This window comes from Streptomyces sp. NPDC006193, assembly GCF_040613915.1.
GTDB lineage: Bacteria > Actinomycetota > Actinomycetes > Streptomycetales > Streptomycetaceae > Streptomyces.
On record NZ_JBEXTB010000013.1, the window covers coordinates 56,702 to 114,372 of the forward strand.

The following is a 57,671-nucleotide window of genomic DNA, read 5'->3' on the forward strand; positions in this document are numbered from 1 at the left end:
GGTCGATCCGCGGGGCCTGGTGACCATCGTGGGCAACCTCGTGGACAACGCCCTCGACGCGGTCGCGGGCACCCCGCACGCGCGCGTGGAGGCCGAATTGCGCACGGAGGGCCGTACCGTCGTGCTCAGGGTGTGCGACACGGGTCCGGGGATCCCGGCGGAGCACCGGGAACTGGTCTTCACCGAGGGGTGGTCCACCAAGAAGCCCCCCGCGCACGGCAAGCGCGGCCTGGGGCTCTGCCTGGTGCGCCGGCTGGCCGAGCGGCAGGGCGGAAGCGTGACCGTGGGCACGGCCGCGGGCGGTGGCGCGGAGTTCACCGTCATCCTGCCCGAGGCGCTGAGCGAGCCGCGGCCGGACCCGGCCGTCACGGGCGCCGCCGAGCCCGGTGCGGCCGCCGCGCACGTTCCGGTGACCACGGAGGAGGCGTGATGATCGAGGTGCTGGTCGTGGACGACGACACCCGGGTGGCCCGGGTCAACGCCGCCTACGTGGAGAAGGTGCCCGGTTTCCGTGTGGCAGGCGAGGCGCACAACGCGGCGGAGGCGCTGCGTCAGGTGGAGACGCTGCCGCGGCTCGACCTGGTCCTGCTGGACCACTATCTGCCCGACGACACGGGTCTCGCCGTGGTCCGGGAGATGCGCCGGCGCGGCCACACGGCCGACGTGATCATGGTGACGGCGGCACGGGACGTCTCGACCGTGCAGGCGGCCATGCGGCACGGGGCGCTGCAGTACCTGGTGAAACCGTTCGCCTTCGCGGGCCTCAGGGCCAAGCTGCAGGCGTACGCCGAGCTGCGGCGGACCCTGGACGGCGGCGGGGAGGCCGAACAGGCGGAGGTGGACCGGATCTTCGGCGCCCTGTCCGCCGCGGCGGAGCCGGGTCTGCCCAAGGGGCACTCCGCCACGACGACCGAGCTGGTGCGCCGGGCGCTGAGGAACGCCGAGGTTCCGCTGTCCGCCCATGAGGTCGCCGAACGGACGGGGGTGAGCCGGCAGACCGCCCAGCGGTATCTGAAGCTGCTGGAGCGCACCGGACAGGCCCGGCTGACCCTGAGGTACGGCGAGGCGGGCCGCCCGGAGCACCGTTACGTGTGGGCGACCCGCGGCTGAGCGCCTGCGAGCAGCACGCGACGAGACCGCTCTCCCGCCGCTCGACGGCTGCTTCCCCTACTTGGCCGCGTCGACGAACTCCGTCGTGTACGTCTTGCTCAGGTCGATCTTCGCGTTCTTGATGGTGGGGTTGAAGGCCTTGAGGACCTTCTCGACGGTCTCGGGGCCGCCCTGGGGCATGACGCCGTCGTCGGTGAACATCGGAAGGGTGCTCTTGACGGCCTTCGCGTAGAGGGCCTTGTCGCCCTGGGAGTAGTCGGCGGGCATCTTGGCCGCGATCTCGTCGGCGCTGTGCGTGGACATCCACTTGAGTGTCCTGACGAATGCGTTGACCAGCTTCTGCACGGTGTCCTTGTGTCCGTTCACCCAGTCCGTCTGCATGTACAGACTCGACGACGGGTACGGCCCGCCCAGCGCCTGCTGCGATCCCTCGGGGGTGCGCATGTCGATGAGGACCTTGCCGGCCTTCTTGTCCAGGATGGTCGCCACGGTCGGGTCGGTGGTCATGCCGCCGTCGATCGCGCCCTTCTGCAGCGCCGCGATGAACGTCGGCCCGGCCCCGACCGCGACCGGCGTGAACTCGCTGATCTTCACGCCGTTCTTGACCGCCAGGTACTTGGTCAGGAAGTCGGTCGAGGAGCCGAGTCCGGTCACGCCGAGCTTGCGTCCCCCGAAGTCCTCGGGGGACGCGAGATCGCCCGCCGCCTTGCTCGACACGACCTCCACCTCGCCCGGCGCGTGCGAGAACTGCACCACGGACTCGACCGACTTGCCCTTCACCTGCAGATCGAGGGTGTGGTCGTAGAAGCCGACCGCTCCCTGGACCTGGCCGGAGACGAGCGCGGTCTCGGCCTGGACCCCGGCGGGTTCGCTCAGGAGCTGGACGTTCAGGTTCTCGGCCCGGAAGTGGCCGAGGCGCTGGGTGAGCATGGCGGGCAGGTAGATGACCTTGTCCAGGCCCCCGACCATGATCTTGACGGTCTCCCCCTTGCCGCCGCCTCCGCCGGCGTCGGCCGTGGAGCTCGCGGCGTCGTTGGCGCAGCCGGTGAGCGAGGACAGGGCGAGCAGTCCGGCACAGGCCGGAAAGGCATATCGGGCGGTCTTGCGCATGCGGTTCACGTCCTTGTGGGAGGGCGGTACGGGTAACGGGCGGGAGGGCGTCAGCGGTCCGAGCCGGCGGGCCTCCACCGGAAGATGCGGCGCTCGGCGAAGGTCAGCAGCCCCTCGGCGACGAGCGCGACGACCGCGAGGATGACCATCGCCGCGTAGACGCCGGCCGCGTTGAACGTGTTCTGGGACTGTGCGACGAGCAGGCCGATGCCCTTGGTGGCGCCGATGTACTCGCCGACGATGGCGCCGATCAGCGCGAAGCCGAAGCTCACGTGGAGACTGGTGAAGATCCATGAGGTGGCCGACGGGATGACCACCTGGAGGGTCACCCTGCGGTCGCTCGCGCCGAGGACGCGCGCGTTCGCCACCAGGTTGCGGTCCACCTCCCGGGCGCCCTGGAAGGCGTTGAAGAACACCGGGAAGAAGACGAGGACGACCGCGGACGCCACCTTGGACGACGGGCCGAGGCCGAACCAGATCAGGAAGATGGGCGCCAGGACGATTCGCGGGATGGAGTTGAGCACCTTGATGTAAGGACCAAGGACCTCTGCGAGCAATCTGATCCGCCCGAGCGCGATGCCGAGCAGCACCCCGGCGACCACGCCGAAGACCCAGCCGAGCAGTGCCTCGTACAGCGTGTACCAGATCTGCTCGCCCAGGGAGCCGAGCGCGGTTCCGTGCGTCACCCAGATCCGGATCTGATCCCCAATCTTCGAGGGCATCGAGAAGTTGAACGGGTCGATGACCTCGGCACGGGACAGCGCCTCCCACAGGCCCAGGACGGCGACCAGAAGGACCACGCGGGCGGCGTTGACCAGGGCCCTGCGCCGGCGGGCGGCCAGGGCGCGGGTCTGCGCGCGATCGGGCGCCTTGCGGGCGGGCGTCCCGGCGGTGCCGACGACCGGGGTGCTCAGTACCTCAGGCGGCATCGGCGGCGCCCCTCTCCCGGGTGATGCGGACCTCTTCGCCGAGGGACGCCCAGATCTCGCGGTAGATCTCGATGAACCGCGGCTCCAGACGCACCGACTCGACCTTCCGGGGGCGAGGCAGGTCGATGTCGAAGACCTGCTTCACGGTCGCGGGTCCGGCGGTCATCACGACGACCTTGTCGGCCAGCGCGATGGACTCCTCCAGATCGTGCGTGACGAACACGACGGAGGCGCCGGTGCCCTCCCACAGCTCCAGCAACTCGTCCGACATCAGGGCGCGGGTCTGCACGTCGAGCGCCGAGAACGGCTCGTCCATGAGGAGGATCTCGGGGTCGTTGACGAACGTGGCCGCCAGGGCGACCCGTTTGCGCTGGCCCCCGGAGAGCTGGTGCGGATAGCGGTCCTCGAAAGCGGTGAGCCCGACCCGGGCCAGCCACTCCCGGGCCTTCTCCTTGGCCTCCGCCTTCGGGACGCCCCGGAAGCGCGGGCCCGCCATGACGTTCGACAGGACGGTACGCCAGGGGAAGGTGGCGTCCTGCTGGAAGACGAAGCCGACCTTGTCGCCGACGCCGTCGACCGGCTTCCCGGCCACCAGCACCTCACCCTCGGTGGGCTCCTCCAACCCGCTCACCAGCGTCAGCGTGGTGGACTTGCCGCACCCCGTCGGTCCGACGACGGCCACGAACTCACCGCGCTCCACGGTGAGGTCAAGCCCGCTCACGGCCGTGTGCGATGCCCCGGACGGCGTCCTGAAGGTCTTGCCTGCGCCCCGCAGTTCGATGGCGGGGCTGGTGTGTGCGCTCATGGGCCCGGACGGTAGAGGGGGGCCGGGCCCAGCAGGAGTCTTGTGAGCACAAGCCGTTCTTTTGCTCGCAAGACTCTGTTGTGCTCGTTTCGCTCGGGTTACAACTGCGGAGCCGAAGACACGGGCGCACAGCTCGCCGGCCTTGGAGGAGAGGCCTGATGATTGACGTCCTCGTGGTGGACGACGACTTCCACGTCGCCGAGATCAACGCCAGGTACGTGGGCAGGGTTCCCGGCTACCGGGTGACCGCTCGCGCGCACAGTGCCGCCCAGGCGTTGGCGGCCGTCGGACGCGGCACCGTGGACCTGGTCCTGCTCGACCACTACCTGCCTGACGAGACCGGCCTGGAACTCGTCCACCGCATGCGCGAGCAGGGCCACGGCACCGACGTCATCATGGTCACCGCGGCCAGCGATGTGACCACCGTGCAGCGGGCGATGCGTCTGGGCGCCCTGCACTACCTGGTCAAGCCGTTCACCTTCGCCGCGCTGCGCGCCCGCCTGGACTCCTACGCCGCCCTGCGCCGCACGGTGGACCGGGTGGGCCGCCGGGGCCTGACGGGCCAGGAGCAGGTCGACCGGATATTCGGCGCCCTGCGCACCGCCCCCGCGCCGGCCGCACCGAGTCCGCCGAGCGGCCGCTCGGAACCCACGACCGACCTGATCTGCGGGGTCCTGCATCGCGCCGGCCACCCGCTCTCGGCCCACGAGGTGGCCGCGCGGACCGGCCTGAGCCGCTCCACCGCCCAGCGCTACCTCCGCCACCTCGAGCAGGCCGGCCGCCTCCGCCTCACCCTGAAGTACGGCGACACCGGCCGCCCGGAACACCGGTACGCCTGGGTGGGGCCGTGAACCGGGACAGCGTCGGGGACGCGCGTGCCGGCCTTCGCGGCGCGGGGGTGTTCCGAACGGCGGGGCCGCCGGGGGTGTTCCGAACGGCGGGGCCGCCGCACGGACAGGCGGCTACACGGCTCCGGCCCCGGTCAGCGAGCGCACCTCCGTCTCGGCGTACGCGGCCTCGTCGGTGGCCTCGCCGGAGGTGACCGTGCCCAGCCAGCCGGCGAGGAAGCCGAGCGGGATGGAGACGATGCCCGGATTCTCCAGCGGGAAGTACTGGAAGTCGACGTGGGGGAAGAGCGAACCCGCACTGCCGGACACCACCGGCGAGAGCAGCACCAGCCCGATCGCCGGGATCAGACCGCCGTAGACCGCCCACACCGCGCCGCGCGTGGTGAACCCCCGCCAGAACAGCGAGTAGAGCAGGACGGGCAGATTCGCCGAGGCCGCGACCGCGAAGGCCAGACCCACGAGGAACGCCACGTTGAGGTCGCGCGCCAGCAGTCCGAGGGCGATCGCCACGACGCCGATGCCGACCGCCGCGCACCGTGCCACCGCCACCTCGCTGCGCGGGGCCCTGCCGCGCGGCCGGCGCAGCGACGCGTACAGGTCATGGGCCACCGAGGCCGAGGAGGCGAGGGTGATGCCGGCGACCACCGCCAGGATCGTGGCGAAGGCGACGGCGGCGACGATCGCGAACAGAACCGTCCCACCGGTGGAGCCCGCTCCGCCGCCCAGGTCGAGGGCGAGCAGGGGCACCGCTGTGTTCCCGGCGGCGTTCGACCCGCGCACGGTCTCCGGCCCGACCACCGCCGCCGCGCCGAACCCGAGGACGATGGTCATCAGGTAGAAGCTGCCGATGAGGCCGATGGACCACACGACGGAGCGGCGGGCGGCCCGCGCGGTCGGCACGGTGTAGAAGCGCGACAGGATGTGCGGCAGACCCGCCGTGCCCAGCACCAGCGCGAGCCCGAGGCTGATGAAGTCGAGGCGGGCGGTCCAGTCCCCGCCGTACTTCAGACCCGGCGCCAGGAACGCTTTTCCGTGGTCGCTGCGCTCCGCGGCCGTGAGCAGCAGCCGGTCGACGTCTCCGTGGAACCGCAGCAGCACGAGCACGGTCAGCGCGACCGTCCCGCTGAGCAGCAGGACCGCCTTCACGATCTGGATCCAGGTGGTGGCCCGCATCCCTCCCAGGGACACGTAGATCACCATGAGCGCGCCCACACCGATGACCGTCCAGGCCTGGGCGGCGCCGCTCGTCCGCCCCAGCAGCAGCGCCACCAGGCTGCCCGCGCCCACCATCTGCGCCACCAGGTACAGCACGGACACCGTGACCGAGGACGTTCCCGAGGCGATCCGCACCGGCCGCTCGCTCATCCGCGCGGCGATCACGTCCGCCAGGGTGAACCGCCCGCAGTTGCGGACCAGTTCGGCCACCAGGAACAGCACGACCAGCCACGCCACGAGGAAGCCGACCCCGTACAGCAGCCCGTCGTACCCGTACAGGGAGACGAGCCCGGCGATCCCGAGGAAGGACGCCGCCGACATGTAGTCGCCCGCGATGGCGAATCCATTTTCCATCGGCGAGAACAACCGCCCGCCGGCGTAGAACTCCTCCGCCGAGCCATGCCGCCTGCGGCTCACCCAGGTGGTGATGCCGAGGGTGACGGCCACGAAACCGCAGAACAGCACCAGGGCCAGGGTCTGGTGATCACCGGTCACAGGGCACCCCTTCGCACTCCGCGGGTGAGTTCCTGCGTGTCCCACCGCAGTTCCAGCGCGGCCCGGTCCCGGCGCAGCCGCGCATGCCGGGAGTAGGCCCAGGTGAACAGGAACGTGGTGAGGAACTGCCCGAGTCCCGCGAGCATCGCCACGTTCACCGCGCCCGCGACGGGCCGGGCCATGAAGCCCGGTGCGGTCGTCGCGGTGATCACGTATCCCACGTACCAGGTGAGGAAGGCGGCTGTCCCCGGCACCACGAACCTCCGGTACCTGCTGCGCACCTCCTGGAACGCCTCACTGCGCTGCACCTCGACGTACACGTCCTGGGCGCGCACCGCCGCCGCGCCCGGTTCCCCGCGCGGGGGCGGCACGACGGGCGCCGTCCCGCCGGCGCCGTCCGGTCCGCCCCGGCCCGGGGCCGGCGCGTCGTACCAAGGGTTCTCGCCCGTCACGTCCCGGGCCGGGACGACGTGGGCTTGCCGGCTCCCGGCCGGGCTCTGGGGACCGTCCCCGACTTCGCGGGAGAGACCGTTGCTTGACTGCATGCCCAAGGATGGACAGACCGGGAGCATCTCCACCTCTTCAACCTCGGGCTCTTCACCCCATCAGGTGACCCGCCCCGGGGGTGGCCGCACCAGGGCCTTGCCGTAGGCGCAACGCGCGGTCCGCGTCCGGTCCTTGAGGCCCGCCCGTCCTGGCGAAGCGGTTGCTGAGGTGCGTCTCCACGGTCGCGGTCGACACGCGCAGTCTGCGGGCGATCTCCCTGATGACCGAGGCCTTCGGCGATCAGCACCAGGACCTCGGTCTCCCGCCCTGTCCCCCGTCGGGCGCCTCAGCGCCGCCGACGCGGGCCTCGGGCTCCGCCTCGGACTCCGGCTAGGGCTCGGGCTCGGTCTGCGTCAGCCGCTCCAGCAATCGGCGGCGAACGCTCGGCGACAGCCCGCCTCCCCCGGCAGGACCCTGAGCAGCGCCGCCCGGATCGCCGGATGCTGCGGCCGGATCCGCCGGGTGGCCTCCGCCCCGTCGCAGCGGGGCATCCCGCGGTAGATCGACGCGCCGCCCACGGCAGTCGAGCCCCGGCTCGGCCGGGCAGCAGTGGTTCGCGCTCGGCTCCAGGACGGCGCCGAGCCCTGTCACCACTGGCATGTGCACGGCGCGTGCCCTCGCCGGCATGCGGGCACCAGCATCTTCGACCTCACCGGGCCGCCCACCGCCGGGCGCAAGCCCCGCCTGGGCGGCCGACCTGCCGGAAGGCCGAGCCGGGGCGCCAGAAGGCCGGGCCGGGGCGCCGCCGCTCCGGCCGACGGCGGCCGCCGAGGGGCCGGAGCGGCGGCGCAGCGGCTACGCGTCGATACGCGAGCGGTCCAGCGTCGCCGCAGAGCTCGAGATGAACTCCTTGCGCGGCGCGACGTCGTTGCCCATCAGCAGGTCGAAGACCTGCTCGGCGGCCTCCAGGTCGGAGAGGTTGATGCGGCGCAGGGTGCGGTGGCGCGGGTCCATCGTGGTCTCGGCCAGCTGGTCCGCGTCCATCTCACCCAGACCCTTGTAGCGCTGGATCGAGTCCTTGTACCGGATGCCCTTGCTCTGGAACTCCATGAGCTTGTCGCGCAGCTCGCGGTCCGAGTACGTGTAGACGTACTTGTCCTGGCCCTTCTTCGGCTGGATCAGCTCGATGCGGTGCAGCGGCGGAACCGCGGCGAAGACCCGGCCGGCCTCGACCATGGGCCGCATGTAGCGCTGGAACAGCGTCAGCAGCAGGCAGCGGATGTGGGACCCGTCCACATCGGCGTCGGTCATCATGATGATCTTGCCGTAGCGCGCCTGGTCGATGTCGAAGGTGCGGCCCGAGCCCGCTCCTATGACCTGGATGATCGCCCCGCACTCGGCGTTCTTGAGCATGTCCGTGACCGAGGACCGCTGGACGTTGAGGATCTTGCCGCGGATCGGCAGCAGAGCCTGGAACTCCGAGTTCCGCGCCAGCTTGGCCGTACCGAGGGCGGAGTCCCCCTCGACGATGAACAGCTCGCTGCGGTCGACGTCGTCGCTGCGGCAGTCGGCGAGCTTGGCCGGCAGGGACGAGGACTCCAGGGCGGTCTTCCGGCGCTGGGCGTCCTTGTGCTGGCGGGCCGCGACACGGGTGCGGGCTGCTGCGACCACCTTCTCCATGACGACACGGGCCTGAGCGGCGGCGTCCCGCTTGGTGGCCGTCAGGAACGCCTTCAGCTCCTTGGAGACCACACTGTTCACGATCCGGCGGGCCGCCGAGGTGCCGAGGACCTCCTTGGTCTGCCCCTCGAACTGCGGTTCGGCCAGGCGCACGGTGACGACGGCGGTGAGGCCCTCCAGGGCGTCGTCCTTGACGATGTTGTCCTCGGCCACGCGCAGCAGCTTCTTGGCGCGCAGCACGTCGTTCATCGTCTGGGTCAGGGCCTGCTCGAAGCCGGTGACATGGGTACCGCCCTTGGGGGTGGCGATGATGTTGACGAACGACCTGACAGTGGTGTCGTAGCCGGTGCCCCAGCGCAGCGCGACATCGACGCCCAGCTCGCGGGTGACCTCGGTCGGGGTCATCTGACCGTGCTCGTCCAGGACCGGAACAGTCTCCTTGAACGTGCCCCGGCCGGAGAAGCGGAGGACATCGGAGATGGCCTTGTCGTTCGCCAGGTACTCGCAGAACTCGCTGATACCGCCGTCGAAGCGGAAGGACTCCTCACCCTTGCTGCCGCCCTCGCCGAGGCCGAACTCGTCGCGGACGACGATGGTCAGGCCGGGCACCAGGAAGGCGGTCTGGCGGGCGCGCTGGTGCAGGTTCTCCAGGGAGAGCTTGGCGTCCTTCAGGAAGATCTGCCGGTCGGCCCAGTAGCGCACACGCGTGCCGGTGCGCGTCTTGGGGATCTTCTTGGTCTTGCGCAGACCGCTGCGGGCCTCGAACTTCGCGTCGGCGCCGTCGGCGGCGAAGACGCCGGGCGCACCGCGCCGGAAGCTGATGGCGTGGGTGTGGCCGCCGCGGTCCACCTCGACGTCGAGGCGGGCGGAGAGGGCGTTGACCACGGAGGCGCCGACGCCGTGCAGACCGCCGGAGGCGGCGTAGGACCCGCCGCCGAACTTGCCGCCCGCGTGGAGCTTGGTCATGACGACCTCGACCCCGGACAGGCCGGTCTTGGGCTCCAGGTCCACGGGGATGCCGCGGCCGTTGTCGCGCACCTCCACGGAGCCGTCGTCGTGGAGGACGACCTCGATGTGGTCGCAGTAGCCACCGAGGGCCTCGTCCACGGAGTTGTCGATGATCTCCCACAGGCAGTGCATGAGACCGCGGCTGTCGGTCGAGCCGATGTACATGCCCGGGCGCTTGCGCACGGCCTCGAGGCCCTCGAGGACGAGCAGGTGCCGCGCGGTGTAGTTGGAACCGTCCCGGTCTGCTCCTGCCAGCAGCGCTGTGGACGGCACGGACGTATCGGCGGTCACGCGGTTCGCTCCTCGCTGAATTTCAGATGGCCCCCCTCTGGGTAAGGGGGCGGCTTCGGTCGCCGCTCAGAGGGTACCGAGGCCTGGTAGAGCCGGTGTAACGCCACCCTCGTCGGGGAACTCAGACTAGTCCAAGCTCGCAAACGCGTTCGATACCTCGATGGAGTGAAGCACACATCACGTTCCCTTGGAGGCATGAACCATTTAGGCTCCGGGCACGTCCTCATGAACAACCGGCAACCCAGCCGGGAGGACCGAGACCGAGACAGCAAGACAGCGCGAACCCGTACGCACAGACAAGACGCAATACGGCACATTCGCCGCCAACCGGCAGCAGACAGCCACCTCGGAGATTTTTTTCGAGGAGAAGCCACGAGCGGGAACGTTTTCGGGCTGGTTGGATGTTGACCCTGGTACGACAGCTCGTCGAGCTAGAGAAGAGGCGACGTGACTACTGTTCTGACCCCCGCGAGCCCGTTGACGGCCGCCGATCGCTGCGACCGCTGCGGCGCCCAGGCATACCTGCGCGTCGTCCTGCTCAGCGGCGGAGAACTGCTCTTCTGCGCCCACCACGGTCGCAAGTTCGAGCCGGAACTCAAGAAGATCGCCGCTGAGATACAGGACGAGACGGAGCGACTGACGGCCGTTCCGAACACCGCTTCCGAAGAAGAGCGCTGAATCTCGCACCACGACGAGCCAGCTCCGGCACAGGCCGGTGGTACGGGCGGCCCCTCCCACCAGGAGTGGCCGCCCGCGCTCGTACCCGCGGGCAGGCGCGCACGAGCGTTCTACGCCCCGCCCGCACCCCTTGCGAGCTGCTCCAGCGCCCGCACGACCTCGGAGACACGCGTGTAGACCCCGGGGCTCCCCCGCCGCCCGCAGCCGCTCCCCCACGACACCAGCCCGATCAATCGCCCCCTGGCCACCAGAGGTCCACCGCTGTCTCCCTGGCAGCTGTCCGGACCGCCCGCGGGCTCGCCGGCACACAGCATGCCGGCTGCCTGATAGGCGCTCCCGGAGCTTCCGGGATAGGCGCCGGCGCACAGGTCGTCCGGGAGTACGTGGAGCCGTGCGGCGCGCAGCCGGCGCGCATAGGCTCCCCCGCCGGACGTGTCGCCCCACCCGGTGACGAAGGCGTCCGTGCCCGGTGCGTAGCCCGGGTCGCCCGTGCGCGCCATGGCGACGACCGCGGTACGCGGCACTTCCCGGGCGAGGGTGAGGACCGCGAAGTCCCCGGTGTTGCTCGTGGCCTCGTACGCGGGATTGACCAGGACGTCCCGTACGGGTATCTCGTCGCCCTCCGCCGACAGCAGGTCGGTGCGGCCCACTATGACCTTCAGGTCGCGCACACGGTCCGGTGGCGCCCCCAGGACGTCCTCGGTCAGGCAGTGGGCCGCGGTCAGCACGGTGGTACGGGTGACGGCGGCGCCGCCGCAGAACTGGCCCGCTCGCGTACCCCCGAACCGGTCACGGCTGGCCAGCGCCACCGTCCAGGGGGCCTGCGAGACATCGATCGGAAACCCCCCGACCACCACGCTGCCGGCGGTCGCCGTGGCGCCGCCCACCAGGGGTATCGCGGTCATGACGGCCGCCAGGGCCAGCGGCCGGCTCAGTGCCCGGGCAATGGAACGGCGCATGCAGGCTCCTCACTCTGGGTTCTCCTGGGACACCCAGGGTGATCCAGGGCGCGGCAGCGCGCAGCACGAAGGCCCGGCCTCCCCGAAGGGAGCCGGGCCTTCGCCGTCCTGCGCCGCGACCTAGTCGAGGTAGTCGCGCAGCACCTGGGAACGGGACGGGTGGCGCAGCTTCGACATGGTCTTGGACTCGATCTGGCGGATGCGCTCACGCGTCACGCCGTACACCTTGCCGATCTCGTCGAGGGTCTTGGGCTGACCGTCGGTGAGGCCGAAGCGCATGGAGACGACACCGGCCTCGCGCTCGGAGAGGGTGTCCAGCACGGAGTGCAGCTGCTCCTGCAGGAGCGTGAAGCTGACCGCGTCGGCCGGGACGACAGCCTCGGAGTCCTCGATGAGGTCACCGAACTCGCTGTCGCCGTCCTCGCCCAGCGGGGTGTGCAGCGAGATGGGCTCGCGGCCGTACTTCTGGACCTCGATGACCTTCTCCGGGGTCATGTCGAGCTCCTTGGCCAGCTCCTCCGGGGTGGGCTCGCGGCCCAGGTCCTGGAGCATCTGGCGCTGCACACGGGCGAGCTTGTTGATGACCTCGACCATGTGCACCGGGATGCGGATGGTGCGGGCCTGGTCGGCCATGGCTCGTGTGATCGCCTGCCGGATCCACCAGGTGGCGTACGTGGAGAACTTGTAGCCCTTGGTGTAGTCGAACTTCTCGACCGCGCGGATCAGACCGAGGTTGCCCTCCTGGATGAGGTCCAGGAAGAGCATGCCGCGGCCGGTGTACCGCTTGGCCAGGGAGACCACCAGACGGAGGTTGGCCTCCAGCAGGTGGTTCTTGGCGCGGCGGCCGTCCTCGGCGATGATCTCCAGCTCACGCTTGAGCTTCGGGGCGAGCTTGTCGGAGTTCGCCAGCTTGTCCTCGGCGAACAGGCCCGCCTCGATGCGCTTGGCCAGCTCGACCTCCTGCTCGGCGTTCAGCAGGGGGACCTTGCCGATCTGCTTCAGGTAGTCCTTGACCGGGTCGGCGGTGGCGCCGGCCGCGGCGACCTGCTGCGCGGGCGCGTCGTCCTCGTCCTCGTCGGACAGGACGAAGCCGGCGCTCTCGGTGCCCTCCGGCTCGTCGGCGACCTTGGTGTCCTCGAGGACCTCTTCCTCGAGGAGCTCGACGTCGTCCTTCTTGGCCGTCGTCTTCTTGGCGGCCGTCTTCTTGGCGACGGTCTTCTTCGCGGTCGCCTTCTTGGCGGCCGTCTTCTTCGCGGCAGCCTTCTTGGCGGGAGCGGCTTCCTCTGCGGACTCGGCTGCCGCCGGTGCGGCGGGGGCCGAGGGGGCGGCCGTGGTGGCGGTGGCCTTCCTGGTGGTCACCGTCTTCGCCGCGACCGTCTTGGTGGCGGTGCGCTTGGCGGGGCTCTTCGCTGCGACGCTCTTGCGGGTGCGCTTGGGCTCTGCGGCACTGACCATCAGCGTCACACCCTCTTCCTCAAGGATCTGGTTGAGGCTGCGCAGTACGTTTTTCCACTGAGTGGCCGGAATCTGGTCAGCTTCGAAGGCCCGACGCACATCGTCGCCGGCGATCTGCCCCTCAGCCTTTCCCCGCTCAATGAGCGCCATGACAGAGACGGACTCGGCGATCTCCGGCGGGAGCGTACGGGATGTGCTGGCCGACACGAACAACCTCTCGGAACGTTGGAAAACGGCTTTCGGCACCGTCCACTGCGGACAGGAGCCGACCACCGGCCTGGGGGTGGGCCGACGGCGCGGGCGGGGGCCGGGGAGATGCACAGCGCCTGCTATGGCGTCCGTATTCCCTCCGCGGCTTGTCACCTCTTAGGTCATCGCGCAGTCTCCACGAGCGTTACGCGCAATCTGCGTGGCCCGAGTCACACCCCGTAAGCAACCAGAAGCGGTCAGACCTGCACAAAAGCAATCATCGCCGATTCCTGGTCCCGATCATCCCCTCACACCACGGCCGCCCGCCCGCCGACTGCGCGGACCCCGCCGGACTCCCGAAGGTCCGGCGGGGCCGGCGACGGCCTGCACCCGCACCCGGCGCCGCCGCGAGCACACCAGAACGCCCCGCACCGCATCCCTCGCGCGGTCAGTGCTCACGCGGAGCCGGAACCACGCGTTCCACCTCGGGGTGGACCGTGAGCAGCTGACGCATGGCCGTCTCGGCCGCCGCGCCGTCGCCGGTGCCCAGCGCGTCGACGATCCGCGCATGCTGCGCGAGGGACGCCTCGTTCGGCCGGTCACATGCCGTGACCGGGCCGCCCGACACCTGGAGCGCGGCCGTGACGATGCCGGAGAGGTGCTCCAGCATGCGGTTGCCCGCGATCTGGATGAGCAGGGCGTGGAACTCGGTGTCGGCGCGCGAGTAGGTGAGCACGTCTCCCTGCGCCATGGCGTGGCTCATGATCTCGACCATGTCGCAGAGGCGCTGCTGCACCTCCTCGCGCCCGTGCCCGGCCGCCAGACGGGCGGCGAGCGGCTCGATCGTCCAGCGCAGCTCGTTGAGTTCCCGGCGCTGGTCGTCGCGCTGGGGGCCGAAGGCCCGCCACTCGATGATGTCCGGGTCGAGGAGGTTCCAGTCGCTGACCGGCCGCACGCGGGTGCCGACGTTCGGGCGGGCGCTGACCAGGCCCTTGGCCTCGAGGACACGGAGGGACTCGCGGACGACGGTACGGGAGACCTCGAACCGCTGTCCGATCTCCTCGGGCACCAGCGGACGGTCGGCGCCCAGGTCGCCGGAGACGATCATCTGGCCCAGCTGCTGGACGAGTTGGCCGTGCAGTCCGCGTCCGCGGCTGCCGGCGGCCCGGCGGCCGACGCGGCCCAGCTCGGGGTCCCCGCCGTCCCAGACGGGCGCGCCGACGCGATCGGCCGCCGGGGCCTCGGCGTAGGGGTAGCGGTCGATGTCGCCCGGGCCGGCCAAACCTGAGTCTGTGGAGCGGGCTGCGGTCATCATGGTGTGCGCAAGGGTACTCACGAGTCCTTTGTCGGCGTCGTCTCCAACTCCCTTGAGGTCTTTGGTGAAAAGCACACGAAAGGGTGATCGCTCACTCCGTCGCAATTGACGCCTTATCGGAAAGAAATGGGCTTCTTGCGGGGAGTTGTGCGCACAGCAGGTCCGGAAGCGTACGAGCGGTCGTCATCGGAACCGCGTTCGCAGGGCCGTGCACAGATACGCGCACAGCAGCGCCGTGAGGGACAACGCCAGCGCCTCACCTACGGGTTGGGCGACCACCCGCACCGCCGCGAGCACATACCGCTCGCCCCCGAAGGGCCACTGCAGCAGGTGGACCTCCCGCATCCGGACCGGGAAGTCGGCCGCCATCCGCACGGCCGGCCCCTGAAGCGCCTTGCGCACGACCGGGACGACGAGGACGGGTACGGCGAGGACGGCGGCCAGGCCGGCCGAGGTGGACCGGAAGACGCCGGCCGCCAGCACACCGGCCCAGGCACATCCCACGACCAGCCCGAACCAACCCGCGGTCAGCGAGAGCCAGTCCGCGGGCACCTCCGTCAGCTCCCGCCCGTAGGCGATGTAGAGCGCTTCGGCGTCGCAGCCCACGGTGAGGAAGGCGAGCAGGGCGGCGGTGGCACCGGAGACGAACAGTTTGGCGGCCAGCAGCCCCAGCCGACGGGGCACGGTGCCGCGGTCCGCCGCCAGGGCGGGATGGCGGAACTCGTCCCCGAAGGCCAGCGCACCGATCAGTCCGGCAGCGAGCGCCGTGGGCGGCAGCGGCAGCTCTCGCGGCCACGCCGCGAACAGCCGCGCCTGCGGGGTGTGACCGTGCCGTGCCAGGAGCAGGGCGGTGAGCGCGGACACCACCAGCGCGGCCCCGCACGTGACGAACCCGGTGCCGATTCCGGCGGCGCGCCGGAGCTCGTAGCGCAGGGGGCGGAGGGGGCTGGGGGCGGGACGGACGGAGATGGGGGGCGGGAGGGGAGAGAGCGGCGTGGGCACACGGACGCCGTCGGGGCGGGCGGTGCGGGCTGCCTGGGGCTGCGCAGTGGTGGGGTGACGCGCACCCGGGAGGCGGGTGCGGATGCCGGTGGGACCCTGCGTGCTCTCCGCGCCCTCCGCGCCCTTGGTGCCCTTCGTGCCCGTGGTGGTCTCGGTGAGGGTGCTCGTGCCGCTTGTCTGCGCCCCGGACGCCGTGGCGAGCCCGCCGCGGCCCGGATCAGGCGCGGTAGTGCCGTCGGCCGGCCTGCCGCCGGAGGCGTCGACGGGCACTTCACCCCTTCTGGATGCGGACACGCCGTCGGGCGCGGTGTCGCCGTGCGCGGGACCGTCGGCCGAGGCTGCTGACGGCTGTGCGGCCGGAGGGGCCGCTGCGGCGGCTCGCGAGGTGGTCGGCGCCGGAGCGCCGGGGAGGGTCGCCGCGCCGGTCCGGTCCGGCCGTCCACCGGTGACCTGCCCCGGCGCAGGCCGCTCGTCGCCGGCGGCCTGCATCCGCTCGGCCGTCGGGAGGACGGCCGCCGCCTGCGGTTCGCCGGCGGCGTCAGGACCGGTCCCCGGCTCCGCTGCCGCCGCCGACGGCGCGCCCGTGACGGACTCCGTCCGCCCCGACGGGTGCCCGGAGGCCGTGGCGCCCGGCGCGGGAGAGGCGTCGTCCGGGGCCGCCGGGCGGGATCCGGCCGCTGCCGGGCCGGGTGCTCCTGCGCCCGGGGCCCAGGCCGTCGCGCGGCTGTCGGCGGTGGTCAGGTCGAATGCCGGGGTGCGCGGGTCCGAGGCCGGCCCGGCGGCGGTCGATCCGGCCGGCGCGAAGCCGGGCGCGGCGGTCTCCGGCTGCACGGCATGTCCCGGCGCCGTCGGCGGCTCGCCGCCAGCTTCTTCCGGGTCCGCCGGTGAGCCACCGAGCGCGGCCGAGGCGGATCGCGATGCCGGGCGACGGGACTTCAGGCGCCCGCCTCCCCCCGCATACGCGCCGTCGCCGTCGGGCTGCTCCCGCTCCGCCTGCGGGACGGCTTGCTCCGTGGCGGCCCGCTCCACCGGCGACGCGTCCGGCTCGACCCGCCGCGACTCGGGGGGCTGCGTCGCCTCGTCCCGCCCGGTGCCGGCTCCCGGGCCCATGTCGCCGACCTCGTCCGCCAGTTGATGCACGAGGATGCCGTGGCGGTACGCGATCTCGCCGACGTCGGCGGTCGAGCTGCCGTACACCGAGAGACGGTTGCCGCCCTCGCGGACGACCTCGACGGAGCGCCGAGCGGTCCTCGCCTCCTTGGCGAGCAGGGTCGCCAGGCGTGCGGCGTGGGGGCTGCGGACGGCCACGCGCGGGCGGAGCCGGGTGCGCGCGAACTCCTTGGCCGGCTGGTCGGCGACGAGTCTGCCGCTGTCGAGAGTGACGACCCTGTCGGCGGTGCGCGCGGCCTCCTTCGGGTCGGCCGTGGTGAGAAGCACCGTGCCGCCCTGGGTGGCGTGAGCGCGCAGCATGCCGTGCAGCCACTGCGCCTCCCGGCTGGAGAGGCCGTCGGTGGGTTCGTCCAGGACGAGCGTGTGCGGGTCGGGCAGGAGGGCGCAGGCCAGGCCGAGTCTTCGGTCCATGCCGCGCGAGAGTGTGCCGAGGCGCTCCTCACGGAGGCTGACGAGGCCGACCACTTCGAGGACCTCGTCCGCGCGCCGGGCCGGGACTCCGGAGGCCGCGCACAGCATCCGCAGATGGTTGCGGACCGAGCGGGCGGGATGGCCCGGCACATCGCCGAGGAGCACACCGACCTCCCGCGACGGATGGGCGATCCGGTGCAGGGGTCGCCCCCTGAAGTAGGTGATGCCGCGCCCCTGTTCGAGCTCGAGCATGAGTCTGAGCGCTGTTGTCTTGCCCGCGCCGGTGCCACCGAGGAGGGCGGTGACGTGCCCGGCGCGCGCTTCGAAGGAGACGTCGTCGACAGCGGGCGGGTGCGCCTTGCGGGAGTTGCTGGTCAGTCCGAAGGCCTGGATCACCTGCAGCAAGATAGCGCGACATGTCTGTTATTTCCGGGTATAAGGCAGTGTGCCGCACGTGCAGTGTGTCCTGGCCCTGCCGGTGTCCGCCGTTCGATGCAGCAGCGGCTCCGCCGGGACGGCGGCGAAGCGGCCGGCGGGACGTGTGCTGCCGAGCCCACTGCGCCGACGGGCGGGGGCTCGGGGCTCGTCGACGGGTCCGCCGGTCGCGCGCCTCAGACCTCGGGACGCAGCATCGGCGGGTTGAGCAGGGTCGCGCCGCCGGCCCGGAAGAGCTGCGCCGGCCTGCCGCCCTGGCGTGTGGTGGTACCTCCCGTGGGGACGAGGAATCCCGGCGTCCCGGTGACCTTGCGGTGGAAGTTGCGCGGGTCGAGGGACACGCCCCACACCGCCTCGTACACCCGGCGCAGCTCTCCGACGGTGAACTCGGGCGGGCAGAAAGCGGTGGCCAGCGAGGAGTACTCGATCTTGGAACGCGCCCGTTCCACACCGTCGGCGAGGATCTGGGCGTGGTCGAAGGCGAGCGGCGCCAGCGCCTCGCCGTCTCGGCCGTAGCCGCCCGGCCGGAGCAGCTCCTCGACCGGGGCCCAGCGCGCGTTGCTGGCGTCGCCTCCGGCCCGCGGGGCGGGCAGGTCGGGCGCGAGCGCGAGATGCGCGACGCTGACCACGCGCATGCGCGGGTCGCGCTTCGGGTCGCCGTAGGTGGCGAGCTGCTCGAGATGGGCTCCATTGTCCTGGACCGGGACCGAGGGGTCGTGGGCGCGCAGCCCGGTCTCCTCGGCCAGCTCACGCGCTGCCGCCTGCGACAGGTCCTCGTCCGCCCGCACGAAACCGCCGGGCAGGGCCCAGCGCCCCTGGAAGGGGGGCTCGCCCCTGCGTACCGCCAGCGCGCACAGGGCATGGCGGCGCACGGTCAGCACGACCAGGTCCACGGTGACGGCGAAAGGCGGGAACGCTGACGGGTCGTAGGGCATGCCGTGATCATAGTCGTCTTCCTGACGATAAACACTCCCTTCGCGGGCCTGCCGACGGTGGTTCCGCTCGGTTCCGGTGGCACGTGCGAGGCCGGCTCCCGCCCACTGCCGGCCGGATCGCACGAGGTCACTGCCGACAGGTCACCGTGAGAACGGCCTGGGCACACCGGCCGGTGCTCATGCGTCGCCCTCGGGCGGGCAGGGCTCGCTGCCGGACGGGGCGCCGCCGGTCTCGGCGTCGCCGGCGCCCGCTGCGCGGGTGCTCGGGGCCCCGCCGCCACGCCGGACGGGGCCGGCTCCGGCCGATCGAGGACGGGAGTCGGCCGGGCGCCGCCGGTCCCGCGCCGCCCTTGCGCCGGAGCGGGCGTCGCGGCCGGCCGCGGATCGGGCACGACGCCGGCGACGCGAACCCGTCCGCGCATCGGGTTCCGCGTCCTCGCCGTCCGCCGGGATGCTCGCACCGGGTGCCGGGGCCGGGGGTCGCGGCGGCTCGGCGTGAGCGGTCCCGGGTGCCGGGTCGGCCTGTTCCGCGACGTCCGCCGGCGTACGTCCCGCCCGCTCCACACGCAGGCAGCGGCGGACCGCCTCCGGGTCGAGTCCTTCGTTGCACGCCTGGTGCAGCAGGCGGGCGAAAAGGTAGTCGGGATCCGCGCCCAGCGCCATGGCCAGTGCCTCCCGAGCCTCCAGCTCGTCGCCCGTCGACCAGGCGACCCAGCCGGCCAGGGTCAGCGGGGCGGCCGCGTGCTCTCCGTAGGGACCGACGCAGCGGCGGGCCAAGGCGCGCCAGAGCCGCAGGGCCGGTGCCGCCTCGTCCCCCTCCATCCATGCCGCGGCCAGGTCGCGGGTCGTCCGGTCCTGGAGCCCGAGGATCAGCGCCGCCGCCTCGTCGTCCCCGAGGAGGTCGTCGTCGCGCACGTCCGCCGGGTGCGCGCCGGAGACCGGTGCCGCCGCGGCGTAGCGCCGGATGACCCGCTCGGCGAGGTCCAGAGTCTCCCGGGCCACATCCTGTCGGGTCGTCTCGTCCAGGATGCGGTGCACCAGCGTCATGCCGGCCGCGTCCAGGGCGATCTCCTGTTTCAGGGCCGCTGCGGTCTCGAAGGGCTGCAGCCTGGCCCGCAGCTCCCTGAGGGTGCCGCGCACCTGGATGCCGGCGTAGGTGGCCGCGGCGGCCAGTACGGACGTGCCGGGCAGGCCCATCGGCGACCCCTCCTCGGGGCAGCAGCGCTCGATGGGGCAGCAGTACGACCAGTAGCGTCCGTCCGAGATGCACAGGGCCTCGATGACCGGCACGTCGAGGCTGCCGCACTCGGTGCGCATGAGCTGGGCCAGCCGGTCGAGCCGTCGTTTGACGTCCCGGCCGGACTCTCCGGGGCCGGGTTCCTGGCAGACGTAGGCCACCATGCGCTCCGGCTTGGCGCCGCGCCGCTCGCTGCCTACGACCAGCCCGCGGGCCAGCTGCCGCGCGGCGGCCTCCCAGTCCTCCTCGTTCGCGGGGATGCCGAGCCGGGCCCGGCCGCCGAACCTGCCGCGGCCCTCGCGGTCGTGCAGGGCGACCAGCACCATGCTGTCCTCCGGGCGGTAGCCCAGCAGGTAGGGCAGGGCGTCGGCCAGTTCGCCCGGGGTGCGGAGAGTGACCTGCGCGCCTTCGGCCGGGCCGTACGGCTCCGCTTCCGAGATGTCACTGTTTTCGAAGGGTCCGGCGGTTTCGCTGTGATTCGTCATGCGCTGACGATCTCGCGAATCGCCGATCTCCGCTCGGGCCTGTGGATAAGTCGAATCAGGGACACGACAAGACGTCTGCGCCGTCCACAGTCCCCGCCCGGGGCCGCCCGCTTGTCGGTCCCGTCCTGTTGTATGGAACGCATGGAGCACACGAGCAACGCGGATCTCCGGGCGCAGGCCGACGCCGTCCTCGCCCGTCTCGTCGGGGACGCCACGGGCACCGCCCGACTGCGCGAGGACCAGTGGCGGGCGATCGAGGCGCTGGTCGCCGAGCGGCGCCGGGCCCTGGTCGTGCAGCGCACGGGGTGGGGCAAGTCCGCGGTGTACTTCGTGGCCACCTCCCTGCTGCGGGCCGCGGGAAGCGGGCCCACGGTGATCGTCTCGCCCCTGCTCGCGCTCATGCGCAACCAGGTGGAGGCCGCCGCCCGGGCCGGCATCCGAGCACGCACCATCAACTCGGCCAACACCGAGGAATGGGAGTCCGTCCAGGCCGGGATCGCGGCGGGCGAGGTCGACGTGCTGCTCGTCTCGCCGGAGCGGCTGAACAACCCCGACTTCCGCGACCGGGTCCTGCCCCAGTTGTCCGCGGCCACCGGGCTGCTGGTCGTGGACGAGGCCCACTGCATCTCCGACTGGGGCCACGACTTCCGGCCCGATTACCGCCGGCTGCGCACCATGCTCGGCGATCTCCCGCCCGGCGTTCCCGTGCTGGCCACCACCGCCACGGCCAATGCGCGGGTGACCGCGGACGTCGCCGAGCAGCTCGGCACGGGCGGCACGTCCGACGCCCTGGTGCTGCGCGGGCCGCTGGACCGGGAAAGCTTGAGCCTGGGCGTCCTGCAGCTCCCCGACGCCGCGCACCGGATGGCCTGGCTCGCCGACCATCTCGGCGACCTGCCGGGCTCCGGTATCGTCTACACGCTCACCGTCGCGGCCGCCGAGGAGGTCACCGCCTTCCTGCGCCGGCGCGGGCACACCGTCGCCTCGTACACGGGCAAGACGGAGAACGCCGACCGGCAGCAGGCCGAGGACGACCTGCTCGCCAACCGTGTCAAGGCCCTGGTCGCCACCTCGGCTCTCGGTATGGGCTTCGACAAACCCGACCTCGGTTTCGTCGTCCACCTCGGTTCGCCCTCGTCCCCCATCGCCTACTACCAGCAGGTCGGCCGGGCCGGCCGCGGCGTCGAGCACGCCGAGGTGCTGCTGCTGCCGGGCAAGGAGGACGAGGCCATCTGGGAGTACTTCGCGTCCTTGGCGTTCCCCTCCGAGGACCTCGTCCGGCGCACCCTGGACGTACTCGCCCGGGCGGACGGGCCCCTGTCGCTGCCCGCCCTGGAACCGCTGGTGGAGCTGCGCCGCTCACGCCTGGAGACGATGCTCAAGGTGCTCGACGTGGACGGCGCGGTGCGCCGCGTCAAGGGCGGCTGGATCGCTACCGGACAGCCGTGGTCGTACGACGCCGAGCGCTACGCATGGGTGGCCCGGCAGCGTGCGGCCGAGCAGCAGGCCATGCGGGAGTACGCGGCCACCACCGAATGCCGGATGGAATTCCTGCAGCGCCAGCTGGACGACGAGGGCGCCAAACCCTGCGGCCGCTGCGACAACTGCGCGGGACCGCGCTTCACGGCCGGCCTCTCCACGGCGGCGCTGGACGCCGCACGGGGCGATCTGGGCCGTGCCGGAGTGGAGGTGGAGCCGCGACGCATGTGGCCGACCGGCCTGCCGGCCATCGGCATCGACCTCAAGGGACGCATCCCGGCCGGGGAACAGGCTTCGCCGGGGCGGGCTCTGGGACGTCTGTCGGACATCGGCTGGGGCAACCGGCTGCGTCCGCTGCTGGCTCCCCGAACCCCGGACGCCGCCGTGCCGGACGACGTGGCGCGAGCGGTGGTCGGCGTGCTGGCCGACTGGGCGAAGGGCCCCGGCGGCTGGGCCTCCGGTGCGTCCGACGCCCCGCCCCGGCCGGTGGGCGTGGTCACCCTCGCCTCACGCAGCCGGCCCCGGCTGATCCACTCCCTGGGCGTCCGGATCGCGGAGATCGGCAGACTGCCCCTGCTCGGATCCGTCGAGTACGCCGGGGACGTGCCCAGGATGCCGCGCAGCAACAGCGCGCAACGGCTGAAGGCGCTCGACGGTGCGCTGACGGTGCCGCCGGCCCTCGCGTCGGCGCTCGCCGAGGCACAGGGGCCGGTGCTGCTGATCGACGACTTCACGGAGACGGGCTGGACTCTGGCCGTCGCCGCGCGCCTGCTCAGGAGGTCCGGAGCGCGGGGGGTGCTGCCGCTGGTCCTCGCCGTGCAGGGCTGACCACGCAGCCGGTCGCGGTAACCTTCCCCGCTCTGACCGGCCCGCTCGTGCTTCGGCAGGAGAACCGGTGGGCAGGGATATAAGCCCCGCATCAGGAGATAACCGTCGGCCGCCTCAATTGCTCGTTGCCGCGGCCGAGTTCGGCAGGAAGAATTGAGGTCCGCTCCCCGCGCCGCTCGTCCGTCATCCGGTTGGGCTCCGCTGCGGTGCGCGCTCCCCCGAATCCGACCCCGCCCGCAGTGTGGGCGCGTAGCCGAAGGGAGGAACGTGACCTTCGGATTCGCCTCGACCTCGGCGGCCTCGTTGTCGACGTCCGCGTCCGCCGCTTCCGCCAGTCGCCTGCTCGAGCCCGCCGAGTGGGCTGCCGCCGGAATCCCCCTGCTGCGCAACCCCCGCGAGATCGTCAGCGGGCTGCACGCCCGCCATCGCCCCGTGCCGCACACCGCGATCGTGGCGGTCCTCGACCCGGACGAGCGGCTGCGGGCGAGTGCCTCGTTCACGCGCCGTCTCGCTCCGGCCGACGGCTGGATGTTCCGCAACGCGCTGCTCGCCCAGCTGCGCCGGGTGATCCCGCACGACCTGCGCCGCCGCACCCCCGTCCGTACGGCCGTCCTCCTCTACTGCCGTGAGGGCGACGGGCGTTGGACCGAGGAGGACGGCGCGTGGATGTGGGGGCTGCGCGACGCCTGCACGCTGCACGGGCTGCGCTGCGGGGCGTACATCACGCTGACGGACGACGGCTGGCAGGTGCTCGGAGAGGGGCGCGGTGGACGCCGCCCCCACGTGCACTCGGCCCCGGAACCCTTCGCCACGTCCGAGGCCCCGCCGCTCCCGCCCCGCTCCGGAGGACCGGTCTCGGAGGTGCTGCGCCGCGCGGCGGCCCGCTGAGCGGCGCCGGCCGAAACGGCCGGCGTCACGGTCCGCACCGGCAGGGGGCCCTGCCCCGGAACGGACCGGCCGGTGCGGCCCCGCGCCGGGCCGACGACCGGCCGACGCCCCGACCCGCTACGGCCGCGGCAGGACTCACCGTGCCACGGCCGCGCATTCGACCAGGACGCCCCCGACCGGGACACCGCCCGGCAGCGCCACCGCTTCCCGCCAAGGTCGTCAGAGAGCCGCTCCCCCACGGGCCCTTTCGGCATGCCAAAAGCCGCACCGTGCGGGGTGCGCCGGAGCGGCTCCTTCGGCTCCTGGTGCCCCGAGGCGCCGGACGCGGCTCAGACGCCGGCGCCCAGCACCGAGTTGATCTGCTGCGGGTCGCCGCAGACGATCAGCAGGGCACCGGCCCGGGCATGGGCCAGCGGGAGAGCGGTGGCAGCGGCGGAGGCGGGGCCTCCGTTGACGGCCACGACGACCACCGGCCGGGACGCGGCGCGGGAGGCGACGGAGGCGTCCGCGTAGAAGACGTCGTCACCGGCGTCGTGCTGCGCCCAGTAGGAGGCTTCGCCGAAGGTCAACTCGTGCTCGGCCCACGGGTGCTGGGCACCAGTGGTGATCACGAGCACGTCGCCGGGGGCACGGCCCGAGTCCAGGAGCAGGTCCACCGCCTCTTCGGCGGCGTCGAGCGCACCCTCGGCCGAGGCCGGGATCAGCTGGATCTGCGGGGCCGCGGCAGCGGCGGCGGGAACGGCCGGGCCGGACGGGCCCGGCTTGGCCGGAGTCACGTCACGCGGCGTGCGCTGCACCGGCGGCGTGGGCCGCAGAGGGCCGGGACGACCGGGGCGGGACGGAGCCGCGGGGCGGGGGCCGGGTACGGGGCGGGGGGTCGGCGCGGTACGGCCGCTGGCCGGAGTGGCGCGGGGACCCTGGGCACTCTCGTGAATCTGAGGCTCCTCGGGAATGAGAGGCATGAGCTGATATTTATCAAACGTTGGTGCGGTGCGGATGACCGGGTGGCACTTCGGTGCGACCGGAACGGTCAGAAATCGAAGCCGAGCTGGCCCTCGATTTGCGGAACGTTTCCGTCCGCCCAGCTGCGGACCTTCTTGAGGTGCCGCCACTGAGGCAACGCATCAAGATACGCCCACGACAGACGGTGGTGCGGAGTGGGCCCCCGCTCCTCCAGTGCGGCCTTGTGCACGGGCGACGGATACCCGGCGTTGTCCGCAAACCCGAAGTCTGCATGCTCGGCACCCAGTTCGGCCATCATTTTGTCGCGCTCGACCTTGGCGATCACCGACGCCGCCGCGACGGCCACGCACGACCGGTCACCCTTGATCACCGTGCGGACCTTCCAGGGGGCTCCGAGGTAGTCGTGCTTCCCGTCGAGGATGACGGCGTCGGGGCGGACCGGCAGGGCGTCCAGGGCACGGACCGCGGCGAGTCGCAGGGCGGCCGTCATGCCCAGGTCGTCGATCTCCTCGGGGGACGCATGCCCCAGCGCGTAGGCCGTCACCCATGTCTGCAGGGCCGCGGCGAGTTCGGTGCGCCGCTTGAGCGTCAGCAGTTTGGAGTCGGTCAGCCCCTCTGGGGGCCGGCGGAGGCCGGTGATCGCGGCGCAGACGGTGACGGGGCCGGCCCAGGCGCCGCGCCCCACCTCGTCGACACCGGCTATGACCTTCGCTCCGGTCGTGGCGCGCAGGGAGCGCTCGACGGTGTGAGTAGGTGGTTCGTACGGCATGGCGCCCTTAGCGTACGCCGCCGGGATCTCCGCGCGACACCCCGGTGGCCGGTCCGCGGGCCCCGGCCGCGGGTCACCGCTCCAGGACGTCCGGAGGCGCGGGGTCAGGCGCCGTACGGGCGCAGCAGCGGGAGCATCAACCGGTCGATCATCTCTTCAAGATCCTGATCGCTCCATTCGCTGGCGCACATCTTCGAGCGGTACATCATCATCGCCGGGATCGCATCGAACACATACCCGTCGGCCGCATCCGAGCGCACCTCACCCCTTGCTATGCCACGGGTGATGACCTCGCGGAGCAGCTTGACGGTCGGCTCCACCACACTCCCGACGATCACCTCCGCGAAACGCTCCGCTTGCACCTGATCGCACTCGTGAATGACCGAACGCAGCGCGGCACCGGAGCGTGAGTACATGATCTGCCGGACCTGCCGGCACAGCGCGAGCAGGTCCTCGCGCACGCTGCCGAGGTCGGGGGCCTTGTCCACCCGGGGCAGTCCGGATGCCAGCGCATCCGCCACGAGATCCTCTTTGGAGGGCCAGCGGCGGTAGACCGCGGCCTTGCCGGTCTGCGCGCCGGCTGCGACGCCCTCCATGGTCAGCCCCTTCCAGCCGACCGTGCTCAGCTGTTCCAGGGCGGAGTCCAGGATCGCGCGTTCCAGCACCGCGCCGCGCCGACGAGGGGAAGCCGTTCGCGGGGGCGCGGCCGTCCAGCGCGAGGTAACCATCTGTGTTCTCCAGCATGCAAGGGAAGCGGGGGGATCCGGGGCGGGGGGTGCCACGCCGCAGCAACAGGGGGACGCGGGCGGGGCACTCACTTAAGTGAACGCTTGCGTTCACTGCGGGGGACTCACTACCGTGGACGCGACAGTGAACGCGAGCGTTCACTAACACCTTCACAGGGGACCATGGTGACGACCTCTCAGCTGCTCAACAACGATCGGAAACCGGGCACTGCCCGCCGGGAGGGGCATCCCGGCATCGCACTCACCGTCATCGCGGCGTGCCAACTCATGGTGGTACTCGACGCGACGATTGTGAACATCGCCCTCCCGCACATTCAAGACGCACTCAAGTTCAGCACCACCGACCTGACGTGGGTGGTCAGCGCCTACACGCTCACCTTCGGGGGACTGCTCCTGCTCGGTGCGCGGGCCGGTGACATCCTCGGCCGCCGCCGGGTGTTCATGGCCGGCATCCTGCTGTTCACCTTCGCCTCGCTGCTGGGCGGCCTCGCTCAGGAACCCTGGCAACTGCTGGCCGCCCGGGCCCTGCAGGGCATAGGCGGCGCGATCGCGTCGCCGACATCGCTGGCGCTGATCACGACGACCTTCCCGGAAGGCCCGGAACGCAACCGGGCCTTCGGTGTGTTCGCGGCCGTGTCCGCGGGTGGCGGTGCCATCGGCCTGCTCGCGGGCGGCATGCTCACCGACTGGCTGGACTGGCGGTGGGTGCTGTTCGTCAACGTGCCCATCGGTGTGCTGATCGCTTCGCTCGCTCCGCTGTACATCAACGAGTCCGAGCGGCATCCGGGCCGCTTCGACCTCACCGGAGCGCTGACTTCGACGCTGGGCATGGCCTCGCTGGTGTACGGCTTCATCCGCGCCGCGGAGGAGGGCTGGCGCGACGGCCTCACCCTCGGCTCCTTCGGCGCGGCCGCGGTCCTGCTGTTCGCCTTCGTCTTCACCGAGATGCGGGTGAAAGAGCCGATCACCCCGCTCAGGATGTTCACCGACCGGAACCGCTGGGGCACGTACGTGATCATGCTGAGCCTGGCCGCGGCCATGTTCGGCATGTTCTTCTACATCGTGCTGTTCGTCCAGAACGTGCTCGGCTACAGCGCCACCGAGGCCGGTGTCGCGTTCCTTCCGGTGACCGTCGCGATCGCGACCGGCGCGGGCCTGTCCCAGCGCTTCCTGCCCGCGCTCGGCCCCAAGCCGTTCATGATGGGCGGCTCGGCACTCGTGGTGACCGGCCTGGTCTGGCAGACGTTCATCCGCCCGGACAGCACCTATGTCGGCGGAGTGCTCGGGCCGATGCTGGTGTTCGGCTTCGGCATGGGCCTGAACTTCGTGACGGCCACCGTCACGGCCGTCTCCGGCGTCGCCCAGCACGATGCGGGCGCGGCGTCCGGGCTGCTCAACGCGATGCAGCAGGTCGGCGGCTCGCTCGGGCTGTCCATCCTGACGACCGTCTTCGGCACGGCCAGCACGGACGAGGCGAAGGAGCAGTTGCCGAAGTTCCTCGCCGAGGCCTCGCCGGAGCAGAAGGCCCAGTTCGCCAGGACGCACCAGCTGCCCGCGCCCTGGGGACACGAGGTGCTCGCCCACGGCATCTCCACCGCCTTCGTGCCGGCCGCCGCGATGGCCGGACTGGCCTTCCTCACCGCCTGGCTGGTGATCAGGGTCCGCAAGAGCGAGCTCGAATCGCTCGCGGGCATGGCGGGCCCGGGCATCGGCTGATCCCGGCCGCGCCGCGTGAAGCCGCGGCCGACCGGCCCGCCGCCCGGAGCCGACCGGTGCGGGCGGGCCGGTCGGCCGCACCAAGGCCACCAGCGCGCACGTCAGGATCAGTGACAGCGCGAGCACCAGCTCCGGCACCCGGGGGACGAACGCCACCTCGCACCTCCTCCGCTCTCATGCCGGTCCCGGACGATTCCCTGGCCGCCGGCATCGGCGACCGAAGGCGCCGGTGTGCGGCGGCTGTACAGAAGAAACGGGCGTCCGTCACACAGAGTTCCCGGCGGGCACGCAGAGTTTCGGCCGGTCTCGTTCCGCCGGTCCCGGCCGGCCATGCCTGGCCGACCCGGCCCACCCCGGTCGGCCCACCCCGGCCGGTACCGGTCCGCCACGGTTTCGGCGGCCGGACCCGGCGTGCGCGTCAGAGGCTCGCGGGCACCCACTCCGGCAGCGCCTCGGTGCGCGCCGCCCACTCGGCGGGCGGCGCCCCCGCCTTGTCCGCGGCCAGCACGCCGCCCACGATCGCGCAGGTGGTGTCCATGTCCCCGCCTGCCTGGGCGGTCGTCCAGAACGCGGTCTCGTAGTCGCCGAGGGCCCGCGCGGCGGACCAGAGGGCGAAGGGGACGGTGTCATGCGCGGTCGTACGCCGTCCGCAGCCCAGCACGGCCGCGACCGTGGCCGTGTCGCCGTAGTCCAGCATGTCCCGGGCGCGGCGCAGCCCCTGGCCGACCGCGCTCCTCGGTACGAGTGCAAGGACGCCGTCGAGCAGCGCCTCCGGGCCGGGCGGGCCGTCAGGCGAGCCGGCCAGCGCCGCCGCCGCGGCCACGGCCACCGCGCCGGCCACGGCCTCCCGATGCTGGTGGGTGGGATAGGCGGAGATCTCCGCCTGGTGGGCCGCCTGCTCGGGATCGTCCGCGTACCAGGCCCCCAGGGGGGCGATCCGCATGGCCGCTCCGTTGCCCCAGGAGCCCTGTCCGTTGAAGAGTCCGGCGGCCAGCTCGCGCCAGTCCTCCCCTTCCCGCACCAGACGCAGCAGGCGGCTGACGGCGGCGCCGTAGCCGCGGTCGGCGTCGTGGTGCCCGGCGAAGGAGCGGGCCAGTGCGTCCTGGTCGATGCGCTGGTGGGCGGCGAGAACGGCCACCACGGAGCAGGCCATCTCGGTGTCGTCGGTCCACTGCCAGGGGCCCGCGGGCAGCTCCCGGCGCTTGAGCAGGGGATGGTGCACGGGGACGAAGAACTGGGAACCCAGCGCGTCCCCCACGGCCAGTCCGCGCAGGCTCGCCAGGGCGCGCTCCAGGCGCCCGGAGACAGAGGAGTCAGCGGTCATCGGTCCGCCACTCTATCCGGTGACCCAGTACGGCACCGGCTCCCGCCAGCGCTCGAAGGGCCGGTCGAGCGTGTACTTGCCGTTCTCTCCGAGAACGAGCATCCGCATCTCGGCGTTCCCCGGGTTGGACAGCGACTCGAACTCCGCGACCGTCCAGTGGAACCAGCGCATGCAGAACAGGCGCATCGCGAGCCCGTGCGTCACGAGGAGGACGTTCGGCGGATGGTCGGGGGCCTCGAAGCTGCGGAACAGGCTCTCCAGGAAGCCGCCGACCCGGTCGTAGACGTCGGCGCCGGACTCGCCCTGCGGGAAGCGGAAGAAGAAGTGGCCGTAGGCGTCGCGGTAGGCCTTCTGCAGCCGCACGTCGTCGCGGTCCTGCCAGTTGCCCCAGTCCTGCTCGCGCAGCCTGGGCTCCTCGCGGACGCGTATGAGGCCGGGGTCGAGGTGGAAGGCGCGGAGCGTCTCGTGCGTACGGCGGTACGGGGAGACGTACACGCTCACGCGCTCCCGGCCGAACAGTTCCCGCAGCCGCGCTCCGGTCTCCTCCGCCTGCCGCCGGCCACGCTCGGTCAGCGCGAGGGAGTGGTCGGGCTCGCGTTCGTACACGGAGTCGTCGACGTTGCCCGTTGACTCGCCGTGCCGGACAAGGACGATGCGCCGTGGTCGTGCCATGCCGAAACCCTAGATCGAACGGCGCAGAGGAGGGCACTCGTACCGGCTCCATACGGCGTACGTCACACGCGCCCCGGGTCCGGGACCGTGCCGGCCGGCGCCCCCGCCCCGCCTCCGAGCAGTGCGTCCGGACGTCGAACCGACCCGTGGGTCCTCAGACCGTCCACAACGGCTCGAGCTCGACTATGTCGCCGGTGAGGGCCGCGATGTCCGCCTCGGTCTGGGCCCGCAGGGCCAGCCGCTCCACCCGCTCGGTGCGGTACTTCCCGTGCTCGGCCGCCGACCGCCACATCGAGAGGATCATGAACTCGTGCTCGGGCGCCTCGGCGAACATGCCGCGGATCATGCCGGGTGATCCCGCCATCGCGGGGTTCCAGACCTTCTCCTGCATGAGGGTGAAGTGCTCGACGCGCTCCTCGTGGACCCGGCACAGGGCCACCCTGATCAGATCGGCGTCGGTGAAGCGCGGCTCGAAGCCCGTCTTCACGTCGAACCGGTACTCGAACAGCTTGACCTGCGCGTCCTTGAAGGTGCCGGACTGGGCGGCGGCCAGGCGGTCATGGGAGCGGGCCATGAAGGAGTCGTAGAAGGCGCGGCTCTCCCAGAAGGCGAAGATGTGCGCCACTCCCGGCCGCTGCCGGCTCCAGCCCCCGCCCTGTCCCCGAAAACCCGGCTCCCCCAGAAGCCCCGCCCATTTCCGCTGCCCCCGCTCGAAACCCCTTCGGTCCACCACGGTGCAGCGAATCCACTTGACCAGCACCGCGCCATCGTAAGGCCACCGGGCGTGGCGCCGGTCACGCTCCAGGGGAGATCGCCCGCACACACGCCCCCGTGCGCGTGGCACGATGGGCAAGGTGCCTCGGACTCACGGGAGTTGGGGCGAGCGAGCCGCAGGGGGAAGGGAAGGCCTGGTGACCGGCTTCAGCAAGGGAATCCGCAAGGTCGAGGTCGCGCTCAAGTGGGACCCCAGTCCGGCAGGTCGGCCGCCGACCGACCTCGATGTCGTCGCCGCCACCTTCGCGTCGGACGACGCGTACGGCGCTCCGGCCTATCTGGTGCATTTCGACAGCCGCTCGCCGGACGGCACGATCTTCCTCGACCGTGACAGCACGGACGGCAAGGGCTTCGGCTGGGACGAGGTCATGACCCTCGAACTCGAACGGCTCGACACGCGGTACGCGCGCGTGGTGGTGGGCGTCGTCATCCAGCAGCGGTCGGGGCCCCGGACGTTCGACGGCGTGCTGAACCCGGCTCTGCGCATCCGGGAGGGCTACACCGTGCTGGCCGAGGACGACTTCGGCTCGGTCCTCGGGGCGACGGCCGCCACCGTCGCGGAGTTCGTGCGGGACGAATCCGGCGAGTGGACGTTCCGCCCGGGCGTCCACGGCTTCGACGAGGATCCCGCGACGTTCACCCGCGTCATGGGAAGGGCGCGCCGGCCCTGACCGACGTGGCGGGAAGGTGAGGGGCGCCGTCCGCAGCCGGCGCCCTCACCTCGGCGCGCCCCGGCGATGCGGGGGACGCGGGCCCCTGCCGGTCGCTCGCACCGGCGACAGGGAACAAGAGGGGCGCCGGCACTCCGGCCGGCGCCCCTCCCGTCAGGGACTACGTGCTGGTCACCGGGTGTGCCGAGGGAGCGCTCGGCACGGTGACGCCCGGATCAGCTGCAGCCGCTGGTGGAACCGCAGCCCTCGCAGATGTAGCAGGAGCCGGCCCGCTGCATCTTCGTACCGCAGGAGAAGCACAGCGGGGCGTCGGCCTGGATGCCCAGCTGCATCTCCACCAGCTCGGCGCTGGTGTGGGCCTGCTTCGGGGCGGGCTTGGCCGCCTCGGATTCGGCCTTCGGGGTGGCGACGGCCTTCAGCTCCTGGGTGCGCGGCGCCGACTGGGCCAGGCCCTCGACGTCCACCTCGTCCTCGGCCGGCTCGTAGCTACCGGTCTCCAGGTGACGCTGACGCTCCTCGGCGGAGTGGATGCCGAGCGCGGAGCGGGTCTCGAACGGCAGGAAGTCCAGCGCCAGGCGGCGGAAGATGTAGTCGACGATCGACTGCGCCATCCGCACGTCCGGGTCGTCCGTCATGCCGGCCGGCTCGAAGCGCATGTTGGTGAACTTCGAGACGTACGTCTCCAGGGGCACGCCGTACTGGAGGCCGACGGAGACGGCGATGGAGAAGGCGTCCATCATGCCCGCGAGGGTCGAACCCTGCTTCGACATCTTCAGGAACACCTCGCCGAGACCGTCGTCCGGGTAGGAATTGGCGGTCATGTAGCCCTCGGCGCCACCGACCGTGAAGGACGTGGTGATGCCGGGACGGCCCTTGGGCAGGCGCTTGCGGACCGGGCGGTACTCGACGACCTTCTCGACCTTGGGCTCGGCGGCCGGAGCCTCCTCGGCCTTCTTCTCCTCGGTCTCCTTCTTCTTGGCGGAGAGCGGCTGGCCGACCTTGCAGTTGTCGCGGTAGATGGCCAGCGCCTTGACGCCGAGCTTCCAGGCCTCGAAGTAGATCTCCTCGACCTCCTCGACGGTCGCCGTCTCCGGCATGTTGACCGTCTTGGAGATGGCGCCGGAGATCCAGGGCTGGATCGCGGCCATCATGCGGACGTGGCCCATCGGGGAGATGGCGCGCTCGCCCATGGCGCAGTCGAACACCTCGTAGTGCTCGTGCTTGAGGCCGGGAGCGTCGATCACGTTGCCGTGCTCGGCGATGTGGGCGACGATCGCCTCGATCTGCTCCTCCTGGTAGCCCAGGCGGCGCAGGGCCTGCGGAACGGTGCCGTTGACGATCTGCATCGAGCCGCCGCCGACCAGCTTCTTGAACTTCACGAGCGCCAGGTCGGGCTCGACGCCGGTGGTGTCGCAGGACATCGCGAGACCGATGGTGCCGGTGGGGGCGAGGACGGACGCCTGGGAGTTACGGAAGCCGTTCTTCTCGCCGAGGCGCAGCACGTCCTGCCAGGCCTCCGTGGCGGCGGCCCACACCGGGGTGTCCAGGTCGTCCATGCGGACGGCCTTGCCGTTGGCGTCGGCGTGCTGCTTCATGACGCGGTTGTGGGCGTCGGCGTTGCGGGCGTAGCCGTCGTACGGGCCGACGACCGCGGCGAGCTCGGCGGACCGGCGGTAGGCCGTGCCCGTCATCAGGGAGGTGATGGCGCCGGCCAGGGCGCGGCCGCCGTCGGAGTCGTACGCGTGGCCGGTGGCCATCAGCAGGGCGCCGAGGTTGGCGTAGCCGATGCCCAGCTGGCGGAAGGCGCGCGTGTTCTCGCCGATCTTCTGGGTCGGGAAGTCCGCGAAGCAGATCGAGATGTCCATCGCGGTGATGACCAGCTCGACGACCTTCTGGAAGCGCTCGGTCTCGAAGGACTGGTTGCCCTTGCCGTCGTCCTTCAGGAACTTCATCAGGTTCAGCGAGGCCAGGTTGCAGGACGTGTTGTCCAGGTGCATGTACTCGCTGCACGGGTTCGACGCGGTGATCCGGCCGGACTCGGGGCAGGTGTGCCAGTTGTTGATGGTGTCGTCGTACTGGATGCCCGGGTCGGCGCAGGCCCAGGCGGCCTCGGCGATCTTGCGGAAGAGCGCCTTGGCGTCGACCTCCTCGATGACCTCCCCGGTCATCCGGGCACGCAGCCCGAACTTGCCGCCCTCCTCGACCGCCTTCATGAACTCGTCGTTCACCCGGACCGAGTTGTTGGCGTTCTGGTACTGGACGGAGGTGATGTCGTCGCCGCCCAGGTCCATGTCGAAGCCCGCGTCGCGCAGGACGCGGATCTTCTCCTCCTCCTTGACCTTGGTCTCGATGAAGTCCTCGATGTCGGGGTGGTCGACGTCGAGCACGACCATCTTGGCGGCGCGGCGGGTGGCGCCACCGGACTTGATGGTGCCGGCGGAGGCGTCGGCGCCGCGCATGAAGGAGACCGGGCCGGAGGCGTTGCCGCCGGAGGACAGCAGTTCCTTGGAGGAGCGGATGCGGGAGAGGTTCAGGCCGGCTCCGGAGCCGCCCTTGAAGATCATGCCCTCTTCCTTGTACCAGTCGAGGATCGACTCCATGGAGTCGTCGACGGACAGGATGAAGCAGGCGGAGACCTGCTGGGGCTGCGGGGTGCCGACGTTGAACCAGACGGGGCTGTTGAAGCTGAAGATCTGGTGCAGGAGGGCGTACGCCAGCTCGTGCTCGAAGATCTCGGCGTCGGCGGGCGAGGCGAAGTACTTGTAGTCCTCACCGGCCTTCCGGTACGTCTTCACGATGCGGTCGATCAGCTGCTTGAGGCTGGTCTCGCGCTGCGGTGTGCCGACGGCACCGCGGAAGTACTTGCTGGTGACGATGTTGACCGCGTTCACCGACCAGAAGTCGGGGAACTCGACGCCACGCTGCTCGAAGTTGACCGAGCCGTCGCGCCAGTTGGTCATGACGACGTCACGGCGCTCCCAGGTCACCTCGTCGTACGGGTGTACGCCGGGGGTGGTGTGGATGCGCTCGATGTGCAGCCCCTTGTTGCCCGCCTTCGCGCCCTTGGCTCGGGAACCTCGTGCCGGACCGCTCGCCGTCTCTGTCATGCCGCCTCCCTGTACGGGCAAAACGCCCTGAAGTGCCCCTTTGTTCCCTTGGGCACGTTTTCTGTCGTGTGTCGCGGGCGCCCTCAGCTGCCGTCCGCGACAGGTCTTCGTCCGCCGCCTCCCGGCCGGAAGCCGGGTCTCCCCCGGTCTCCGGCCCGCCGGTCAGTCGGCGGCGTGGGCGGGCGGCGGGACCTGAGTGGTCCCGCCGGGCCCGCGGCCGTCTTCCTCGCTCCCCGCTCCCGCGCCTTCGTCGTCCGCGGCAGGGCCTCGCGTCGCCTCCCTGAGCTCCGCGATGGCGGCCTCGAAGTCGTCGAGCGAGTCGAACGCCCGGTAGACGGACGCGAACCGCAGATAGGCCACGAGGTCGAGCTCCTGCAGCGGGCCGAGTATGGCCAGCCCCACGTCGTGGGTGGTCAGCTCGGCACTCCCGGTCGCGCGCACCGCCTCCTCGACCCGCTGGCCGAGCTGGGCGAGCGCGTCCTCGGTGACAGGACGCCCCTGGCACGCCTTGCGCACACCATTGATGACCTTGGTGCGGCTGAACGGCTCGGTCACTCCGGACCGCTTGACCACCATCAGCGAACACGTCTCCACGGTCGTGAAGCGACGGGAGCAGTCGGGGCACTGGCGGCGCCTGCGGATCGACGTGCCGTCATCGGTCGTACGACTGTCGACCACGCGGCTGTCGGGGTGCCTGCAGAAGGGGCAATGCATGATCTCCAACCCTCCTCACAGCAGACTCAACAGCATCGTCGGACCCAGAGGCCCCGCCGAAGCAGCCCCAAGCATAGGCGATCGAGAAGCCGTCTCCGACCGGGGGGACCACAACTTCTGGGCCGCTGTAGCCATCCAACCACTACATGTGGGGATCGGCTCATACACCGAGGCGGAAAGGCGTGTCGGGGCGGAAAGGCGGCACGGGGCGCCCGGGAGGCCGGCAGCGGACACGTGCGCGGCCGTGCCGCGGCGGCACCGGCGAAAGCGGCGCGGGCGCCGCGGGGAGATGCACGCGGCACTCCGGCGGAATGGACCCCGCATCCCGGACCGCGGGATTCCGGATGGCACACTTGGGGGCCCCGGCCCGCAGGGTCGGCGACCCCGGCGGTGAAGAGTACAGCAATGGGGGCTTTTGCCCGCTGGGCGTCACGTGAGCCATACACCCAGACACATGGTCACGCCAGGGAAAATTCGCTTTTTCACTCGAACGTGTGTTTGGCGCAACCTTTCGAAAGCAACTACCGTTGTGCAGCAGGGAGACCATCGAGAGGGGCCGACGTGACCACCACCGCAGACAGTGCCACCATCACCGCCCAGGACCGCTCCCTGGGCCGAGTCGAGCCGGTACACGCGATGAACGAAGCCACGAATGCCGAGGGACACAAGCGCTCCCTGCCGGGCCGACCTCCAGGCATCCGGGCGGACAGCTCCGGACTGACCGACCGGCAGCGCCGGGTGATCGAGGTCATCAGGGACTCGGTGCAGCGGCGCGGCTACCCACCGTCCATGCGGGAGATCGGGCAGGCCGTCGGCCTCTCCAGCACGTCCTCCGTCGCCCATCAGCTGATGGCGCTGGAGCGCAAGGGCTTCCTGCGCCGTGACCCGCACCGCCCGCGCGCGTACGAGGTGCGCGGCTCCGACCAGACCGTGACCGTGCAGCCCACGGACACCGCGGGCAAGCCCGCCGCGTCGTACGTCCCCCTGGTCGGGCGCATCGCCGCCGGCGGCCCGATCCTCGCGGAGGAGTCCGTCGAGGACGTCTTCCCCCTCCCCCGGCAGCTCGTCGGCGACGGCGAACTGTTCGTCCTGAAGGTCGTCGGCGACTCCATGATCGAGGCCGCGATCTGCGACGGCGACTGGGTCACCGTGCGCCGCCAGCCGGTCGCCGAGAACGGCGACATCGTCGCCGCCATGCTCGACGGCGAAGCCACCGTCAAGCGCTTCAAGCGCGAGGACGGCCACGTATGGCTCCTCCCCCACAATGCCGCCTACGAGCCGATCCCCGGCGACGACGCGACCATTCTGGGCAAGGTCGTCGCGGTACTGCGGCGCGTCTGACAGCCGCTCCGGGCGGGCCCGCCCCCGCTCGCTCCCTGACCGGGCCCCGGAACCCCTGCGCCGGTTCCGGGGTCCTGCGTATGTCCGGGTGGCCGTTCGAGACCCCCGGCGCCGGGCGTGGCCTGACCGGCGCCGGTCAGGCCGGCCCCGCGATCCCCGCGATCGTCTCGCCCTCGCTCACCGCGTGCCGTCCTGCGTGTCCGCCCGGGCCTCCGCCTGCTTCGCCGCCGCGTCGATCGCCGCGAGCGATCTGCGTACCTGGTCACGGTCCGTGGTGTACCAGAAGTCCGGCAGCGAGGCCTTGATGTAGCCGCCGTACCGCGCGGTGGCCAGCCGCTGATCCAGTACGGCGACCACGCCCCGGTCGCCGGACGCCCGGACGAGACGGCCGGCGCCCTGCGCCATGAGCAGAGCGGCATGGGTCGCGGCCACCGCCATGAAACCGTTGCCCCCTGCTTCCTCCACCGCCTTCTGCCGCGCGCTCATCAACGGGTCGTCGGGACGCGGGAACGGAATCTTGTCCATGACGACCAGCTGGCAGCTCGGGCCCGGGACGTCGACGCCCTGCCACAGCGACAGCGTGCCGAACAGGCAGGTCCGGGGATCGGCCGCGAAGTTCTTGATCAGTTCGCCGAGGGTCTCCTCACCCTGCAGCAGGATCGGGAACTCCGGGATCCGGGAGCGCAGCTCCTCCGCCGCGAGCTGGGCGGCCCGCATGGAGGAGAACAGCCCGAGCGTACGACCGCCGGCCGCCTTGATCAGCTCGGTCAGCTCGTCCAGCATGTCGGACCGCTCGCCGTCACGCGCGGGACGGGCCAGGTGCTTGGCGACGTACAGGATGCCCTGTCTGCGGTAGTCGAAGGGCGAGCCGACGTCGACGCCCTTCCACTGCGGCAGGTCCTCGCCTTCCGCGCCCTCCGGGCCGAGTCCCAGTGATGCACCGATTCCGTTGAAGTCGCCGCCCAGTTTGAGCGTCGCCGAGGTGAGGACGACGGTACGGTCCGCGAAGAGCTTCTCCCGCAGGAGGCCCGACACCGACATGGGGGCGATCCTGAGGGAGGCGCCGAAGCGGTCGTGCCGCTCGTACCAGACGACGTCCCACTCCGAGCCGTTCAGGACACGCTCCGCCACGTCGTGCACCGTCTCCACGGAGGCCAGCGCCTGCTTGCGGACGGCGTCCTCGTCCTGCACGGACTTGTCACGCGTCGCTCCGATCGCCGAGACGACCGTACGGGCGGCGTCCCGCAGCGCCATGAGGGCGTACCCGAGGTCCTCCGGGATCTCCTCCAGGCGGCCCGGCAGCGCCAGCTCCATCAGCCGCTCGAAGCCCTCGGCGGCGGTCTGGAGCTGGTCGGCGGACTTCTCGTCGACCAGCTTGGCGGCGCGCCGCACGGCCCGGTTGACCTGGCCGGGCGTGAGCTCGCCCGTGGCGACGCCGGTGACCCGCGAGACGAGCTCATGCGCTTCGTCCACGATCAGCACCTCGTGCTGGGGCAGCACCGGGGCGCCCTCGATGGCGTCGATGGCCAGCAGGGCGTGGTTGGTGACCACGACTTCGGCGAGCTTGGCCCGCTCACGGGCCGTCTCCGCGAAGCACTCGGCGCCGTACGCGCACTTCGACGCGCCCAGGCACTCCCGTGAGGACACCGACACCTGCGCCCAGGCGCGGTCCGAGACACCCGGGGTGAGATCGTCCCGGTCACCGCTCTCGGTCTCGTCCGCCCAGTCCCGCAGCCGCAGCAGGTCCTGGCCGAGTCTGCTGGTGGGCGCGGCGGCCTCGAACTGGTCGAAGAGACCGTCCTCCTCGTCCTGCGGCATGCCTTCGTGCAGGCGGTGCAGGCACAGGTAGTTCGACCGGCCCTTGAGCATGGCGAACTCCGGGCGGCGGCGCAGGAGGGGGTGCAGGGCGTCCACGGTGCGCGGCAGGTCGCGCTCCACCAGCTGGCGCTGCAGGGCGAGGGTGGCCGTCGCGATCACCACCCGTTCTCCGTGCGCGAGCGCGGGCACGAGATAGCCCAGCGACTTTCCGGTGCCGGTGCCGGCCTGGACCAGCAGGTGGGATCCGTCGTCGATCGCCTCGGCGACCGCTTCGGCCATGGTGACCTGGCCGGGGCGCTCCGTACCGCTTACGGCAGCGACAGCGGCATGGAGGAGATCGGGGAGTGAGGGCTTCGTCATAGCCCGACCACCCTACGGCCCTGCACTGACAAACGGGGGGTCGCGGCGGGGACGGGCGGCGGGTTCACGACCGGGGCTCCTTGGACGGGGTGGGTGGGACCGGCTGATGGTGGACGGGTGAGCGGCCCGCGGGGACCGGGGCGCGGGATCGGGCCGGGTGGAAGCCACGGGGCTCCGGCGCACCGGAGAGCGGCGGGCCCGGCGCGCCGGGTGCTGCGGCGATTCCGGCCGGGTGCCGGGCGCCGGGTCCGGTGGCCGAAGCGCCTTGTTCCCACGGCCGTTCCTGCGGCAGGACGCTTCCCCGGGATTTTTCTCCGGTCGCGGGAACACCGTCGGACCGCCGTTCGTATCTCACTGTGAGCGCCCGATCACCAGTCGCTACGACGCATGGCGCGGGACCCGGTCCCGGATCATGAGAGCGGCCCGCTTCGCGGGCAGCGAGATCTCGGCCTCGAACCGGAAGCCGGCGCTCAGGAACGCGGACACGGAGGGGGTGTTGCGGAGATCGGGTTCCGCCACGACGCGTGCGCAGGCGGGACGCCGGTCGAGGATCAGGCCGGCCACGGCTCGGAGCAGGGCGGTTCCCAGGCCCCGTCCCCGGTCGGCGGCGTCCCCGACGAGGAGGTGGATACCGGTGTCGTGCGGACGGGCCGGGTAGTGGCGGGCCAGCGGGTCCAGATCTGCCCGGTAGATCTCCCAGTAGCTCATGGGGGTGCCGTCGAGCTGGCCGAGACACGGCACGCTGCGTCCGTCGCCCTCCAGCTGGGCCCGCAGATGGGTTTCCGTCCGGTCCGGGGGGCCGGCGAGGTCCCAGAACCGGTCCACGGCGGGGTCGTTCATCCAGCGGTGGACGAGGGGCAGGTCCTGCTGGATGCGTACGGGCACCAGACGGAAAGCACCGACCGGGGTCGCGACCGGACCCCAGGTGGCGATTCGGTCGAGGAGGGCGGCCGTCATGGCGGCGCGGAGGGTGATGAACTCGTCGGGCAGGCGCAGGTCCAGGGTGTCCTCGCTGTCCGCGTCGTCGTCCTCGGCGGTGAAGTCGCGGTAGGGCGAGTACCGGGGGTGTGCGATGTCCGCTCGGGGGTCTGCGCGGCCCGGCTGGGCAGGGGCGGGGCCGGTTCCGGCGCTCGCGTCGATGGGAGGCACGGTGCGCTCCTTACAGGGAGGGGGGCGGGTCATGTTCCTCGCAGGTGCGGGGAGACGGTGCGGCTCGCCCGGCACGTGGGCCGGCGCGGGCGGTGCGCCGGGTGCCGGGCTCACGGATGGAGGGGGTTGGCGATGGTGACGTAGACGGACTGGGTGTCGACCGGGCCGACGAGTTCGTCGAGGCCGTGCAGCCGGGTCAAGAGGTTGGCCTTGCAGCGCAGGACGGGTGAGTCGAGCAGGCGGCCGGGCAGGGAGGAGCGCAGTGGGGCGGGCCCCGAGGCGAGGTCGCTGAGGAAGCGGCGGAAGGCCGCGAGGAGCAGTCGCTCGTCGGCGAGGCGCTGGGAGCCGAACGCGCCGATGAGGCCGAGCACGTTGTTGACGGCGAGGTAGTAGGCGAAGCGTTCGTCGGTGACCTCGTCGGGGACGAAGGTGTCGCTGCGCTCGCCGATGCCGGGCAGCCGGGCGTCCAGTTCGGCTCGCCGGGACTCGCGGAAGTAGTAGCCCTGGTTGTCGCGGTAGCGGCCGCCGGTGGGCCAGCCGTCGCGGTCCAGCAGGACCAGTGTGTTCTGCTGGTGGGCTTCGAGGGCGATGCCGGCCTCGCCGTCCAGCCAGAGCACGGGCCGGACGACCTGCTCCAGGTACCGCAGGAACCACTCCGCGGCGACCGCGCCGACAGGCCGCCCGGTGCGGGCCGCGAGCCGTGCCACGAGCCGGTCCAGCCGGGACCGCAGCGGCGCGGTTCCCGTCGGCGAGGCAGTCGCGTTCGGGTCGGCGAAGGGCCGGGGCGAGACCAGTCCGGCGACGCAGGCGACGTCGTCGGCCGGGGTGAACGGGTTGTGCCGGACGACCACGTCGAGTCCCGGCACGGGCCGGCCGTCCGGGTCGTCGACGGCGAGCCAGGCCGGGTCGCGGACGATGTCGAAGCCGGGGTGTGCGGCCTGCCACCGCCGGGCGAGGCCGGTGCGCAGCAGGCGGTGCACCTCGACTCCGCGGTGGAGTTCCTTGCGCAGGTTCTCCCTGCGCGAGTTGGTGATGCGCAGGCCCAGCGACAGTTTGAGCATCGCGGGTGCGCCGGTCCGGTGGACGGTGCGTACCGAGGAGGTGGGGTGCCAGACAGGGCCCGAGGGGCCGAGGTCGCGCAGGAGTCCGGCGTCGAGCAGCGCGGCGACGGAGGGGCGGTGCCGTACCTCGCGCGCCTGCCAGGGGTGCAGGGGCAGGACGGTGTGTCCGTCGGGCAGCGGCGGTTCCGATCCGGCGAGGCGTCGGGTGAGGTGGGCGGCGGGCACGGGCCGGCCGCGCTCGGTCCAGGCCGAGTCTGCCGTGAGGAGGGAGGGGGCGACGGCCAGCCAGTGGAGGGGGAAGGAACCGCGCAGTTCGGGTGAGTACCGGTCGGCTTCGGCCTCGGTCAGGCCCTCCCGGCTCTTGGGCGCCGGGTGCAGCGGGTGTCCGAGGAGGAGGGCCTGTTCGGCGCTGAGGAAGAGGTCGGGGATGTCGGCGGGGTGGTCACGGCGGTGGCGGATGAAGGCTTCGGTGCGGCGGACGGAGTCGGCGACCCTGGACACGAGGTCGCCGCCGTCGCAGGGGCTGACGGCGGCCGGGTCGCAGGGGCCGACGGCGGCCGGGTCGCAGGGGCCGACGGCGGCCGGGTCGCAGGGGCGGGGGGTGCTGTCCGTGTCGCCGGCTCGTTCCCTGACGAGCATGGCCGCGAGGGTGACGGCGTCGACGGGCGGTGCGGTGTCGGGGGCGTCGGTGAAGCGCGGCCGGCCGAAACGGTGCCAGCCCGTCGGGGACCAGTAGCGGACCGGTGCGATCAGGGTGGTGCCGCTGGCGGGCAGCGGGATGCGGAGGCTGCCGGTCGTCGGGGCGGTGACTCCGGTCTCGCGGGTCCAGCAGCGCAGGAGGTTCTCCACGGCGGCGGCCTGGGCCGCGCTGCGCGGGTCGGGGTCCTCCAGGGGGTCGGCGCCGGGCACGGTCCGCCGCGTCAGGTCCGCGTCCCGCCTCTTCTGCTGGGGGACCGCCTCGGTGAGCGGTACGGGTGAGGCGGGGGCGCCGGAGCCTTTGGGGTCGTCGGGGGCGCCGGAGCGGCCGTCGGGCGGGGGCGTGGCGTTCATGACGGCTCCTCGGGGCTGGGGAGGTGGCGCCGGCTCGGTCGGTCCGCTCGGCCGCCGCGCCCCGGTCCGGTGGTGCCGGGAGGTGACGGGCGGACCGGGGAGCGGGGAGAGCGGGGCGTGAACGAGGCGGCTGTGCGGTTGTCGCCGGCGGTGGGCGCCGGCCGGATGCCCGGGAAGGGGGCGGGTGGAGACGAGGTGGTGCGGCGTTCTGAGGGCTGGTGCCGTCGGCGGGGGTCCGGCGGGGCGGCCGCGGTGCTCAGCCCGGTCGTCGGGCGGGGCCGTGGACTCGTCGGTGGCCTGGGCCGTGGGCCTCGTCGCGTGGGCCGTGGGGCTGGTGCCGGCGTGCCGCGGCTGCCACGGCGTCGGCCAGGCGGTCGAGTACGGCCGTCGCCTGTTCGTCGCTGATCGTCAGCGGTGGCAGCAGCCGGACCACGGAGGCGTGGCGGCCGCCCAGTTCGACGATGAGGCCGCGCTGGAGGCACTCCTGCTGTACGGCGGCGGCGAGTTCGGGTGCGGTGGGGCGCGGGGCGCGGGCGGTTCGCTGTCCGGGCGGTGCGGGGCGGCCGAGGCCGGCGGCCGATCCCGCGTGCGGGGCGGCTGCGTCGGCTTCCGGGTCGACCAGTTCCAGCCCGATCATGAGTCCGCGCCCTCGTACATCGCCCACGCAGTCGAAGTCGTCGGCGAGGCGTCGCAGTTGCGTCAGCATGCGGGAGCCGAGGGCGGCGGCTCGGCCGGCGAGGTCGTTCTCGCGGACGTAGGCGAGGGTGGCTGCGCCCGCGGCCATGGCGAGCTGGTTGCCGCGGAACGTGCCGGCGTGGGCGCCGGGTTGCCAGACGTCGAGATCGTCGCGGTAGACGATCACGGCCAGGGGCAGGCTGCCGCCGATGGCCTTGGACAGGACCATGACGTCGGGGGTGACGCCGCTGTGGTCGACGGCCCAGAAGGCGCCCGTGCGGCCGACCCCGGTCTGGATCTCGTCGGCGATCAGCGGGATGGACCGGTCCGCCGTGAGCCGGCGCATGCGGCGCAGCCAGTCGTCCGGTGCGGGGATCACCCCGCCCTCGCCCTGGACGGGTTCGAGGATCATCCCGGCGGGCAGGGGGACGCCGGACTTGGGGTCGTCGAGGAGGGACTCGGTGAGGCGGGCGGCGAGTTCGGCGCCCCGCGGCCCGCCGACGCCGAAGGGGCAGCGGTAGTCCTGCGGGTAGGGCAGGCGGGCCACGCGGACGTCCCGGGCGCCGCCGGACGCTGCCAGGGCGCCGGCGGTCATGCCGTGGTAGGCGCCGGTGAAGGCGAGGAGGCCGGTGCGGCCGGTCGCGGTGCGGACCAGTGTGCAGGCGGCCTCGACGGCGTCGGTGCCGGCGGGGCCGCAGAACTGGACGCGGGCACGGTCGGCCAGACCCGGCGGGAGGGTGCGGAACAGCTCGGTGATGAAGGCGTCCTTGACGGGGGTCGCCAGATCGAGGACGGAGAGGGGGGCGCCGGAGTCGAGGACCCGGCGGACGGCTTCCAGCACGACGGGGTGGTTGTGGCCGAGGGCGAGGGTGCCGGCCCCGGAGAGGCAGTCCAGGTACCGGCGGCCGTCGGCGCCCTCGATGGTGAGCCCTCGCGCCCGGACGGGCACGATGGGCAGGGCGCGGGCATAGGTGCGCGCCGAGGACTCACGCGCCGACTGGCGTCGCAGGATCGCCTCGTGCGCGGCACGCTCTTCCCCGGACGCCCCTTCAGCCACCGACTCGGTCACGGCCACCGCTCACTGTCCTCCCGCTTCTCCAGAGGCGAGTTGATCCGCGGGACCGGGCACAGGCAGCAGGCCCCACCGCTAACAACCGCGGACTGCCCACCGGGTTACGGGTGTTGCCGGAATCGTTGCCGCGGCGGGACCGTTCCCGCGTCGCGGCCAGGGCGCCGGCGGGGCCGTTGCGCGCGGCGGCCGTCCGTCTGTACGCGGGCCGGTGTGCGGCCGTGCGGGCCGGGCCGCGCAGGACACCGGGCGGTGGGCTCAGTCCTCGCACCCGCGTTCGGGGCGCGGTTGGCCCGTCGCGGGGGTGTCCTCCTGGTCCGCCTTGCCCTCCCCCGAGGGGGCCGGGGCGGCGTCGGCCGAGCCCGGTGCGGCCGGTCCGCCGGTCCGCGTGTCGCCTCGGGGTGCTGCCCCGTGCAGGCGCCCGTCAGAACCGTGCAGCGACGGTGCCGAAGAGGGCGAGGCCCTTGCGTGCACGCGGGGGACGCCGGTCGAGGGAAGGAGGCGCCGCCGCGTCTCGGCAGGCGCGGGACGGGACGGCACGTGGCGCAGGGACTCGGTGGGCGGATCCGCGGCCGTCCCCCGCGCGCGTCCCCTGATCCGAACCGTGCGGCATGCGCCCGGCCCGGTGGATCCGAGGCGGCCGTCCGCCGGGACGCGAGACACGGCGACCCGTCATGTGCGGTCCGGCGGTGGGCAGGCCGCGCCGATGCCTTGGCGGACGGTCCAGGTGACGCCACCGGGTCGGAAGAGGAGCAGGTCAGGCAGCTCGTAGCGAAACCGTTGCCGTTCCGTCGGAACTCCCCCGCAGCGAGCGCATAGGGTGTGATGCCGTCCCAGAAAGACGTGGGGCCGGCACGAACTCCCTCTGGGTGGCGTGCCGGTGACGCGTCCGAGCGCCGAGTTCCTTCACAGCAGGGGGAGTCACAAGCATGCGATCCATACGGCCGTCGTTCACCGTCCGGCGAGGGAGGGGCCCAGGCCGCGCCTCCCGCGCGCTGACGGCGGTCGCCCTCGTCTCGGCGCTGGCGATGACCGCCACCGCCTGCAGCGGCGACGGTGACGACAACGCCGACGGCACGCCGAGCGCCACCGCGACCGCGGGCGGCACCGGCGACGGAAAGATCAGGATCTCGGACGACCTCAGGCGGAGGTTGAAGGACCACGGGATCGACGTCGACAAGTGGAAGAACGGCGCCTGGAAGAACTGGGACAGGGAGGACTGGCTGCGCGAGGCCAACGACTTCATCAACCCGATCATCAAGGGGCTGTGGGACCCGGACCGGATGCGGGACGCCGACGACCCGGACAGGGGCGTCGACGACAACGACATCACCGGTGACCAGGGCGTGACGGACCCGACGCCGCCGCCGGTGAAGGCGCAGGCCGTGACACCGCCGTACCACGCGCAGGCGGCCACCTCGGGCAAGCTGCTCTTCGACGCCCCCGACGGCACCATGGTCTGCTCGGCGACGGTCGTGACGGACCCGGCGCACCCGGGCAAGTCCAACCTCGTGTGGACGGCGGGGCACTGTGTGCACGCCGGCAAGAAGGGCGGCTGGTACCGCAACATCGCCTTCGTGCCCTCGTACAACGACCAGGGCAAGTCGGCCGCCGCGCTGGAGACCGCCGGCCGGTCCGAGGTCGCCCCGTACGGCGTGTGGTGGGCCGACGCGGCGAAGACCTCGCAGCAGTGGATCAACGAAGGCGGTCAGACCGGCGGCAACGGCGCCTCGTACGACTTCGCCGTCATCCATGTGACGCCGGAGCAGGGCAGCGCCGGCAAGTCGCTGGAGGAGACGGTCGGCGGTGCGCTGCCGGTCGACTTCGACGCCCCGGCGGTGTCGAAGGTCGAGAGCATCACGGCGAAGGGGTACCCGGCGGCGGCGCCGTACGACGGTCAGCTGCTGTACCAGTGCCAGGACAAGCCGGGCCGGCTGTCCATCGACCAGTCCGACCCGACGATGTACCGGATCGGCTGCACCATGACCGGTGGCTCCTCCGGCGGCGGCTGGGTGGAGACGGGCGCCGACGGCAAGCCGGCCCTGGTGTCCAACACGTCCATCGGTCCGGTGAACGCGGGCTGGCTGGCCGGCCCCCGGCTCGGTGACGTGGCCAAGAGCGTGTACGAGTCGGTGAGCAAGCAGTTCGCCGGGCAGTGAGCCCCGGCCCCTGAGCACGGCGGAGGCCCGCCACCCGGACGGGGTGGCGGGCCTCCGCGCTGCCGTGGGTCAGGCGGCGGGAACCGCTGCGTACGGTGCCAGGTCCGCCGCGAGCTCCTCGTGCACCCGGACCTTGAGCAGGGTGCCCTCCGCGGTGTGCTCCTCGGAGATCACCTCGCCCTCGGTGTGGGCGCGGGCGACGAGCTTGCCGTGCGTGTACGGCACGAGCGCCTCGATCTCGACCGACGGGCGGGGCAGCTCGTCGTCGATCAGGGCGAGCAGCTCCTCGATGCCCTGGCCGGTGCGGGCCGAGACGGCGATGGAGCGCTTCTCGATGCGCAGCAGCCGCTGCAGGACCAGCGGGTCGGCGGCGTCCGCCTTGTTGATCACGACGATCTCCGGCACGCCGGTGGCGCCGACGTCCCGGATCACCTCGCGCACGGCGGCGAGCTGCTCCTCCGGGTTCGGGTGCGAACCGTCCACCACGTGCAGGATCAGGTCGGAGTCGCCGACCTCCTCCATGGTGGAGCGGAAGGCCTCGACCAGGTGGTGCGGCAGGTGCCGGACGAAACCGACGGTGTCGGCCAGCGTGTACAGGCGCCCGCTGGGCGTCTCGGCGCGGCGGACGGTCGGGTCCAGGGTCGCGAACAGGGCGTTCTCGACCAGGACACCGGCGCCGGTGAGGCGGTTGAGCAGGGAGGACTTGCCGGCGTTGGTGTAGCCGGCGATGGCCACGGAGGGCACCTTGTTGCGCCGGCGCTCCTGGCGCTTGACCTCGCGGCCGGTCTTCATCTCCGCGATCTCCCGGCGCATCTTCGCCATCTTCTCGCGGATCCGGCGCCGGTCCGTCTCGATCTTGGTCTCACCGGGGCCACGCGTGGCGAGGCCACCGCGACCGCCGCCCATCTGCCGGGACAGCGACTGACCCCAGCCGCGCAGCCGCGGCAGCATGTACTGCATCTGCGCCAGGGCGACCTGGGCCTTGCCCTCGCGGGACTTGGCGTGCTGGGCGAAGATGTCCAGGATCAGGGCCGTACGGTCGATGACCTTGACCTTGACGACGTCCTCCAGCTGGATCAGCTGGCCGGGGCTCAGCTCACCGTCGCAGATGACGGTGTCCGCCCCGGTCTCGAGGACGATGTCGCGCAGCTCGGCGGCCTTGCCCGAGCCGATGTAGGTGGCGGCGTCGGGCTTGTCCCGGCGCTGGATGACGCCGTCGAGCACGAGCGCGCCCGCCGTCTCGGCGAGGGCGGCCAGCTCCGCGAGGGAGTTCTCGGCGTCCTGCGCGGTGCCGGTGGTCCACACCCCGACGAGCACGACCCGCTCCAGGCGGAGCTGGCGGTACTCGACCTCGGTGACGTCCTCCAGCTCGGTGGACAGGCCCACCACGCGCCGCAGGGCCGCGCGCTCGGAGCGGTCGAACTGGTCGCCGTCCCGCTCGCCGTCGATCTCGTGGCTCCAGGCGACGTCCTCTTCCATCAGGGCATCGGCCCGAAGACCCTCGGGATAGGCGTGCGCGAGGCGCTTGGTGTCCTGGGAAGGGGATGAAGAGGAGGTCATTGGATCCTTACGTCGATGAGAGTGCCGTTGCGGCGTCGGCCGGGCGGTCTCCGTGACCGCTCGTGGTGTCCAACGCACGGGTACCCCGGGAGATTCCCGTGTCGCCTCCCGTGTCCCCTCGTGCGCCGACCCTGTAGATGGTCGCACGGGACGGCACGTCTCGTCATCGGGTTATCGCGGGGTGCGCGGCGGGGTGGAGCCGGCCGGTTGCCGCGGCGTGCGCGGCGTGCGCGACGGGGTCGACCTGTCCGCCGCCGCCGGCTTCCAGTCCGGGTGGCCGGGCATCGGCGGTGTCCTCTCCCCGTACAGCCAGTCCCCGAGGAAGCCGCCGAGGTCGCGGCCGGCGACGGCCGAGGCCAGCCGGACGAAGTCGGCGGTGGTGGCGGTGGCGTCCCGGTGCTCCTGGAGCCAGAGCCGTTCCAGCCGCTCGAAGGCGGGCCGGCCGATCTCCTGCCGCAGGGCGTACAGCACGAGCGCGGCGCCGTCGTAGACGTTGGCCCGGAAGATGCCGATCTTCTGGCCGGGGGCCGGCGGCTTGGGCCGGGCCGGCGGGCCGCCGTCCGCGCGCCAGCGGTCGGAGGCGCCGTAGGCGGCCTTCATCCGGTCCTCCATGGGCCGGTCCGCCTTCTCCTCGGCGTACAGCTCCTCGTACCAGGTGGCGTGTCCCTCGTTCAGCCACACGTCGGACCAGGCGCGCGGGGTGACGCTGTCCCCGAACCACTGGTGGGACAGCTCGTGCACCATGACCGACTCGACGTACCAGGCCGGGTAGGCGGACCCGGTGAACAGGCCCTTCTCGAAGAGCGAGAGGGTCTGTGTCTCCAGTTCGAAGCCCGTGGACGCCTGTGCCATCAGCACGCCGTAGGTCTCGAACGGGTAGCGGCCGACCTTGCTCTCCAGCCAGGCGATCTGTCCGGGCGTCTTCGCGAGCCACGGTTCGAGGGCCTTGCGGTCGGCGGTGGGCACGACGTCGCGCAGGGGCAGCCCGTGCGGCCCGGTGCGGCGCACAACGGTGGAGCGGCCGATGGACACCTGGGCGAGTTCGGTGGCCATGGGGTGCTCGGTGCGGTAGGTCCAGGTGGTGGTGCGGCCGGTCCGGTCCGCTGCGGCGCGCGTGCCGTTGGCGACGGCGGTGTGGCCGTTCGGGGCGGTGATCCGGAAGGTGAACATCGCCTTGTCGGACGGGTGGTCGTTGCAGGGGAAGACCAGGTGGGCGGCGTCGGCCTGGTTCGCCATGGCCAGACCGTCCGCGGTGCGCACCCAGCCGCCGTCCTGGCCCTTTCCGGGGACGGGATCGCTGGTGTGCCGCACGACGATCCGGGTCCGCTCCCCCCGGGACAGCGGGGCGGCCGGGGTCACCACCAGGTCCTCGCCGGCGCCGGTGAAGTCCGCGGGGCGCCCGTCGACCTCGACGGACCACACGGTGCCGTGCGCGAAGTCGAGGTTGAGGCGGTCCAGGTCGGCGGTGGTCCGGGCGTCGATGGCGGTGACGGCCTCGAGCGGCTTGTCGTTGGTGCCCGGGTAGGTGAGGGAGATGTCGTACGACGCCACGTCGTAGCCCGGGTTGCCGAGGTACGGGTAGAGCCGGTCGCCGACGCCCAGGGGTTCGGCCGGGGCCGCGGCGGCGAGGAGGCAGACGGAGAGGGCGGAGGCCAGCAGGGCCGCTTCTCGGCGCCGGGGGCCGCGCGGCGGCCGGGGCCGTTGACGGGGGGTGAGCAGCATGGACCACCGCTACCAGGGCGGGACCGTCCCGCGGCGGCGACGCGCGTCCGGCCCACCCGAACGGGTCGGCCGGACACGCCGTCCTCAGGAGGCCGGCGCCTGGTGCTGCGCCCTGCTCACGTCGTACACCCCGGGCACGTCCCGCATGGCGCGCATCAGGGCGGGGAGGTGGGCCGCGTCGGGGAGCTGGAGGGTGTAGGTGTGGCGCACCCGCTGCTGGCTGGGCGGTTCGACGGTGGCGGAGACGATCTCGGCTCCCTCCAGGGCGATCGCCTCGGTGAGGTCGGCGAGCAGGTGGGGGCGGCCGAACGATTCGGCGACCAGGGTGACCCGGCACTCGGCGGTGTCCCCCCAGCGCACGCCGATCTCCGGGCGCCCCCGGTTCGTCATGTGCGCCACCGCGGCGCACTCCACGCGGTGCACGGTCACCACGCCTCCCCGGACGGCGAACCCGGTGATCTCGTCCGGCGGCACGGGCGTACAGCATCCGGCGAGCCGGACGGCGGCCCCGGGCCGGTCCGCGAGGACGTCGGCACGCGGGGGGCGGGCCGCGGAAGGGCCCTCGGCGGCCGCGGCGGCCGCCGTGCTCCGCGTGCGGTCCGCGGCGGCGGTGGCGCGGGGCGGTGTCGCGCCCGCCGGGGTGTCGGCGCGGGGCGGGGGCGCCGCTTCGGCCCGCGCCGTGGCAGCGGCCCCGGCGGCGTGGTCCAGGTCCCCGCCCGTCCGCCCGTCCTCGGCGCCGGCGCCGCCGGGGCGCGCGGCCAGCCGGCGCTGGATGGCGATGCGGGCGGCGGGGGTGTGGGCGTGCTCCAGCCACTCCCGGGAGGGCTCGGAGGCCGGGTCCTGGCCCATGAGCAGCTGGACGGTGTCGCCGTCGCGCAGGACCGTGCTGAGGGTGGCCAGGCGGCCGTTGACCCGGGCGCCGATGCAGGCGTGGGCGTCCTCGCCGTACTGGGCGTACGCGGCGTCCACGCAGCTCGCGCCCTCGGGCAGGCCGAGGGCGCCGCCGTCGGGGCGGAAGACGGTGATCTCCCGGTCCTGGGCGAGGTCCTCGCGCAGGGTGGACCAGAAGGTGTCGGGGTCGGAAGCGGCCTGCTGCCAGTCGAGGAGGCGGGAGAGCCAGCCGGGGCGGGTCGGGTCCGCGCGCTCGCCGTCGGCGGGGTCGTCGGAGGCGGGGGCGTACGGATTGCCGAGGGCGACGACGCCGGCCTCGGCGACCTTGTGCATCTGGTGGGTGCGGATGAGGACTTCGACGACCTGGCCGTCGGCGCGGGCGACGGCGGTGTGCAGGGACTGGTAAAGGTTGAACTTCGGTACGGCGATGAAGTCCTTGAACTCGGAGACGACCGGTGTCATGCAGGTGTGCAGTTCGCCGAGGACGCCGTAGCAGTCCGCGTCCTCGTTCACCAGCACCAGCAGCCGGCCGAAGTCGGCGCCGCGCAGCTGTCCGCGTTTGCGGGCCACCCGGTGGACGGAGACGAAGTGCCGGGGGCGGATGAGCACGTCGGCCGGGATGCCCGCCTCGCGCAGGACCCCGCGGACCTCGTCGGCGACCTCGGCGAGCGGGTCGCCGGGACGGGCGGCGTTCTCGGCGATGAGGTTCCTGGTGTGCTCGTACTCCTCGGGGTGGAGGATGGCGAAGACCAGGTCCTCCAGTTCGGTCTTCAGGGCCTGCACCCCGAGGCGTTCGGCGAGCGGGATGAGCACGTCACGGGTGACCTTGGCGATCCGGGCCTGTTTCTCGGGGCGCATCACGCCGAGCGTGCGCATGTTGTGCAGGCGGTCGGCGAGTTTGATCGACATCACGCGTACGTCGTTGCCCGTGGCGACGAGCATCTTGCGGAAGGTCTCCGGCTCGGCGGCGGCTCCGTAGTCGACCTTCTCCAGTTTCGTGACGCCGTCGACCAGATAACGCACCTCCTCGCCGAACTGGTCCCGCACCTGCTCCAGCGTCACCTCGGTGTCCTCGACCGTGTCGTGCAGCAGAGAGGCCGTCAGCGTGGTGGTCTCCGCGCCGAGTTCGGCGAGGATGAGGGTCACGGCGAGCGGGTGGGTGATGTACGGCTCGCCGCTCTTGCGCATCTGGCCGCGGTGGGAGGACTCGGCGAGGACGTAGGCGCGGCGCAGCGGTTCGAGGTCCGCGTCGGGGTGGTGGGCGCGGTGCGCCTCCACGACGTGGCTGATCGCGTCGGGCAGCTTGTCGCGGGCGGCCGGGCCGAGCAGCGCGGCGCGGCCGAGCCGGCGCAGGTCGAGCCGGGCCCGGGACTTCCGGCGGGCCGCCGTGGGCGCGGCGGACGGCGTCGGCGCCGTGGGCGCCACCGGGCCAGGGGTCGCAGGATTCGTGGCCTCCGCACTCATGGGCACCTCCGGCTCGTGGACCGGCGGACGGGCCCCAGGGCGTACGCGGCTCGGGGATTGGCGACGTTCCCCCGTCCGTGCCGGTGCTTGATGCTACCGAGCCCAGCACGTCCGGCCGACCGCCTCCGGCCGAGCGTGAAACGGATCACCCTTACGAGCGATGAAAACGAGGTTTAGCGTTCGCGTCACACGCTTCGACTCGGATGCGCGGCGAACGGCCCGGGTCTTCGCGGCCCGCCGGCACCGCCGCGCGTGGCCGCCGCCGTCCCGTGCCGCCGCGTCAGCCTGCGACGCCGTCCAGCCACGCGCCGTCGATCTCGCCCTCGGCCACGATCACGGCCGGCCCTGTCATCTCGATCTCTCCGTCGGGCCGCTCGGTGATGACCAGGCGCCCGCCGGGCACGTCGACGGTGTAGGTCGCCGGAGTGCCGGTGACGGCCGGGTCGGCGCCGTCGCGGCGGGCGGCGGCCACGGCCACGGCGCACGCGCCCGTGCCGCACGAGCGGGTCTCGCCGGACCCGCGCTCGTGCACGCGCATGGCGACGTGCCGGGGGCCCCGGTCGACGACGAACTCCACGTTCACGCCGTCCGGGTAGGCGTCCGCCGGGCTGACCGGCGGCGGGGCGAGCAGGCTGCCGGCGTGGGCCAGGTCGGCCACGAAGGCCACCGCGTGCGGGTTGCCCATGCTGACGTTGCGCGCCGGCCAGCTGCGCTCGCCGACGGTCACCGTGACGTCCCCCTCGGGCAGGCGGGCGCGCCCCATGCCGACGGTGACGTCGCCGTCCTTGGCGATGTGGACGGACCTGACGCCCGCGCGCGTGGCGATCGCGAGGTCCCCTTCGCCCACATGTCCGGCGTGCTGGAGGTAGCGCGCGAACACACGGACGCCGTTGCCGCACATCTCGGCGACCGAGCCGTCGCCGTTGCGGTAGTCCATGAACCACTCGGCCTCGGCGGCCATCCCCCTGGCCTCCGGGTGCGCCGCGGACCGCACGACGTGCAGCACGCCGTCGCCGCCGATGCCGGCCCGGCGGTCGCACAGGGCGGCGACGGCGGCCGGGGACAGCTCGATGGCGTTCTCGGGGTCCGGGACGATCACGAAGTCGTTCTCCGTGCCGTGACCCTTGAGGAAGGCGATCCGTGTGCTCATTCCTCGATCGTAAGGGACCGCGTCGCTGGTCCGGCCGGGGAAGCGGGGCAGTGGCGCCGGCCGGGCGAGGGCGCCGGGCCGTGGGAGCGGATCGCGCAGGGCCGGTGGGGGCGGATCGCGCGGTGCCCCGCGCCCCGTGGGCGTCTCAGCGCAGCCGGGCGACGCGCCAGACGGCGAGGACCACGACCACGGCCACCAGGAGCACGTAGCCGAGCACGACCCGCCAGTCGACCCGGCGTCCGGAGCCGCGCGCGGGCAGGCCCGGCCAGGTGTAGCCCACCCGGCGGGCGGCCATCATGCCCCAGCCCGCCGCGCAGGAGCAGATCAGCAGGCCCAGCATGGCGATGACCGCGCCGCTGTCGCCGAAGTCGAAGGCGAGCGGGAAGGCGAACATCAGGGACCCGACGGCGGAGAGGCCCACGATGGGCGCGAGCTGCCAGATGCGCAGCCTGCGCTGCGGGCGCAGCTCGACCTCGACCTCCGGCCCGCCCGGGTACATCTCCTCGGGCGCGGGTCCGTCGGCGGTGACGCCGCCCGCGGTCTCGTCGGGACCGTCCTCGGCCAGAGGGCCCTCTTCCAGGCCCGGTGCGTCACTTCCGGTGGTGACGTGCTCAGCACCTTGTGCGGTGTCGCGAGGGCCGGCCTCCATCGCCACGCGCCCTCCCAACTAGGCTCCACTTGGTCGATCGAAGCTCGATGATGGCACGGTCCCGAAGGCCGCGATGACCGGCGGCGCGTCCCGATGCCATGACGTGATCAGGCTGTAACCGGTCGTTCGACCAACGCGAGGGCCTGCTGCGGAAGTTCCGCACGGTCCGCGGCGCCCCCACTCAACCAGTGCACCCGGGGATCGCGCCTGAACCACGCATCCTGACGGCGCGCGAAGCGCTTGGTCGCACGGACGGTCTCGGCGCGCGCTTCCGCTTCGGTGCACTCCCCCGCGAGCGCCGCGAGGATCTGCTGGTAGCCGAGCGCGCGCGACGCCGTGCGCCCCTCGCGCAGGCCCTGCGCCTCCAGTGCGCGCACCTCGTCCACGAGACCCGCCTCCCACATCCGGTCGACGCGCCGCGCGATGCGGTCGTCCAGCTCCGGACGGGCGACGTCGACGCCGATCTGGACGGTGTCGTAGACGGAGTCGTGACCCGGCAGGTTTGCGGTGAAGGGCTGGCCGGTGATCTCGATCACTTCCAGCGCCCGGACGATACGGCGGCCGTTGCTGGGCAGGATGGCGCGGGCGGCCTCCGGGTCGGTGGCGGCCAGGCGCGCGTGCAGCGCGCCGGGACCGCGCAGCGTCAGCTCCTCCTCCAGCCGGGCGCGGACCTCGGGGTCGGTGCCGGGGAACTCCAGGTTGTCGACGGCTCCGCGGATGTACAGGCCGGAGCCGCCGACCAGGATCGGCCAGCGGCCCTGCTCGAGCAGCGCGTCGATCCGCGCGCGCGCCAGCCTCTGGTACTCGGCGACCGAGGCGGTGACCGTCACGTCCCAGATGTCCAGCAGGTGGTGCGGGACGCCGCCGCGCTCCTCCGGCGTCAGCTTGGCGGTACCGATGTCCATCCCTCGGTACAGCTGCATGGAGTCGGCGTTGACCACCTCACCGCCGAGCTGCTGGGCCAGGAACACGCCGAGATCGGACTTTCCGGCCGCGGTGGGTCCGACGACGGCGATGACGCGGGGGGCGGGGGGTGCACTGCTCACTGCACCAGTCTCGCAAACCTCCTGGCGGGCTCTCGAACGAGTTAGGTGACGGTGTGCGGCCCGGGTCGTTGCCCGTGACGAGGTGCCGTCCGCCCGGCCGCCGGAGACGGCGGCCCGGTCGGCGCCACCCCACACACCGGATGACGCGGGAATTCGCCCGCATGAGTACCGTATGGAGTGGACATGGGCGTGTTTGCACGACTTCTCGGCAGGTCGAAGGCGACCCGGGAGGCGTCCTCCGCGCAGACCCGGGTCGGCGCGGAGCCGGGCGGGGCCGAGGCGGAGGAGGAAGAGGAGCAGGCGGAGGCGCCGGCCCCGGCCGGGGCCGGGGCCGCGGAGGGGTCCGTACGGCCGGACACGGCCGCGGACCAGGCGGCCGACGGTGCCGGGATCCCCCGGCAGCAGTCCGCCGGGGAGACCGCGGACCAGGCCGGCGACAAGGCCGCGGACAGCGGGACAGGTGAGGGCGCCCGCAGGTGACCCCGCCTCGTGACGCACCCGGTGAGGGAAGGTGGACCATGCATCTGATGGACAAGATGAAGGGCAGGCTCGGACCGGCCAAGGACAAGGCGGCGTCCCTCGCGCGCCGGCACGGGGACAAGGTGCAGCACGGCATCGACAGGGCCGCGAAGGTCGTCGACGAGCGGACCAAGGGCAAGTACAGCGACAAGATCCACGCGGGTACGGGCAGGGCCAAGGAAGCGATGGACCGGCTCGCCCACAGCCGCGGCGGCCCGGACACACCGTCCACGCCGTCCGCCCCGAGGCCCCCGGCCCACCCGGAGGGCCCGCCGCCGGTCTCGTGAGCGGGGCCTTGCGGACGGTCGAGGCTCCGCGCGGCGCAACCGCCGCTCCGGCGTGCGGGTTGTGGTGGCACCGCCGGGCTCGGCGAGCGGCGGGCTCGGCATCGCCGGACAGCCGCGACGCCGGACAGCCGCGACGCCGGACAGCCCCGACGCCGGACAGCCGCGACGCCGGGCGGCGGCCGGTGCCGGCGGCAGGCGGAGGGACGGCCGTGGAGACGGCCGTGGAGCGCAAGCGCTCCCGGCCGTCCGCCGTCGTGACGCGGGCGGATGCGGCGGGGGCGCGGTCGGCGGGATGAGCAGCCGCGCCGCCCGCGACCCTCTTCCCGCTCGCCGCGGGTACGGCGGCACGCCCGCGCGGAAGCGCCGCCGGCCGCGACGCCGCGCGGGTGCGCCGGCCATGGCCGACCGGGGGCCGGCCGGGGACGTCAGGACCAGGTCGCGACCAGGTAGCCCACTCCGTAGGGCGCGTCCTCGTACAGCAGGGCGCCGGTGAGGCCGGCGTCCTCGGCGGCTCCGGCCAGGAGCTGCCAGGGGGCGCGGCCGGACGCCTTCAGTTCACGGGCCAGTCCGGGGTCCAGTGCCCGGAGGGCCGCGAGGTCCGCCGCGCCGAGCGCCCGGGCGACCTCGGCGTCGAACGGCGCCGCCCGCTCGTCGAGGTACCCCGGCGCCTTCAGGGTGCGGCAGGCACTGGCGTCCCCCATGACCAGCAGCGCCACCCGGTCGGACCGGGCGCCCAGCTCGCGTCCCGCTGAGAGACACTCCTCCGGCGGGAGCGACGCGTCGACGCCGAGTCCCTCGATCGGGGCATCCGCCCAGCCGTTGCGCTCCAGCAGCCAGGCGGCGACGGCGAGCGGAGGCGGCAGCCGCCGTCCGGCGGCGACCGGGTGCCGCGCGGGTCCGAGGCGCACGTCCAGGTCGACCCCGAACCCGCGGAATGACCCCGCCGCGCCCTGCGGGTACCGGCCGAGCCCGCCCTGCCCGGCGGTGCCGACGACCACCAGCAGGTCGGGGCGGGCCGCGGCGAGCACGCCGAGGGCGTCCGCGCAGGCCGCGCGCGCGGCGTCCAGTTCGGGTGCCGCGCCCGCGGCGACCTCGGGCACGAGCAGGGGCGGGCAGGGGCAGACGGCGGCGGCGACAAGCATGATCGGCAGCGTAACGCGGCAGCGGACCGGACCGGCACCGCGGAACGGCGGCCGACCCCAGCGGCGGCCGACCGCAGCGGGGGACGGCCCGCGCAGCCGCTCGGCCGCACCGCTCCCGCGGGCCGCCGCGGCCCGCGCCCGCGCGCCCCGGCCGGCAGCGGGGACGGACGCCGACCGGGCGCCCACCGGTCCACCGGTCCACCGGTCCACCGGTCCACCGGTCCACCGGCTCACGGTGAGCGACGCGCCGCATCGCCCTCCGAGGCCGCCGCGTCGCACCCGGCCCTCCGGCGGCTTCGGCGGCCCCGTCGGGATCACGTGCCTGTCGGTCGCGGCTCCAGCGCCGGTGAGGCCGGCCTCGGGAAGGCCGGGCATGGCGCCGCCCGCCGGCTGGGCGGGGGAGCTCGCCGGCCACGTTGTCGTCAGTCGCAGCCGCAGCCGCTCGCGACGGCCGGGAGCGGGGCCGGCGCGCCGATCTTCGGCAGGCCGAGCATGACGCCCGCCGGCTTGGCGGCCTCCGCGGCGTTGCGCTTCTCCCAGGCGTCGCCGGCACGCGTGCGCCGCACGTCGAGGACGGGACCCTCGGCGAGGAGGTGGTGCGGGGCGGCGTAGGTCACCTCGACCGTGACCACGTCGCCGGGGCGCACCTGCTGCTCGGGCTTGGTGAAGTGCACCAGGCGGTTGTCGGGGGCGCGGCCGGACAGGCGGTGGGTGGCGCCGTCCTTGCGGCCTTCGCCCTCGGCGACCATCAGCTCCAGCGTGCGGCCGACCTGCTTCTTGTTCTCCTCCCAGGAGATCTCCTCCTGGAGGGCGACGAGACGCTCGTAGCGCGCCTGGACTACCTCCTTGGGGATCTGGTTCTCCATGGTCGCGGCGGGGGTGCCGGGGCGCTTGGAGTACTGGAAGGTGAAGGCCTGCGCGAAACGGGCCTCCCGCACGACGTGCAGCGTCTGCTCGAAGTCCTCCTCGGTCTCGCCGGGGAAGCCCACGATGATGTCGGTGGTGATCGCGGCGTGCGGGATGGCGGCCCGCACCTTCTCGATGATGCCGAGGTAGCGCTCCTGCCGGTACGAGCGGCGCATCGCCTTCAGCACCGTGTCCGAACCGGACTGCAGCGGCATGTGCAGCTGCGGCATCACGTTCGGGGTCTCGGCCATGGCAGCGATGACGTCGTCGGTGAAGTCGCGCGGGTGCGGGGAGGTGAAGCGGACGCGCTCCAGGCCCTCGATCCTGCCGCAGGCGCGCAGCAGCTTGCTGAAGGCCTCGCGGTCGCCGATGTCGGAGCCGTAGGCGTTGACGTTCTGGCCGAGCAGCGTGATCTCGGACACGCCCTCGGCGACCAGCGCCTCCACCTCGGCGAGGATGTCGCCGGGCCGCCGGTCCTTCTCCTTGCCGCGCAGGGCGGGGACGATGCAGAAGGTGCAGGTGTTGTTGCAGCCGACGGAGATCGACACCCAGGCCGCGTAGGCGCTCTCGCGCCGGGTCGGCAGCGTGGACGGGAACGCCTCCAGGGACTCGGCGATCTCGACCTGCGCCTCCTCCTGCACACGGGCGCGCTCCAGCAGGACGGGCAGCTTGCCGATGTTGTGCGTGCCGAAGACGACGTCCACCCAGGGCGCCTTCTTCACGATGGTGTCGCGGTCCTTCTGCGCGAGGCAGC

Annotated in this window: 44 protein-coding genes and 1 pseudogene (2 of these 45 running past the window's edge); 12 read left to right on the plus strand and 33 right to left on the minus strand. The window is 72.5% G+C overall.

The genetic code is table 11. The features are described 5' to 3' along the window. Together ABZ261_RS15000 and ABZ261_RS15005 are read left to right on the plus strand one after the other, a co-directional pair. Positions 1–430 carry the 3' end of a sensor histidine kinase gene (locus ABZ261_RS15000; protein WP_356859105.1) on the plus strand. 1,262 nt of this gene lie to the left of the window's left edge, so 430 of the gene's 1,692 nt are visible here — the last part of the coding sequence; its start codon lies off the left edge, out of view; the stop codon is at positions 428–430. Next, positions 430–1,110: a response regulator gene (locus tag ABZ261_RS15005; RefSeq protein ID WP_356859107.1), complete on the plus strand. Its 681-nt coding sequence runs from the start codon at positions 430–432 to the stop codon at positions 1,108–1,110. The genes ABZ261_RS15000 and ABZ261_RS15005 overlap by 1 nt, the downstream gene beginning before the upstream one ends. Positions 1,111–1,167: 57 nt before the next feature. Here ABZ261_RS15005 and ABZ261_RS15010 read toward each other — a convergent pair whose 3' ends face one another. The 3 genes from ABZ261_RS15010 to ABZ261_RS15020 are packed head-to-tail and all read right to left on the minus strand — an operon-like array spanning position 1,168 to position 3,954. Further along, entirely contained in the window at positions 1,168–2,220 is a 1,053-nt protein-coding gene (locus ABZ261_RS15010; protein WP_356859109.1) for an ABC transporter substrate-binding protein, read from the minus strand. Between the two features lie 50 nt (positions 2,221–2,270). Beyond that, entirely contained in the window at positions 2,271–3,149 is an 879-nt protein-coding gene (locus ABZ261_RS15015) for an ABC transporter permease (RefSeq protein WP_356859111.1), read from the minus strand. Next, positions 3,139–3,954, minus strand: a complete 816-nt coding sequence (locus tag ABZ261_RS15020; protein WP_356859113.1) for an ABC transporter ATP-binding protein — start codon at positions 3,952–3,954, stop codon at positions 3,139–3,141. The genes ABZ261_RS15015 and ABZ261_RS15020 overlap by 11 nt, the downstream gene beginning before the upstream one ends. A 158-nt stretch (positions 3,955–4,112) precedes the next feature. On the opposite strand from ABZ261_RS15020, the gene ABZ261_RS15025 reads away from it, so the two are divergent. Further along, a complete protein-coding gene (locus ABZ261_RS15025) occupies positions 4,113–4,805 on the plus strand; it encodes a response regulator (RefSeq protein ID WP_356859115.1) in 693 nt (230 codons plus the stop codon). Positions 4,806–4,916: 111 nt separating this feature from the next. Here the strand turns inward: ABZ261_RS15025 and ABZ261_RS15030 are convergent, their stop codons facing one another. The 4 genes and pseudogenes from ABZ261_RS15030 to ABZ261_RS15045 form a co-directional block, all read right to left on the minus strand. Next, complete coding sequence (locus ABZ261_RS15030; protein ID WP_356859117.1) at positions 4,917–6,512, minus strand: cation acetate symporter; 1,596 nt, start codon at positions 6,510–6,512, stop codon at positions 4,917–4,919. Continuing rightward, complete coding sequence (locus ABZ261_RS15035) at positions 6,509–6,964, minus strand: DUF485 domain-containing protein (RefSeq protein ID WP_356859253.1); 456 nt, start codon at positions 6,962–6,964, stop codon at positions 6,509–6,511. Before ABZ261_RS15035 ends, ABZ261_RS15030 begins: the two co-directional genes overlap by 4 nt. A 153-nt stretch (positions 6,965–7,117) precedes the next feature. Then, positions 7,118–7,549: pseudogene (locus tag ABZ261_RS15040) on the minus strand (LuxR C-terminal-related transcriptional regulator); the annotation flags it as partial. A 304-nt stretch (positions 7,550–7,853) separates the two neighbouring features. After that, on the minus strand, positions 7,854–9,977 hold the full coding sequence (locus tag ABZ261_RS15045) for a DNA topoisomerase IV subunit B (protein ID WP_356859119.1): 2,124 nt from the start codon (positions 9,975–9,977) through the stop codon (positions 7,854–7,856). 447 nt (positions 9,978–10,424) lie between these two features. On the opposite strand from ABZ261_RS15045, the gene ABZ261_RS15050 reads away from it, so the two are divergent. After that, positions 10,425–10,655: a hypothetical protein gene (locus ABZ261_RS15050; RefSeq protein ID WP_171114502.1), complete on the plus strand. Its 231-nt coding sequence runs from the start codon at positions 10,425–10,427 to the stop codon at positions 10,653–10,655. 110 nt (positions 10,656–10,765) lie between these two features. Here the strand turns inward: ABZ261_RS15050 and ABZ261_RS15055 are convergent, their stop codons facing one another. The 6 genes from ABZ261_RS15055 to ABZ261_RS15080 form a co-directional block, all read right to left on the minus strand. Further along, entirely contained in the window at positions 10,766–11,614 is an 849-nt protein-coding gene (locus ABZ261_RS15055; RefSeq protein ID WP_356859121.1) for a serine protease, read from the minus strand. Positions 11,615–11,734: 120 nt separating this feature from the next. Beyond that, entirely contained in the window at positions 11,735–13,276 is a 1,542-nt protein-coding gene (locus tag ABZ261_RS15060; RefSeq protein WP_356859123.1) for an RNA polymerase sigma factor, read from the minus strand. Positions 13,277–13,706: 430 nt separating this feature from the next. Beyond that, positions 13,707–14,594 (minus strand): FadR/GntR family transcriptional regulator, encoded by an 888-nt coding sequence (locus ABZ261_RS15065; RefSeq protein WP_356859125.1) that lies wholly within the window; start codon positions 14,592–14,594, stop codon positions 13,707–13,709. A gap of 162 nt (positions 14,595–14,756) precedes the next feature. After that, positions 14,757–17,552 carry an ATP-binding cassette domain-containing protein gene (locus ABZ261_RS15070; RefSeq protein WP_356859126.1) on the minus strand — a complete coding sequence of 932 codons (2,796 nt, stop codon included), beginning with the start codon at positions 17,550–17,552 and terminating at the stop codon, positions 14,757–14,759. A 215-nt stretch (positions 17,553–17,767) separates the two neighbouring features. Then, entirely contained in the window at positions 17,768–18,526 is a 759-nt protein-coding gene (locus tag ABZ261_RS15075; protein ID WP_356859128.1) for an NUDIX hydrolase, read from the minus strand. Between the two features lie 177 nt (positions 18,527–18,703). Next, positions 18,704–20,248, minus strand: a complete 1,545-nt coding sequence (locus ABZ261_RS15080; RefSeq protein ID WP_356859130.1) for a DUF4192 domain-containing protein — start codon at positions 20,246–20,248, stop codon at positions 18,704–18,706. Between the two features lie 141 nt (positions 20,249–20,389). On the opposite strand from ABZ261_RS15080, the gene ABZ261_RS15085 reads away from it, so the two are divergent. Beyond that, a complete protein-coding gene (locus ABZ261_RS15085; protein WP_356859132.1) occupies positions 20,390–22,555 on the plus strand; it encodes a RecQ family ATP-dependent DNA helicase in 2,166 nt (721 codons plus the stop codon). A gap of 267 nt (positions 22,556–22,822) precedes the next feature. Further along, positions 22,823–23,443 (plus strand): hypothetical protein, encoded by a 621-nt coding sequence (locus tag ABZ261_RS15090; RefSeq protein WP_356859134.1) that lies wholly within the window; start codon positions 22,823–22,825, stop codon positions 23,441–23,443. 329 nt (positions 23,444–23,772) lie between these two features. Here the strand turns inward: ABZ261_RS15090 and ABZ261_RS15095 are convergent, their stop codons facing one another. The 3 genes from ABZ261_RS15095 to ABZ261_RS15105 form a co-directional block, all read right to left on the minus strand. After that, positions 23,773–24,405, minus strand: coding sequence for a hypothetical protein (locus tag ABZ261_RS15095; RefSeq protein ID WP_356859136.1), 633 nt, complete (start codon positions 24,403–24,405; stop codon positions 23,773–23,775). Between the two features lie 68 nt (positions 24,406–24,473). Beyond that, the gene (locus ABZ261_RS15100; RefSeq protein WP_356859138.1) at positions 24,474–25,175 is read right to left on the minus strand and encodes a ribonuclease HII; all 702 of its coding nucleotides are present in this window, start codon (positions 25,173–25,175) and stop codon (positions 24,474–24,476) included. Between the two features lie 104 nt (positions 25,176–25,279). Next, entirely contained in the window at positions 25,280–25,903 is a 624-nt protein-coding gene (locus tag ABZ261_RS15105; RefSeq protein WP_356859140.1) for a TetR/AcrR family transcriptional regulator, read from the minus strand. Positions 25,904–26,086: 183 nt separating this feature from the next. On the opposite strand from ABZ261_RS15105, the gene ABZ261_RS15110 reads away from it, so the two are divergent. Beyond that, a complete protein-coding gene (locus ABZ261_RS15110) occupies positions 26,087–27,637 on the plus strand; it encodes an MFS transporter (RefSeq protein ID WP_356859255.1) in 1,551 nt (516 codons plus the stop codon). 418 nt (positions 27,638–28,055) lie between these two features. Here the strand turns inward: ABZ261_RS15110 and ABZ261_RS15115 are convergent, their stop codons facing one another. The 3 genes from ABZ261_RS15115 to ABZ261_RS15125 all read right to left on the minus strand — a co-directional run bounded on the left by ABZ261_RS15115 (position 28,056) and on the right by ABZ261_RS15125 (position 30,393). Further along, positions 28,056–28,961 carry an ADP-ribosylglycohydrolase family protein gene (locus ABZ261_RS15115; RefSeq protein ID WP_356859141.1) on the minus strand — a complete coding sequence of 302 codons (906 nt, stop codon included), beginning with the start codon at positions 28,959–28,961 and terminating at the stop codon, positions 28,056–28,058. Positions 28,962–28,973: 12 nt separating this feature from the next. After that, entirely contained in the window at positions 28,974–29,633 is a 660-nt protein-coding gene (locus ABZ261_RS15120; RefSeq protein ID WP_356859142.1) for a histidine phosphatase family protein, read from the minus strand. 154 nt (positions 29,634–29,787) lie between these two features. Continuing rightward, positions 29,788–30,393 carry a YdbC family protein gene (locus ABZ261_RS15125; protein ID WP_356859144.1) on the minus strand — a complete coding sequence of 202 codons (606 nt, stop codon included), beginning with the start codon at positions 30,391–30,393 and terminating at the stop codon, positions 29,788–29,790. A gap of 151 nt (positions 30,394–30,544) precedes the next feature. Between ABZ261_RS15125 and ABZ261_RS15130 the strand changes: the two genes are divergently transcribed. Further along, positions 30,545–31,078 carry a TerD family protein gene (locus tag ABZ261_RS15130; RefSeq protein ID WP_356859146.1) on the plus strand — a complete coding sequence of 178 codons (534 nt, stop codon included), beginning with the start codon at positions 30,545–30,547 and terminating at the stop codon, positions 31,076–31,078. 215 nt (positions 31,079–31,293) lie between these two features. Here ABZ261_RS15130 and ABZ261_RS15135 read toward each other — a convergent pair whose 3' ends face one another. After that, positions 31,294–34,185, minus strand: coding sequence for a vitamin B12-dependent ribonucleotide reductase (locus ABZ261_RS15135; protein ID WP_356859148.1), 2,892 nt, complete (start codon positions 34,183–34,185; stop codon positions 31,294–31,296). A 162-nt stretch (positions 34,186–34,347) separates the two neighbouring features. After that, positions 34,348–34,899, minus strand: coding sequence for a transcriptional regulator NrdR (gene nrdR, locus ABZ261_RS15140; RefSeq protein WP_356859257.1), 552 nt, complete (start codon positions 34,897–34,899; stop codon positions 34,348–34,350). Between the two features lie 561 nt (positions 34,900–35,460). Here nrdR and lexA point away from each other — a divergent pair. Further along, positions 35,461–36,240, plus strand: coding sequence for a transcriptional repressor LexA (gene lexA / locus ABZ261_RS15145; protein ID WP_356859150.1), 780 nt, complete (start codon positions 35,461–35,463; stop codon positions 36,238–36,240). 177 nt (positions 36,241–36,417) lie between these two features. On the opposite strand, the gene ABZ261_RS15150 is transcribed toward lexA, so the two are convergent. The 4 genes from ABZ261_RS15150 to ABZ261_RS15165 form a co-directional block, all read right to left on the minus strand. Beyond that, positions 36,418–38,418 carry an ATP-dependent DNA helicase gene (locus tag ABZ261_RS15150; protein WP_356859152.1) on the minus strand — a complete coding sequence of 667 codons (2,001 nt, stop codon included), beginning with the start codon at positions 38,416–38,418 and terminating at the stop codon, positions 36,418–36,420. Positions 38,419–38,796: 378 nt separating this feature from the next. Next, the gene (locus tag ABZ261_RS15155) at positions 38,797–39,567 is read right to left on the minus strand and encodes a GNAT family N-acetyltransferase (RefSeq protein WP_356859154.1); all 771 of its coding nucleotides are present in this window, start codon (positions 39,565–39,567) and stop codon (positions 38,797–38,799) included. A gap of 110 nt (positions 39,568–39,677) precedes the next feature. Then, the gene (locus tag ABZ261_RS15160) at positions 39,678–41,678 is read right to left on the minus strand and encodes an IucA/IucC family protein (RefSeq protein ID WP_356859156.1); all 2,001 of its coding nucleotides are present in this window, start codon (positions 41,676–41,678) and stop codon (positions 39,678–39,680) included. A 256-nt stretch (positions 41,679–41,934) separates the two neighbouring features. Further along, complete coding sequence (locus tag ABZ261_RS15165; RefSeq protein WP_356859158.1) at positions 41,935–43,428, minus strand: diaminobutyrate--2-oxoglutarate transaminase family protein; 1,494 nt, start codon at positions 43,426–43,428, stop codon at positions 41,935–41,937. A 923-nt stretch (positions 43,429–44,351) separates the two neighbouring features. Between ABZ261_RS15165 and ABZ261_RS15170 the strand changes: the two genes are divergently transcribed. Continuing rightward, entirely contained in the window at positions 44,352–45,581 is a 1,230-nt protein-coding gene (locus ABZ261_RS15170) for a hypothetical protein (RefSeq protein ID WP_356859160.1), read from the plus strand. 69 nt (positions 45,582–45,650) lie between these two features. On the opposite strand, the gene hflX is transcribed toward ABZ261_RS15170, so the two are convergent. The 6 genes from hflX to miaA form a co-directional block, all read right to left on the minus strand. Further along, on the minus strand, positions 45,651–47,141 hold the full coding sequence (gene hflX, locus ABZ261_RS15175; RefSeq protein WP_356859162.1) for a GTPase HflX: 1,491 nt from the start codon (positions 47,139–47,141) through the stop codon (positions 45,651–45,653). A 171-nt stretch (positions 47,142–47,312) separates the two neighbouring features. Next, positions 47,313–48,863 carry a M1 family metallopeptidase gene (locus tag ABZ261_RS15180; RefSeq protein WP_356859164.1) on the minus strand — a complete coding sequence of 517 codons (1,551 nt, stop codon included), beginning with the start codon at positions 48,861–48,863 and terminating at the stop codon, positions 47,313–47,315. Positions 48,864–48,947: 84 nt separating this feature from the next. Then, a complete protein-coding gene (locus ABZ261_RS15185; protein ID WP_356859166.1) occupies positions 48,948–51,218 on the minus strand; it encodes an HD domain-containing protein in 2,271 nt (756 codons plus the stop codon). Positions 51,219–51,498: 280 nt separating this feature from the next. Continuing rightward, entirely contained in the window at positions 51,499–52,368 is an 870-nt protein-coding gene (gene dapF, locus ABZ261_RS15190; protein WP_356859168.1) for a diaminopimelate epimerase, read from the minus strand. A gap of 145 nt (positions 52,369–52,513) precedes the next feature. After that, the gene (locus ABZ261_RS15195; protein WP_356859170.1) at positions 52,514–53,017 is read right to left on the minus strand and encodes a hypothetical protein; all 504 of its coding nucleotides are present in this window, start codon (positions 53,015–53,017) and stop codon (positions 52,514–52,516) included. A gap of 107 nt (positions 53,018–53,124) precedes the next feature. Next, positions 53,125–54,063, minus strand: coding sequence for a tRNA (adenosine(37)-N6)-dimethylallyltransferase MiaA (gene miaA / locus ABZ261_RS15200; RefSeq protein WP_356859172.1), 939 nt, complete (start codon positions 54,061–54,063; stop codon positions 53,125–53,127). Between the two features lie 183 nt (positions 54,064–54,246). On the opposite strand from miaA, the gene ABZ261_RS15205 reads away from it, so the two are divergent. Together ABZ261_RS15205 and ABZ261_RS15210 are read left to right on the plus strand one after the other, a co-directional pair. Further along, the gene (locus ABZ261_RS15205; protein WP_356859174.1) at positions 54,247–54,543 is read left to right on the plus strand and encodes a hypothetical protein; all 297 of its coding nucleotides are present in this window, start codon (positions 54,247–54,249) and stop codon (positions 54,541–54,543) included. Between the two features lie 38 nt (positions 54,544–54,581). After that, positions 54,582–54,869 carry an antitoxin gene (locus tag ABZ261_RS15210; protein ID WP_356859176.1) on the plus strand — a complete coding sequence of 96 codons (288 nt, stop codon included), beginning with the start codon at positions 54,582–54,584 and terminating at the stop codon, positions 54,867–54,869. 425 nt (positions 54,870–55,294) lie between these two features. Here ABZ261_RS15210 and ABZ261_RS15215 read toward each other — a convergent pair whose 3' ends face one another. Both ABZ261_RS15215 and miaB read right to left on the minus strand, forming a co-directional pair. Continuing rightward, positions 55,295–56,011, minus strand: coding sequence for a class III extradiol dioxygenase subunit B-like domain-containing protein (locus ABZ261_RS15215; protein WP_356859178.1), 717 nt, complete (start codon positions 56,009–56,011; stop codon positions 55,295–55,297). A gap of 422 nt (positions 56,012–56,433) precedes the next feature. Then, on the minus strand, positions 56,434–57,671 hold the 3' portion of the coding sequence (gene miaB, locus ABZ261_RS15220) for a tRNA (N6-isopentenyl adenosine(37)-C2)-methylthiotransferase MiaB (RefSeq protein WP_356859180.1). 280 nt of this gene lie beyond the right edge of the window; the window shows 1,238 of its 1,518 coding nt (coding positions 281–1,518); its start codon lies off the right edge, out of view; its stop codon occupies positions 56,434–56,436.

What these genes read in the sequence shown, in the direction of transcription:
- ABZ261_RS15005 (WP_356859107.1), top strand. Translation starts at nt 430, where the DNA reads ATGATCGAGGTGCTGGTCGTGGACGACGACACCCGGGTGGCCCGGGTC.
- ABZ261_RS15010 (WP_356859109.1), bottom strand. Translation starts at nt 2,220, where the DNA reads ATGCGCAAGACCGCCCGATATGCCTTTCCGGCCTGTGCCGGACTGCTC.
- ABZ261_RS15015 (WP_356859111.1), bottom strand. Translation starts at nt 3,149, where the DNA reads ATGCCGCCTGAGGTACTGAGCACCCCGGTCGTCGGCACCGCCGGGACG.
- ABZ261_RS15020 (WP_356859113.1), bottom strand. Translation starts at nt 3,954, where the DNA reads ATGAGCGCACACACCAGCCCCGCCATCGAACTGCGGGGCGCAGGCAAG.
- ABZ261_RS15025 (WP_356859115.1), top strand. Translation starts at nt 4,113, where the DNA reads ATGATTGACGTCCTCGTGGTGGACGACGACTTCCACGTCGCCGAGATC.
- ABZ261_RS15055 (WP_356859121.1), bottom strand. Translation starts at nt 11,614, where the DNA reads ATGCGCCGTTCCATTGCCCGGGCACTGAGCCGGCCGCTGGCCCTGGCG.
- ABZ261_RS15075 (WP_356859128.1), bottom strand. Translation starts at nt 18,526, where the DNA reads ATGCCCTACGACCCGTCAGCGTTCCCGCCTTTCGCCGTCACCGTGGAC.
- ABZ261_RS15080 (WP_356859130.1), bottom strand. Translation starts at nt 20,248, where the DNA reads ATGACGAATCACAGCGAAACCGCCGGACCCTTCGAAAACAGTGACATC.
- ABZ261_RS15085 (WP_356859132.1), top strand. Translation starts at nt 20,390, where the DNA reads ATGGAGCACACGAGCAACGCGGATCTCCGGGCGCAGGCCGACGCCGTC.
- ABZ261_RS15095 (WP_356859136.1), bottom strand. Translation starts at nt 24,405, where the DNA reads ATGCCTCTCATTCCCGAGGAGCCTCAGATTCACGAGAGTGCCCAGGGT.
- ABZ261_RS15100 (WP_356859138.1), bottom strand. Translation starts at nt 25,175, where the DNA reads ATGCCGTACGAACCACCTACTCACACCGTCGAGCGCTCCCTGCGCGCC.
- ABZ261_RS15105 (WP_356859140.1), bottom strand. Translation starts at nt 25,903, where the DNA reads ATGGTTACCTCGCGCTGGACGGCCGCGCCCCCGCGAACGGCTTCCCCT.
- ABZ261_RS15115 (WP_356859141.1), bottom strand. Translation starts at nt 28,961, where the DNA reads ATGACCGCTGACTCCTCTGTCTCCGGGCGCCTGGAGCGCGCCCTGGCG.
- ABZ261_RS15120 (WP_356859142.1), bottom strand. Translation starts at nt 29,633, where the DNA reads ATGGCACGACCACGGCGCATCGTCCTTGTCCGGCACGGCGAGTCAACG.
- ABZ261_RS15135 (WP_356859148.1), bottom strand. Translation starts at nt 34,185, where the DNA reads ATGACAGAGACGGCGAGCGGTCCGGCACGAGGTTCCCGAGCCAAGGGC.
- nrdR (WP_356859257.1), bottom strand. Translation starts at nt 34,899, where the DNA reads ATGCATTGCCCCTTCTGCAGGCACCCCGACAGCCGCGTGGTCGACAGT.
- ABZ261_RS15150 (WP_356859152.1), bottom strand. Translation starts at nt 38,418, where the DNA reads ATGACGAAGCCCTCACTCCCCGATCTCCTCCATGCCGCTGTCGCTGCC.
- ABZ261_RS15160 (WP_356859156.1), bottom strand. Translation starts at nt 41,678, where the DNA reads ATGAACGCCACGCCCCCGCCCGACGGCCGCTCCGGCGCCCCCGACGAC.
- ABZ261_RS15170 (WP_356859160.1), top strand. Translation starts at nt 44,352, where the DNA reads ATGCGATCCATACGGCCGTCGTTCACCGTCCGGCGAGGGAGGGGCCCA.
- hflX (WP_356859162.1), bottom strand. Translation starts at nt 47,141, where the DNA reads ATGACCTCCTCTTCATCCCCTTCCCAGGACACCAAGCGCCTCGCGCAC.
- ABZ261_RS15180 (WP_356859164.1), bottom strand. Translation starts at nt 48,863, where the DNA reads ATGCTGCTCACCCCCCGTCAACGGCCCCGGCCGCCGCGCGGCCCCCGG.
- ABZ261_RS15185 (WP_356859166.1), bottom strand. Translation starts at nt 51,218, where the DNA reads ATGAGTGCGGAGGCCACGAATCCTGCGACCCCTGGCCCGGTGGCGCCC.
- dapF (WP_356859168.1), bottom strand. Translation starts at nt 52,368, where the DNA reads ATGAGCACACGGATCGCCTTCCTCAAGGGTCACGGCACGGAGAACGAC.
- ABZ261_RS15195 (WP_356859170.1), bottom strand. Translation starts at nt 53,017, where the DNA reads ATGGAGGCCGGCCCTCGCGACACCGCACAAGGTGCTGAGCACGTCACC.
- ABZ261_RS15205 (WP_356859174.1), top strand. Translation starts at nt 54,247, where the DNA reads ATGGGCGTGTTTGCACGACTTCTCGGCAGGTCGAAGGCGACCCGGGAG.
- ABZ261_RS15210 (WP_356859176.1), top strand. Translation starts at nt 54,582, where the DNA reads ATGCATCTGATGGACAAGATGAAGGGCAGGCTCGGACCGGCCAAGGAC.
- ABZ261_RS15215 (WP_356859178.1), bottom strand. Translation starts at nt 56,011, where the DNA reads ATGCTTGTCGCCGCCGCCGTCTGCCCCTGCCCGCCCCTGCTCGTGCCC.